At 31.0% G+C, this 52,121-nt stretch carries 77 protein-coding genes and 1 pseudogene; 35 read left to right on the top strand and 43 right to left on the bottom strand.

Annotated features, from left to right (window positions below):
- Window positions 1–444: peptidylprolyl isomerase (locus MK115_RS05545; protein ID WP_287610076.1), on the top strand; the 444-nt coding region annotated here is incomplete at its 5' end.
- On the opposite strand, the gene ilvN is transcribed toward MK115_RS05545, so the two are convergent.
- Window positions 441–965, bottom strand: a complete 525-nt coding sequence (ilvN, locus tag MK115_RS05540; RefSeq protein WP_011818754.1) for an acetolactate synthase small subunit — start codon at window positions 963–965, stop codon at window positions 441–443. The two genes, MK115_RS05545 and ilvN, sit on opposite strands and share 4 nt — an antisense overlap.
- A gap of 3 nt (window positions 966–968) precedes the next feature.
- The gene (locus MK115_RS05535; RefSeq protein ID WP_287610066.1) at window positions 969–1,910 is read right to left on the bottom strand and encodes an alpha/beta fold hydrolase; all 942 of its coding nucleotides are present in this window, start codon (window positions 1,908–1,910) and stop codon (window positions 969–971) included.
- A 93-nt stretch (window positions 1,911–2,003) separates the two neighbouring features.
- On the opposite strand from MK115_RS05535, the gene petM reads away from it, so the two are divergent.
- The 4 genes from petM (at window position 2,004) to infA (ending at window position 3,750) form a co-directional block, all read left to right on the top strand.
- Complete coding sequence (gene petM / locus MK115_RS05530) at window positions 2,004–2,102, top strand: cytochrome b6-f complex subunit PetM (protein WP_011132786.1); 99 nt, start codon at window positions 2,004–2,006, stop codon at window positions 2,100–2,102.
- Window positions 2,103–2,159: 57 nt separating this feature from the next.
- Window positions 2,160–3,122, top strand: coding sequence for an NAD(P)H-binding protein (locus MK115_RS05525; protein WP_011818752.1), 963 nt, complete (start codon window positions 2,160–2,162; stop codon window positions 3,120–3,122).
- A 56-nt stretch (window positions 3,123–3,178) separates the two neighbouring features.
- Window positions 3,179–3,391, top strand: coding sequence for a DUF8669 family protein (locus MK115_RS05520; RefSeq protein ID WP_002807551.1), 213 nt, complete (start codon window positions 3,179–3,181; stop codon window positions 3,389–3,391).
- Window positions 3,392–3,483: 92 nt separating this feature from the next.
- A complete protein-coding gene (infA, locus tag MK115_RS05515) occupies window positions 3,484–3,750 on the top strand; it encodes a translation initiation factor IF-1 (protein ID WP_025906690.1) in 267 nt (88 codons plus the stop codon).
- 9 nt (window positions 3,751–3,759) lie between these two features.
- On the opposite strand, the gene trxB is transcribed toward infA, so the two are convergent.
- The 3 genes from trxB to MK115_RS05500 all read right to left on the bottom strand — a co-directional run bounded on the left by trxB (window position 3,760) and on the right by MK115_RS05500 (window position 6,173).
- A complete protein-coding gene (gene trxB, locus MK115_RS05510) occupies window positions 3,760–5,136 on the bottom strand; it encodes a thioredoxin-disulfide reductase (protein WP_287610039.1) in 1,377 nt (458 codons plus the stop codon).
- Window positions 5,137–5,215: 79 nt separating this feature from the next.
- Window positions 5,216–5,440, bottom strand: a complete 225-nt coding sequence (locus MK115_RS05505; RefSeq protein ID WP_025888753.1) for a DUF8673 family protein — start codon at window positions 5,438–5,440, stop codon at window positions 5,216–5,218.
- Between the two features lie 154 nt (window positions 5,441–5,594).
- Window positions 5,595–6,173, bottom strand: coding sequence for a hypothetical protein (locus MK115_RS05500; protein ID WP_025894761.1), 579 nt, complete (start codon window positions 6,171–6,173; stop codon window positions 5,595–5,597).
- 127 nt (window positions 6,174–6,300) lie between these two features.
- Here MK115_RS05500 and MK115_RS05495 point away from each other — a divergent pair, with 127 nt between their 5' ends.
- Genes MK115_RS05495 through MK115_RS05480 form a run of 4 tightly spaced genes read left to right on the top strand, consistent with a single transcriptional unit; the run spans window position 6,301 to window position 10,251 of the window.
- Window positions 6,301–7,431, top strand: a complete 1,131-nt coding sequence (locus MK115_RS05495) for a Re/Si-specific NAD(P)(+) transhydrogenase subunit alpha (RefSeq protein ID WP_287610033.1) — start codon at window positions 6,301–6,303, stop codon at window positions 7,429–7,431.
- Between the two features lie 12 nt (window positions 7,432–7,443).
- The gene (locus tag MK115_RS05490; RefSeq protein ID WP_011863273.1) at window positions 7,444–7,737 is read left to right on the top strand and encodes an NAD(P) transhydrogenase subunit alpha part 2; all 294 of its coding nucleotides are present in this window, start codon (window positions 7,444–7,446) and stop codon (window positions 7,735–7,737) included.
- Between the two features lie 8 nt (window positions 7,738–7,745).
- Window positions 7,746–9,185, top strand: coding sequence for an NAD(P)(+) transhydrogenase (Re/Si-specific) subunit beta (locus tag MK115_RS05485; RefSeq protein WP_075537483.1), 1,440 nt, complete (start codon window positions 7,746–7,748; stop codon window positions 9,183–9,185).
- Window positions 9,166–10,251 (top strand): alpha/beta fold hydrolase, encoded by a 1,086-nt coding sequence (locus MK115_RS05480; RefSeq protein WP_287610026.1) that lies wholly within the window; start codon window positions 9,166–9,168, stop codon window positions 10,249–10,251. The genes MK115_RS05485 and MK115_RS05480 overlap by 20 nt, the downstream gene beginning before the upstream one ends.
- Here the strand turns inward: MK115_RS05480 and MK115_RS05475 are convergent.
- The 5 genes from MK115_RS05475 to MK115_RS05455 all read right to left on the bottom strand — a co-directional run bounded on the left by MK115_RS05475 (window position 10,241) and on the right by MK115_RS05455 (window position 17,379).
- A complete protein-coding gene (locus MK115_RS05475; protein WP_075487132.1) occupies window positions 10,241–10,582 on the bottom strand; it encodes a (2Fe-2S) ferredoxin domain-containing protein in 342 nt (113 codons plus the stop codon). The two genes, MK115_RS05480 and MK115_RS05475, sit on opposite strands and share 11 nt — an antisense overlap.
- A 2-nt stretch (window positions 10,583–10,584) precedes the next feature.
- A complete protein-coding gene (locus MK115_RS05470; RefSeq protein WP_287610023.1) occupies window positions 10,585–11,814 on the bottom strand; it encodes a 1-deoxy-D-xylulose-5-phosphate reductoisomerase in 1,230 nt (409 codons plus the stop codon).
- Window positions 11,815–11,896: 82 nt separating this feature from the next.
- Window positions 11,897–13,366, bottom strand: coding sequence for a cysteine--tRNA ligase (cysS, locus tag MK115_RS05465; protein WP_287610020.1), 1,470 nt, complete (start codon window positions 13,364–13,366; stop codon window positions 11,897–11,899).
- 24 nt (window positions 13,367–13,390) lie between these two features.
- On the bottom strand, window positions 13,391–16,321 hold the full coding sequence (polA, locus tag MK115_RS05460) for a DNA polymerase I (protein ID WP_287610018.1): 2,931 nt from the start codon (window positions 16,319–16,321) through the stop codon (window positions 13,391–13,393).
- The gene (locus MK115_RS05455) at window positions 16,318–17,379 is read right to left on the bottom strand and encodes an efflux RND transporter periplasmic adaptor subunit (protein ID WP_025888733.1); all 1,062 of its coding nucleotides are present in this window, start codon (window positions 17,377–17,379) and stop codon (window positions 16,318–16,320) included. The genes polA and MK115_RS05455 overlap by 4 nt, the downstream gene beginning before the upstream one ends.
- A 144-nt stretch (window positions 17,380–17,523) precedes the next feature.
- On the opposite strand from MK115_RS05455, the gene ychF reads away from it, so the two are divergent.
- The gene (gene ychF / locus MK115_RS05450) at window positions 17,524–18,615 is read left to right on the top strand and encodes a redox-regulated ATPase YchF (RefSeq protein WP_287610015.1); all 1,092 of its coding nucleotides are present in this window, start codon (window positions 17,524–17,526) and stop codon (window positions 18,613–18,615) included.
- Window positions 18,616–18,781: 166 nt separating this feature from the next.
- Here ychF and MK115_RS05445 read toward each other — a convergent pair whose 3' ends face one another.
- Window positions 18,782–18,925 (bottom strand): hypothetical protein, encoded by a 144-nt coding sequence (locus MK115_RS05445; RefSeq protein WP_011863263.1) that lies wholly within the window; start codon window positions 18,923–18,925, stop codon window positions 18,782–18,784.
- 161 nt (window positions 18,926–19,086) lie between these two features.
- Here MK115_RS05445 and MK115_RS05440 point away from each other — a divergent pair, with 161 nt between their 5' ends.
- On the top strand, window positions 19,087–19,371 hold the full coding sequence (locus tag MK115_RS05440) for a hypothetical protein (protein WP_025891036.1): 285 nt from the start codon (window positions 19,087–19,089) through the stop codon (window positions 19,369–19,371).
- 787 nt (window positions 19,372–20,158) lie between these two features.
- On the opposite strand, the gene MK115_RS05435 is transcribed toward MK115_RS05440, so the two are convergent.
- From MK115_RS05435 to MK115_RS05420, 4 genes and pseudogenes are all read right to left on the bottom strand, one after another.
- Window positions 20,159–20,338 carry a PM-15 family protein gene (locus MK115_RS05435; RefSeq protein WP_011818732.1) on the bottom strand — a complete coding sequence of 60 codons (180 nt, stop codon included), beginning with the start codon at window positions 20,336–20,338 and terminating at the stop codon, window positions 20,159–20,161.
- A gap of 1 nt (window position 20,339) precedes the next feature.
- Window positions 20,340–20,447 (bottom strand): annotated as a pseudogene (locus tag MK115_RS05430) (chlorophyll a/b-binding protein); the annotation flags it as partial.
- A gap of 56 nt (window positions 20,448–20,503) precedes the next feature.
- Window positions 20,504–20,764, bottom strand: coding sequence for a chlorophyll a/b-binding protein (locus MK115_RS05425; protein WP_002805301.1), 261 nt, complete (start codon window positions 20,762–20,764; stop codon window positions 20,504–20,506).
- Window positions 20,764–20,970 carry a CAB/ELIP/HLIP family chlorophyll-binding protein gene (locus MK115_RS05420; protein WP_011376777.1) on the bottom strand — a complete coding sequence of 69 codons (207 nt, stop codon included), beginning with the start codon at window positions 20,968–20,970 and terminating at the stop codon, window positions 20,764–20,766. The genes MK115_RS05425 and MK115_RS05420 overlap by 1 nt, the downstream gene beginning before the upstream one ends.
- Window positions 20,971–21,274: 304 nt before the next feature.
- Between MK115_RS05420 and MK115_RS05415 the strand changes: the two genes are divergently transcribed.
- The gene (locus MK115_RS05415) at window positions 21,275–21,403 is read left to right on the top strand and encodes a high light inducible protein (protein ID WP_011863249.1); all 129 of its coding nucleotides are present in this window, start codon (window positions 21,275–21,277) and stop codon (window positions 21,401–21,403) included.
- Window positions 21,404–21,467: 64 nt separating this feature from the next.
- Here MK115_RS05415 and MK115_RS05410 read toward each other — a convergent pair whose 3' ends face one another.
- The 8 genes from MK115_RS05410 to MK115_RS05375 all read right to left on the bottom strand — a co-directional run bounded on the left by MK115_RS05410 (window position 21,468) and on the right by MK115_RS05375 (window position 25,717).
- The gene (locus MK115_RS05410) at window positions 21,468–22,205 is read right to left on the bottom strand and encodes a type 1 glutamine amidotransferase (RefSeq protein ID WP_287610001.1); all 738 of its coding nucleotides are present in this window, start codon (window positions 22,203–22,205) and stop codon (window positions 21,468–21,470) included.
- Complete coding sequence (locus tag MK115_RS05405) at window positions 22,202–22,498, bottom strand: hypothetical protein (protein ID WP_025906674.1); 297 nt, start codon at window positions 22,496–22,498, stop codon at window positions 22,202–22,204. Before MK115_RS05405 ends, MK115_RS05410 begins: the two co-directional genes overlap by 4 nt.
- Window positions 22,499–22,510: 12 nt before the next feature.
- Complete coding sequence (locus MK115_RS05400) at window positions 22,511–22,801, bottom strand: hypothetical protein (protein ID WP_025893452.1); 291 nt, start codon at window positions 22,799–22,801, stop codon at window positions 22,511–22,513.
- A 113-nt stretch (window positions 22,802–22,914) separates the two neighbouring features.
- Window positions 22,915–23,052, bottom strand: coding sequence for a hypothetical protein (locus tag MK115_RS05395; protein ID WP_187149042.1), 138 nt, complete (start codon window positions 23,050–23,052; stop codon window positions 22,915–22,917).
- Window positions 23,053–23,353: 301 nt separating this feature from the next.
- On the bottom strand, window positions 23,354–23,659 hold the full coding sequence (locus MK115_RS05390; protein ID WP_079298329.1) for a hypothetical protein: 306 nt from the start codon (window positions 23,657–23,659) through the stop codon (window positions 23,354–23,356).
- Window positions 23,660–23,844: 185 nt separating this feature from the next.
- Window positions 23,845–23,985 (bottom strand): hypothetical protein, encoded by a 141-nt coding sequence (locus MK115_RS05385; RefSeq protein WP_158078499.1) that lies wholly within the window; start codon window positions 23,983–23,985, stop codon window positions 23,845–23,847.
- 75 nt (window positions 23,986–24,060) lie between these two features.
- Window positions 24,061–25,122, bottom strand: a complete 1,062-nt coding sequence (locus MK115_RS05380) for a GTP 3',8-cyclase MoaA (RefSeq protein ID WP_209134811.1) — start codon at window positions 25,120–25,122, stop codon at window positions 24,061–24,063.
- Window positions 25,112–25,717 (bottom strand): molybdenum cofactor guanylyltransferase, encoded by a 606-nt coding sequence (locus MK115_RS05375; RefSeq protein WP_287609991.1) that lies wholly within the window; start codon window positions 25,715–25,717, stop codon window positions 25,112–25,114. The genes MK115_RS05380 and MK115_RS05375 overlap by 11 nt, the downstream gene beginning before the upstream one ends.
- A gap of 218 nt (window positions 25,718–25,935) precedes the next feature.
- On the opposite strand from MK115_RS05375, the gene MK115_RS05370 reads away from it, so the two are divergent.
- Window positions 25,936–27,489, top strand: coding sequence for a NarK family nitrate/nitrite MFS transporter (locus MK115_RS05370; protein WP_079294905.1), 1,554 nt, complete (start codon window positions 25,936–25,938; stop codon window positions 27,487–27,489).
- 35 nt (window positions 27,490–27,524) lie between these two features.
- Window positions 27,525–29,636 carry a molybdopterin oxidoreductase family protein gene (locus tag MK115_RS05365; RefSeq protein ID WP_287609988.1) on the top strand — a complete coding sequence of 704 codons (2,112 nt, stop codon included), beginning with the start codon at window positions 27,525–27,527 and terminating at the stop codon, window positions 29,634–29,636.
- Window positions 29,637–29,645: 9 nt separating this feature from the next.
- Here MK115_RS05365 and MK115_RS05360 read toward each other — a convergent pair whose 3' ends face one another.
- Entirely contained in the window at window positions 29,646–30,107 is a 462-nt protein-coding gene (locus tag MK115_RS05360; RefSeq protein WP_025926746.1) for a nitrate reductase associated protein, read from the bottom strand.
- Between the two features lie 107 nt (window positions 30,108–30,214).
- On the opposite strand from MK115_RS05360, the gene moaC reads away from it, so the two are divergent.
- Together moaC and MK115_RS05350 are read left to right on the top strand one after the other, a co-directional pair.
- Window positions 30,215–30,694 (top strand): cyclic pyranopterin monophosphate synthase MoaC, encoded by a 480-nt coding sequence (gene moaC / locus MK115_RS05355; protein WP_197049552.1) that lies wholly within the window; start codon window positions 30,215–30,217, stop codon window positions 30,692–30,694.
- Window positions 30,695–30,706: 12 nt separating this feature from the next.
- A complete protein-coding gene (locus MK115_RS05350) occupies window positions 30,707–31,969 on the top strand; it encodes a molybdopterin molybdotransferase MoeA (RefSeq protein ID WP_287609984.1) in 1,263 nt (420 codons plus the stop codon).
- Here MK115_RS05350 and MK115_RS05345 read toward each other — a convergent pair.
- Both MK115_RS05345 and MK115_RS05340 read right to left on the bottom strand, forming a co-directional pair.
- Entirely contained in the window at window positions 31,964–32,416 is a 453-nt protein-coding gene (locus MK115_RS05345; protein WP_158078988.1) for a molybdenum cofactor biosynthesis protein MoaE, read from the bottom strand. The two genes, MK115_RS05350 and MK115_RS05345, sit on opposite strands and share 6 nt — an antisense overlap.
- Window positions 32,409–32,660: a MoaD/ThiS family protein gene (locus MK115_RS05340; RefSeq protein ID WP_162514974.1), complete on the bottom strand. Its 252-nt coding sequence runs from the start codon at window positions 32,658–32,660 to the stop codon at window positions 32,409–32,411. Before MK115_RS05340 ends, MK115_RS05345 begins: the two co-directional genes overlap by 8 nt.
- Before the next feature lie 35 nt (window positions 32,661–32,695).
- Here MK115_RS05340 and moaB point away from each other — a divergent pair, with 35 nt between their 5' ends.
- Window positions 32,696–33,190 (top strand): molybdenum cofactor biosynthesis protein B, encoded by a 495-nt coding sequence (gene moaB / locus MK115_RS05335; protein ID WP_079294891.1) that lies wholly within the window; start codon window positions 32,696–32,698, stop codon window positions 33,188–33,190.
- Window positions 33,191–33,199: 9 nt separating this feature from the next.
- Here moaB and MK115_RS05330 read toward each other — a convergent pair whose 3' ends face one another.
- The 3 genes from MK115_RS05330 to MK115_RS05320 form a co-directional block, all read right to left on the bottom strand.
- Window positions 33,200–33,928 carry a hypothetical protein gene (locus tag MK115_RS05330; RefSeq protein WP_287609979.1) on the bottom strand — a complete coding sequence of 243 codons (729 nt, stop codon included), beginning with the start codon at window positions 33,926–33,928 and terminating at the stop codon, window positions 33,200–33,202.
- Between the two features lie 9 nt (window positions 33,929–33,937).
- Complete coding sequence (locus MK115_RS05325; RefSeq protein WP_287609977.1) at window positions 33,938–35,461, bottom strand: ferredoxin--nitrite reductase; 1,524 nt, start codon at window positions 35,459–35,461, stop codon at window positions 33,938–33,940.
- A gap of 161 nt (window positions 35,462–35,622) precedes the next feature.
- Window positions 35,623–35,892, bottom strand: a complete 270-nt coding sequence (locus tag MK115_RS05320; protein WP_287609975.1) for a DUF1651 domain-containing protein — start codon at window positions 35,890–35,892, stop codon at window positions 35,623–35,625.
- Between the two features lie 149 nt (window positions 35,893–36,041).
- On the opposite strand from MK115_RS05320, the gene MK115_RS05315 reads away from it, so the two are divergent.
- The 3 genes from MK115_RS05315 to MK115_RS05305 all read left to right on the top strand — a co-directional run bounded on the left by MK115_RS05315 (window position 36,042) and on the right by MK115_RS05305 (window position 36,935).
- Window positions 36,042–36,224, top strand: coding sequence for a hypothetical protein (locus MK115_RS05315; RefSeq protein ID WP_011863245.1), 183 nt, complete (start codon window positions 36,042–36,044; stop codon window positions 36,222–36,224).
- 73 nt (window positions 36,225–36,297) lie between these two features.
- Window positions 36,298–36,459 carry a DUF8681 family protein gene (locus MK115_RS05310; RefSeq protein ID WP_179852273.1) on the top strand — a complete coding sequence of 54 codons (162 nt, stop codon included), beginning with the start codon at window positions 36,298–36,300 and terminating at the stop codon, window positions 36,457–36,459.
- A 53-nt stretch (window positions 36,460–36,512) separates the two neighbouring features.
- On the top strand, window positions 36,513–36,935 hold the full coding sequence (locus tag MK115_RS05305) for a cupin domain-containing protein (protein WP_287609967.1): 423 nt from the start codon (window positions 36,513–36,515) through the stop codon (window positions 36,933–36,935).
- Between the two features lie 42 nt (window positions 36,936–36,977).
- Here MK115_RS05305 and MK115_RS05300 read toward each other — a convergent pair whose 3' ends face one another.
- Both MK115_RS05300 and MK115_RS05295 read right to left on the bottom strand, forming a co-directional pair.
- Entirely contained in the window at window positions 36,978–38,681 is a 1,704-nt protein-coding gene (locus MK115_RS05300) for a protein adenylyltransferase SelO family protein (protein ID WP_287609965.1), read from the bottom strand.
- 374 nt (window positions 38,682–39,055) lie between these two features.
- On the bottom strand, window positions 39,056–40,399 hold the full coding sequence (locus MK115_RS05295) for a sodium-dependent transporter (RefSeq protein WP_287609963.1): 1,344 nt from the start codon (window positions 40,397–40,399) through the stop codon (window positions 39,056–39,058).
- Between the two features lie 138 nt (window positions 40,400–40,537).
- Here MK115_RS05295 and MK115_RS05290 point away from each other — a divergent pair, with 138 nt between their 5' ends.
- From MK115_RS05290 to MK115_RS05280, 3 genes are all read left to right on the top strand, one after another.
- On the top strand, window positions 40,538–40,819 hold the full coding sequence (locus tag MK115_RS05290) for a DUF3764 family protein (protein WP_025971298.1): 282 nt from the start codon (window positions 40,538–40,540) through the stop codon (window positions 40,817–40,819).
- Window positions 40,820–40,834: 15 nt separating this feature from the next.
- Entirely contained in the window at window positions 40,835–41,134 is a 300-nt protein-coding gene (locus MK115_RS05285; protein ID WP_079334479.1) for a hypothetical protein, read from the top strand.
- Between the two features lie 80 nt (window positions 41,135–41,214).
- Window positions 41,215–41,571 (top strand): hypothetical protein, encoded by a 357-nt coding sequence (locus tag MK115_RS05280; RefSeq protein WP_287609958.1) that lies wholly within the window; start codon window positions 41,215–41,217, stop codon window positions 41,569–41,571.
- Window positions 41,572–41,844: 273 nt separating this feature from the next.
- On the opposite strand, the gene MK115_RS05275 is transcribed toward MK115_RS05280, so the two are convergent.
- A complete protein-coding gene (locus MK115_RS05275; RefSeq protein WP_275040625.1) occupies window positions 41,845–41,970 on the bottom strand; it encodes a hypothetical protein in 126 nt (41 codons plus the stop codon).
- Window positions 41,971–42,124: 154 nt separating this feature from the next.
- Between MK115_RS05275 and MK115_RS05270 the strand changes: the two genes are divergently transcribed.
- The 7 genes from MK115_RS05270 (at window position 42,125) to MK115_RS05240 (ending at window position 44,980) form a co-directional block, all read left to right on the top strand.
- Complete coding sequence (locus tag MK115_RS05270) at window positions 42,125–42,355, top strand: hypothetical protein (RefSeq protein ID WP_287609954.1); 231 nt, start codon at window positions 42,125–42,127, stop codon at window positions 42,353–42,355.
- A gap of 2 nt (window positions 42,356–42,357) precedes the next feature.
- Entirely contained in the window at window positions 42,358–42,573 is a 216-nt protein-coding gene (locus MK115_RS05265; protein ID WP_025893443.1) for a DUF2839 family protein, read from the top strand.
- Window positions 42,574–42,754: 181 nt separating this feature from the next.
- Complete coding sequence (locus tag MK115_RS05260; RefSeq protein ID WP_257469985.1) at window positions 42,755–42,889, top strand: hypothetical protein; 135 nt, start codon at window positions 42,755–42,757, stop codon at window positions 42,887–42,889.
- Window positions 42,890–43,255: 366 nt separating this feature from the next.
- A complete protein-coding gene (locus MK115_RS05255) occupies window positions 43,256–43,531 on the top strand; it encodes a hypothetical protein (RefSeq protein ID WP_287609950.1) in 276 nt (91 codons plus the stop codon).
- 189 nt (window positions 43,532–43,720) lie between these two features.
- Window positions 43,721–43,891 (top strand): hypothetical protein, encoded by a 171-nt coding sequence (locus MK115_RS05250; RefSeq protein WP_198513551.1) that lies wholly within the window; start codon window positions 43,721–43,723, stop codon window positions 43,889–43,891.
- 193 nt (window positions 43,892–44,084) lie between these two features.
- Entirely contained in the window at window positions 44,085–44,375 is a 291-nt protein-coding gene (locus MK115_RS05245; protein ID WP_025891822.1) for a hypothetical protein, read from the top strand.
- 407 nt (window positions 44,376–44,782) lie between these two features.
- Window positions 44,783–44,980: a DUF2839 family protein gene (locus tag MK115_RS05240; protein WP_011863232.1), complete on the top strand. Its 198-nt coding sequence runs from the start codon at window positions 44,783–44,785 to the stop codon at window positions 44,978–44,980.
- Window positions 44,981–45,008: 28 nt separating this feature from the next.
- Here MK115_RS05240 and MK115_RS05235 read toward each other — a convergent pair whose 3' ends face one another.
- From MK115_RS05235 to MK115_RS05200, 8 genes are all read right to left on the bottom strand, one after another.
- The gene (locus MK115_RS05235; RefSeq protein ID WP_025979844.1) at window positions 45,009–45,269 is read right to left on the bottom strand and encodes a hypothetical protein; all 261 of its coding nucleotides are present in this window, start codon (window positions 45,267–45,269) and stop codon (window positions 45,009–45,011) included.
- A complete protein-coding gene (locus MK115_RS05230; RefSeq protein WP_025893438.1) occupies window positions 45,270–45,407 on the bottom strand; it encodes a DUF3721 domain-containing protein in 138 nt (45 codons plus the stop codon).
- Between the two features lie 105 nt (window positions 45,408–45,512).
- Complete coding sequence (locus MK115_RS05225; RefSeq protein WP_287609941.1) at window positions 45,513–46,031, bottom strand: DUF411 domain-containing protein; 519 nt, start codon at window positions 46,029–46,031, stop codon at window positions 45,513–45,515.
- A 61-nt stretch (window positions 46,032–46,092) separates the two neighbouring features.
- Entirely contained in the window at window positions 46,093–46,545 is a 453-nt protein-coding gene (locus MK115_RS05220; protein ID WP_287609940.1) for a MauE/DoxX family redox-associated membrane protein, read from the bottom strand.
- A gap of 2 nt (window positions 46,546–46,547) precedes the next feature.
- On the bottom strand, window positions 46,548–46,778 hold the full coding sequence (locus tag MK115_RS05215) for a hypothetical protein (RefSeq protein WP_209040299.1): 231 nt from the start codon (window positions 46,776–46,778) through the stop codon (window positions 46,548–46,550).
- Between the two features lie 112 nt (window positions 46,779–46,890).
- Window positions 46,891–47,034 carry a hypothetical protein gene (locus MK115_RS05210; RefSeq protein WP_011818700.1) on the bottom strand — a complete coding sequence of 48 codons (144 nt, stop codon included), beginning with the start codon at window positions 47,032–47,034 and terminating at the stop codon, window positions 46,891–46,893.
- A 695-nt stretch (window positions 47,035–47,729) separates the two neighbouring features.
- Entirely contained in the window at window positions 47,730–47,897 is a 168-nt protein-coding gene (locus MK115_RS05205) for a DUF8642 family protein (RefSeq protein ID WP_287609936.1), read from the bottom strand.
- Window positions 47,898–47,970: 73 nt separating this feature from the next.
- The gene (locus tag MK115_RS05200) at window positions 47,971–48,231 is read right to left on the bottom strand and encodes a hypothetical protein (RefSeq protein WP_287609934.1); all 261 of its coding nucleotides are present in this window, start codon (window positions 48,229–48,231) and stop codon (window positions 47,971–47,973) included.
- A gap of 294 nt (window positions 48,232–48,525) precedes the next feature.
- Between MK115_RS05200 and MK115_RS05195 the strand changes: the two genes are divergently transcribed.
- Both MK115_RS05195 and MK115_RS05190 read left to right on the top strand, forming a co-directional pair.
- Window positions 48,526–48,837, top strand: a complete 312-nt coding sequence (locus MK115_RS05195; protein ID WP_011818695.1) for a DUF3303 domain-containing protein — start codon at window positions 48,526–48,528, stop codon at window positions 48,835–48,837.
- A gap of 59 nt (window positions 48,838–48,896) precedes the next feature.
- Window positions 48,897–49,064 (top strand): hypothetical protein, encoded by a 168-nt coding sequence (locus MK115_RS05190; protein WP_025938525.1) that lies wholly within the window; start codon window positions 48,897–48,899, stop codon window positions 49,062–49,064.
- 67 nt (window positions 49,065–49,131) lie between these two features.
- On the opposite strand, the gene MK115_RS05185 is transcribed toward MK115_RS05190, so the two are convergent.
- From MK115_RS05185 to MK115_RS05175, 3 genes are all read right to left on the bottom strand, one after another.
- A complete protein-coding gene (locus tag MK115_RS05185; protein WP_179850885.1) occupies window positions 49,132–49,296 on the bottom strand; it encodes a hypothetical protein in 165 nt (54 codons plus the stop codon).
- Between the two features lie 11 nt (window positions 49,297–49,307).
- Window positions 49,308–49,493, bottom strand: coding sequence for a DUF8647 family protein (locus MK115_RS05180; protein WP_025891023.1), 186 nt, complete (start codon window positions 49,491–49,493; stop codon window positions 49,308–49,310).
- 248 nt (window positions 49,494–49,741) lie between these two features.
- Window positions 49,742–49,888 carry a hypothetical protein gene (locus MK115_RS05175; RefSeq protein WP_271475670.1) on the bottom strand — a complete coding sequence of 49 codons (147 nt, stop codon included), beginning with the start codon at window positions 49,886–49,888 and terminating at the stop codon, window positions 49,742–49,744.
- 190 nt (window positions 49,889–50,078) lie between these two features.
- Between MK115_RS05175 and MK115_RS05170 the strand changes: the two genes are divergently transcribed.
- The 3 genes from MK115_RS05170 (at window position 50,079) to rluF (ending at window position 51,868) form a co-directional block, all read left to right on the top strand.
- Window positions 50,079–50,717: an SOS response-associated peptidase gene (locus MK115_RS05170; RefSeq protein ID WP_287609916.1), complete on the top strand. Its 639-nt coding sequence runs from the start codon at window positions 50,079–50,081 to the stop codon at window positions 50,715–50,717.
- Window positions 50,718–50,749: 32 nt separating this feature from the next.
- On the top strand, window positions 50,750–50,995 hold the full coding sequence (locus MK115_RS05165) for a DUF1651 domain-containing protein (RefSeq protein ID WP_011818690.1): 246 nt from the start codon (window positions 50,750–50,752) through the stop codon (window positions 50,993–50,995).
- Between the two features lie 150 nt (window positions 50,996–51,145).
- A complete protein-coding gene (gene rluF / locus MK115_RS05160) occupies window positions 51,146–51,868 on the top strand; it encodes a 23S rRNA pseudouridine(2604) synthase RluF (protein ID WP_287609914.1) in 723 nt (240 codons plus the stop codon).
- Window positions 51,869–52,121 lie beyond the last annotated feature (253 nt).

Genomic DNA, 52,121 nt, shown 5'->3' with positions numbered 1-52,121 from the left:
AACTTTTTGGAAAACATAGAAAATAATATTTACGTAAATCAAAAATTTTATAAAATAATAAACTATCCTCAAATCAAGTTTATACATGGCGGCGTTAATCCAGAAAATAAATCTTATCTAAAACGAAAACAAAACCTGAATAAGACAAGTCCAACAATACCTTTAGAAATAAAATTCAAAGAAGAAATTAAACCAAGATATAACTATCAAATAAAAAATCCTAATGAAACTGAAAATTTAGTTAATACTTTTGAGAGTGGTTCAATCGCTATGGTTAAGAGCGGTAAGAATAAGTCTTCATCTACTGAATTTTTTTTTGTAACGACTAAGATCCCAGAACTAGATGGAAGATATTCGATTTTTGGAAAGATTATTAAAGGATTAGACGTACTCGAAAAAATCAATAAAGAAGACTACATCAAGGCAGTCCAGATATCTAATTAAATTTCTAGAGAATATTTGTTTATTTTCAACATTTCTGTATTAACTCCTGAAGAGCGTTTAAGAGCTACCTTACCAGTCCTCGCTATTTCAAGGATGCCGTATGGCTCGAGTAATTTCTCTAGAGCAACTAACTTCCCAGGATCTCCAACTACCTCGAGAGTTAAGGCCATATCTGATACATCAACAACTTTTGCACGGAAAATCTGTACTATATCAAGGATATTACTCCTAGTATCTTCTTTCGATGAAACTTTTAGTAACATCAATTCCCTCTCAACAGCTGCGAGATTAGTAAAATCTACAACTCCCAGAACATTAAATAACTTATTAAGTTGCTTAGTCATTTGTTGAAGAGTTTCATCATCACCCTCTACTACCATTGTTAACCTTGAAATCCCTTTAGATTCTGCAGGTCCTACTGCAAGGCTATCTATGTTGAATCCCCTTCTAGCAAAGAGACCTGAGATTCTACTCAAGGCTCCAGATTCATCTTCTACAAGAACTGATAATGTATGTTTCATATTTTAAAAGGTTTTTAAATCTCTAATCCATTCATAAGAAATTCTATTGAATACTGAAGGGTCTTCATCATGGATACAATGCCCTGAATTGGATACTATTTTTAATTTTACCCATCTATGGAAATTTGCAATCTTTTTACCAACAAACAAAGGTATGAAATTATCTTTTTCTCCCCAAATCAATAAAAAAGGAACTTTTTTTGAGGCGCTAAGTTTTCTCAAAAGGTAAGAAGCTTGAAATTTTTCATCTCTTGAAGACATTCCAATACACATTGCTCTTAATGATCTAGCTGAAGTTCTCCTTAAAACTGGTTTTGTTACCAAATCTATTAGTTCGCGATCAATATTATCTTTTTTGAAATAGGCAGAATTTAGTCCCAGTTTTATAACCCCTAATTTGGTTATTAAAAATAAAATAATCTCCAAAGGGAAAAACATAAAAAATATTCTTATGAATCTATCTTGAAATTTCTTAAATGATGATTTTTTTGTTATGGACTTTTTATTTTCTTGAATTTGATCTGGCAAAGGCGATGCAATAACTGTTGCAATCTGATCCTCTAATGAAACAGCACATGTTAAAGCAACTAGTGATCCAAGGGAATTGCCAATAAGAATTACTTTCCCAGAATTCTTTGGTCTTATCACCTGTGCAATAAAGTCTTTCACTTGATTAGACCAAATCTCATTATCTAGTTTTCCAATTTGTCTAATCCCAGGTTGATCTGAATCCCCAAATCCTATTAAATCCAAAGAATAAGAGGCAAAATTCTTTTTCGCAAAATACTCTAAATTGTTTCTCCAATGTTTTCGACTTGCTCCAAATCCATGGAGAAAGATAATTGGAATCTCATTTTCTTCGCCTGTAACACTCCAACAAATTTTAAAACCATTCCAATTCCAGTAATTAGGAATGTTTATATTTTTTTTAAAATTATTATTCATATATTCAAAAATTTTCAAGATATTTGAATTATCTACATTTTTAACAAATAAATGTATATTGAATGTAAATTATAGTAATCATTAAATTTTACTATGGCTAAAGAAATTTTTAGTATTGCAGCAGTTTTTTGGATACTGATACCAATAGGATTAGTTGGTGGTGCTTTGTTATTAAAGTTTCAGGGAGACTGATTCTCACGGATACATCACAATTTGAGTTATGGTCTTAAAGTTAAGTAAATCTTAAGTATGAAGATTCTTTTAGTAGGAGCAACAGGGACACTTGGTAGACAAATAGCAAAGCAAGCTATAGAAGAGGGACATGAAGTAAGATGCTTTGTAAGAAATCCAAGAAAAGCTTCCTTTCTACAAGAATGGGGTTGTGAGCTAACAAAAGGTAATTTATTAAATTCTTCTGATATCGAATATGCATTGCAAGATATTGAAGTAGTTATTGATGCAGCGACTAGTAGGCCAGATGATCCTAAAAGTATTTATGAAATTGATTGGGATGGAAAACTTAACTTATTCAATGCTTGCGAATCTTTAAACGTAAAAAGGGTAATATTCCTTTCTATCCTCCTAACAGAAAAGTTTAGAAATGTTCCTTTAATGGACATTAAATTTTGCACTGAAAAACTTCTTGAAAAATCTGATTTAGACTATACAATCTTCAAATGTGCAGCTTTTATGCAAGGAGTTATTGGTCAATTCGCAATCCCAATCTTGGATAGTCAAGCAGTGTGGATGAGTGGGACTCCAACTAAAATTGCTTATATGAATACTCAAGATATGGCGAAAGTTGTTGTAGCAGCAGTAAATAATCCAAAAACTCACAGAACATCATTGCCATTAGTAGGTCCCAAAGCATGGGATTCAAATGAAGTTATATCTTTATGTGAAAAATTTAGTGAAAAAAAGGCGAAAATTTTTAGAGTTTCCCCCTTCCTTATTAGTGTCACTCAAAAAGTAGTTTCCTTTTTCCAAGATTCTCTTAATGTTGCTGAGCGATTGGCTTTTGCTGAAGTAACTAGTAGTGGTGAATCATTAGATGCTGACATGAGCAAAACTTACGAAATATTGGAACTTAAAAAAGAAGATATGACCTCACTAGAGAGTTATATAAAGGAGTACTATCAACAAATACTTAAAAGATTAAGGGAAATGGAAGCAGATCTTAATATTGAAGAAAAAAAGAGATTACCTTTTTAATATTGCAATTTTAGAATCAGATAGTATATTTGTACTATATTAAATATTATTGACCTATGTCTGTTTCTAAGTCTAAAAACCTTGAACGAAAACTAGATAATTTTGCAAAAGAAGCAAAAAATGAATTGAATAATGTTTGCGGATCTTCATTATGGGAAAGCCTTGGGTTTGTTTTTTTTGATCAATTAGAAGATTCTGAAAAAATTGCGAAAGCAAATTTTTACTATGGTCAACTTCAAATAATTAATGAAATTAAATTTTCAATTTGAATTGAATTTCATATTTTTACGTATGTAATTTTTCTTAAATCAATTTTGGCCAATCTTTTTCTGATAATATGAACTTAGTAAAAGATTAATTAATGATTGAAACTTCAGGTGTAATAGAAAAAGAGCAGGGGAATGGATTTTATTTGGTTACCTTAGAACAACCTGAAGGACATCAATGTTTATGTAGAGCTGCAGGTAAATTGACTAAATTTAGAATTAAATTATTAGCTGGAGACAAAGTGTTAGTTGAGATAAGTCCTTATGATCTTTCTAGAGGGAGGATAACTTATAGAGAGAGGAATGCAGGCGGTGCTAGACCTACTACTAATAAAAATAATCCCAAGAGAAATAATAAATAAAAAGTTACTTTAGATAATATTTTTTATCGCTTCTTTAAACTCACTTCTTTGTTTAACACCTTGCCATTGTTTTTTTAATAATTTTTCTTTAAAAAGTTGAACTGTTGGTGTGCCGTTAATACCAGCTTGTTTTGCAATATCTTGATCTTTATCAATATCTATTTCAACGCCAAGAACTGCACCATCAAGTTCTTTAATTACCCTTTTTAACTGAGGTTTCAAAACATGACATGGGCCGCAGCTAGGGGAACTAAAAATTACTAAGATAGGTTTTTTACTCTCGTGATAAAGTTTCCTTAATGCATAACTGCCTTTTTGCCATTCAGAATTTGAATCGAAAGTATCTTCATTAACTTCTTCTTCATTAAAATCTGATGAATTAAGTTTTTTTTCTGGTTCGGGTGTTTCTCTGACTATAGTTTTTGCTAAGTTTTTCTCGGCTAGCCATCTTTCAGTAGCTAATGCTGCCATGCATCCAGTTCCTGCAGCGGTAACTCCTTGTCTCCACTCAGAATCAACAACATCACCTGCAGCGAAGATGCCTTCAATAGATGTTTCTGGCCTTCCTGATTTGCAAGCAATATAGCCTTTATTATCTAAATCAATTTTGTTGCCTAAGAACTTCGTATTTGGTGTGTGCCCTATCGCGTAAAAAAGACCTTTTATATTGATTTCCCCTTTACCTTCTTGAGAGTGAATAGTTTCTATTCTCTCAAGCCATTCAGAACCATCCGCTTTATCAACTTTTGTGTTCCAATGAATTTCTATCTTTGGATTAGCTTTTACTCTATCTACCATTGCTGCGCTAGCCCTTAATTTTTCTGATCTAACAATCAAATGCACTTTGCTTCCATACTTTGTGAGATATGCTGCTTCTTCACATGCAGAGTCGCCCCCTCCAATAACAGCTAATTCTTCATCTCTAAATTGTGGGGTGGCTCCATCACATATTGCACAAGCACTTATTCCTTTACTCCAGAATTTATCTTCATTTATCACGCCTAATCTATTTGCACTTGCTCCAGTTGCAATAATAATTGAGTTAGATTTTATAGTTCCTTCTAAAGTTTTTAATTCAAAGGGATGTGAATCAGTATTTATTGAGACAACATCACTTTCGTATAAATTAGTACCCCATCTTTCTGCTTGAGCCTTCATTAGATCCATCAATTCAGGACCTAGTACTCCATCTGGGAAACCTGGATAATTTTCAACAAATGTTGTAGTCATTAATTGCCCACCAGGAATTCCACCAGAATTAAATCCTGTTACAAGTAATGGTTGAAGATTTGCTCGTGCGGCATATATTGCAGCGGTGTAACCTGCAGGTCCCGAACCTATAATTACAACATTTTCTACGTTTGAAATCTTCTCTTTATTTTCCATTTATTTGCTAATTTCACTATTAATAATAATAAACTAACCCAAATAATGTAGGGCGGATTTCACTCGATAGATTTATTACTCAATCGTTGACTTTTTGGTCTAATAACTTTTTTAATTCCTTTGGGAAGTTTAAAACAGAATCTTTTAAATTTTCGTTCTTTTCTCCAATATGTAATATCCACTCTCTAAATTCTTCTGCGATTGCATAACTGTCTTCATATCTTTCTAGAGTATCCATTGCAGAAATTCTGTTGGTAGCCCAACAGGTCGCTATGTCGATCCTTTTTCTAATGAAATTGTCCATTGAAAGATTTAAGTTGTATATAGATAAACACATCAGAGAACCTATGTATTGTCTAATAAGTTACAACTTTGTACTTCCAAACAATAATTTAATCTTTAATTTATATTTGAGCCAATTTTTGGGTAAATTATAAAGAAAATATAAAGAAATAGAGTTAGACTGCCTCGCTGTGATTTGCAAGTAGCCTTTCAACTTCCTCAAAACCCTCTTTAGCTGAATTTATTGCAAGTTCCTCGCTAACTTTTTCTTCTGATATTAATTTTGCGGATATTTTCTTTAAAAGAGTTTCTTTCTTTTCTCTTAGTGAACTAACAATTTCTTCTTCAATGATAGATTTTATTGCTTTAGAAATTATTTTTTTATCATTTGCTTCCTCGAATGTGCCCTGAACTAATTCTTGAATAAATAATCGATGAACCTCACTACTCCTTAGAAAGCTTTCTGTGGCATTAATAATTCCTTCAACAAGAGCTTCATCAGGTTCAGAATCATTTTCTGCCAGCTTAAATTCCCAATCTAAATGTCTTCTTTGCCAACCTGCCGAGTGGAGACTGGGCATGACTGTCTGTGAATAAGTATCAACTGACATTTCATAAATTCTCTCTGCTAATTTCTCGCACCAGTCTTTACCATGCTTTTCTAGATTTTTCTGCATAGCTTGCCTTGGAACAGCATGACCACCATGATGACTGTGGCACACTCCATCAGGACATTCGATTGCTTTTATACTCATTGGATTATTTAGTACTTATATATTCTAGATAGCTATTTTTTATAGAAAAGAAAATATATTTTTAACAAAAATCCAAGACTTTTGACTTTCTTCAATTTATATTTAGTATGTTAAAAAAATAAATAAATTGACAAAGATACTTATTCCTTCCGAAACAAGCTCTGGTGAAAGGAGAGTTTCAGCTACACCAGAAGCGGTAAAGAAATTAAAAAGCCTTGGATGTGATGTTTATATTGAAAGTTCAGCAGGAAAATTATCAGGATTTAGTGACTTATCATATGAAGAATCGGGCGGAACAATAATAAACAACTTAGATCAAAAAATTTGGGGTGAAGCTGACTTAATATTTTGTGTTCAAACTCCATCAGAGGATAATTTAACTAAGTTAAAGAAAGGCGCTGTTCTTCTTGGTCTTCTTAACCCATATGGTAATAAGGAGCTTCTTAGGATTATAAATAGTAATAAGATTTCAGCTTTATCACTAGAGTTGCTTCCGAGGATTAGTAGAGCTCAATCTTCTGATGTTCTTTCTTCACAGGCCAATATTGCTGGATATAAAGCAGTTCTTTTGGCTGCAAGTGAGTTAGATAGATATTTCCCAATGCTTATGACTGCAGCAGGGACAGTCCAACCTGCCAAAGTAGTGGTTCTTGGTGGAGGCGTTGCAGGATTACAGGCAGTTGCGACAGCAAAAAGACTTGGAGCAATAGTATTTGTATCTGATATTAGACCTGCTGTTAAAGAACAAGTAGAGTCCCTCGGAGCAAGATTTATAGAACTTCCTGAAGTTGAGGAAAAGCCAGGAGAGGCAGGAGGTTATGCAAAAGCTGTAACACCCGAATTCCTCTCAAAACAGAAGGCAACTTTAACTAAATATTTATCTGAAGCTGATGTTGCTATATGTACTGCGCAAGTTCTAGGTAAAAAGGCCCCTGTTTTAATAGACTCACCCATGATTAAAAAAATGAGGCCTGGAGCAGTAGTTATTGATTTAGCAGTTTCTCAGGGAGGGAACTGCGAAGGAACAAAATCAAATGAAACTATTATCAAAGATGGGGTAAAACTTATAGGAGCGGGCGAATTACCCTCTTCAGTTCCTTATGATGCAAGTTCACTTTATGCTAAGAACTTAACATCTTTGATTACACCATTTATAAAAGATGGTGTAATTAAATTAGATAAAGAGGATGAACTCATTTCTGGATGTTTATTAAGCGATGAAGGAGTTGTTCTTCAAAATAAAGTTTTTGAAAATTGAGGTTTTAAAATTATGTCTTTTATAAGTCTTCTTTGGGTTCTTTTACTTGGTAGTTTATTAGGCCTCGAGTTAATTGGAAAAGTTCCTCCTACTCTTCACACACCTCTAATGAGTGGAGCAAATGCAATTTCAGGAATAACAATGCTTGCAGCCTTGACTTTAATTGTAAAAGCAGAAGGTAACGTACCACTTTTAATCATTGGTTCAGTTTCTCTTGGATTTGCTCTTTTCAACGTTGTAGGCGGTTTCTTTGTAACTGATCGAATGCTCGCGATGTTTAGTCGTAAACCATCAAATAAGAAGTAATTTTTAACATGAATCTACCTGTAATCATTAAATTCGTTATTGACCTTCTAGCAGTACTTTTACTGGCTTTGGGAATAAAAGGATTGTCAAAAGTAAAATCAGCAAGGGATGCCAATAGATTAGCTGCATTTGCAATGTCGCTATCAGTAGTAGGATTACTTTCTTATTATTTAGGCACTTCTGGAATTGCTATTCAGTCTTGGATTTGGATAATAATTGGATCAATCATAGGTAGTTTATTCGGAGCAATTCTTGCAAAAAAAGTACCTATGACCTCCATGCCTGAAACAGTGGCATTGTTCAATGGTTGTGGAGGAATGTCATCACTTTTAGTGGCCTTAGGAGTAGCTATTTTTCCTATATCTGGTGGCCAAGAAAATTTTGATTTTTTTAAGTCACTGATTAACGAAGTTTCAATATCTGTTTCTATATTTGTTGGTGCCATAACTTTCACAGGTTCAATTGTGGCGATGGCAAAGTTACAGGGTTGGTTGTCAACTCCAGGATGGACTCAGAGCAAAGTTAGACATTTTGTAAATATTGTTTTTGCAGTTGCTTCCTTGATAGCCTTTTTTGATTTGATAAACGGCAATACAAGTTCTATTTGGCTTTTAGTTATAGTTTCTTCTTTATTAGGTATTGGAGTTACTTTGCCAATTGGTGGAGCTGATATGCCAGTCGTTATATCTTTATTAAATAGCTATTCAGGGATTGCAGCAGCAGCAGCAGGTTTCGTTGTAGATAGTCAGCTTTTGATAGTAGCAGGCGCAATGGTTGGAGCAGCAGGTCTAATACTTACTCAAGTAATGTGCAAGGGTATGAATAGATCATTGGTCTCAGTTCTTTTTGGAGGATCTTTATCTGCACAAAGTACAGCCTCTTCTGGTTCAGGAGAATATACAAATATAACTTCTTGCAGTGTTGAAGAATGTGCATTGACTTTAGAGGCAGCCAACAAGGTAATTATTGTTCCTGGTTATGGTCTAGCGGTAGCTCAAGCTCAACATACTTTAAGGGAAGTGACAAAAAAACTAGAGCAAAATGGTATTGAAGTTGTTTACGCAATTCATCCTGTAGCAGGGAGGATGCCTGGACATATGAATGTACTTTTAGCAGAAGCAGATGTTCCTTACGAACAACTTAAAGAGATGGACGTTGTAAATCCTGATTTTCCAGCAACGGATGTTGTTTTAGTTTTAGGAGCAAATGATGTGGTTAATCCTCAAGCTAAAAATGATAGCTCTTCTCCTTTATATGGCATGCCAGTTCTTGATGTGCAGGAAGCAAGAACGGTATTTGTAATTAAACGTGGTATGAGTGCAGGTTACTCCGGAATAAAAAATGATTTATTTGATCTGCCAAATACCTCAATGGTCTTTGGTGATGCAAAAAAGGTACTGAATGATTTGATTGGAGAATTAAAGGATCTTGGAGTTGGGGAGAAATAATAGTATATCTTTTAGTTTTTCAGATTACGTAAAAAATAAGCCATTTCGAGAAGTCTTACCTTGGATAGGTGGCGACTTACAAACTTTGAGAGATACTTTTGTTATTGATTTTGGTAAATCAAAAAAAAATAAAAAAATATTCTTTCCGATTAATAAAATTCTTTCTAAAAAATTTGAATGTGATTATCTTTTAGGTTTTTTAGAATTACCTGAAAACTTAAACTCACTTAGGGGTTTTGTAATCGTTACACATGGTTTAGGGGGCTCAACTAAACGGTTTGGTTTAAGAAGAATCTCTAGGAAATTAGCAAATAATGGTTTTGGAGTTCTTAAATTAAATCTAAGAGGATCTGGATCTGCGAGATATTTAGCTAAAGGAAATTATTGTGCTAGATGCTCCAGTGATGTTATTTCAGCAATTAATTATTTTAAAAAATTCATTAATTTAGAGTTTAAAGATCTCATTAAGATGAATAATCTTCCAATTTACGGAGTTGGATTATCTTTAGGCGGAACAATTCTTTTAAATGCCTGCTTAGATTACGATGAAAACAAAGGAGAAAAACTTTTAGATGGCCTAGCCTGTGTGAGTAGCCCTTTAGATTTATCATCATGCAGTCTCTGTATTGAAAAATCTAGAAATTATATCTACCAAAAATGGTTACTTCACCGCTTAAAAAATCAGTTATGGGAGGGATTTAATGATGAAGGCAAAATTCTTAATAATGAGAAATTAAGAAAAAAAATTAGAACTTTAAAAAGTATAAGGGAATTTGATCAGAAATTTACAGCTCCAAGTTGGGGATTTAATTCTTTAGAAGATTATTATGTTAAAGCTTCTCCAATATTTAGAATCCAAAACTCAATAAAAAAATTACCTCAAATGCTTTTTATTCATGCCAAGGATGATCCTTGGGTTCCATATAATGCAACTTTGAATTTAAGAGGAAAATTTATTGATAAATTTACTATTTTTATAACTGAAAAAGGAGGTCATAATGGTTTTCACTCTATTAATGGCTGCTGGTCAGACGAAGTAGTAAAGAACTGGTTTATTAGTATCTAGGACTATTTAAAAATGGTGTTTTTTTAAAAATCCATTTTTCTATTGGCTTACCGTTAATAATATGTGAGGTAAAAATTTCTGAAATTTTTTCTGGAGAAACTTTCTCGTACCAAATACCATCAGGCCAAACAAGAAGAATTGGGCCGTTCTTACATATCCTTAAACAGTCAGCTTTTGATCTTAATATATGAACGTTTTTTGTACAGGGATCATTCTCAAATTTTTTTAAAGTCTTTTTCAGACATTCCCATGTTTTTTGACCTTCATTGCCTTTAAAGCATTTCTGTTTTGTGGGTGTTGCGCATAGTAGAAGATGTTTTTTTATATTCACTTTTATCCAATACTTACGTATTTTTTCCCTTTTTTAATTTCTTGCTCAACAAAAAGTCTGGCCCAATTGTCTACTTCAAGAATATCCTCCAATTCGGGACTCAAATTCAAATTCTCCATATGTGATTCACAAGCTTTACTTATAAATGTTGGAATTTCTTGAAAAGAAATTTTTTCTTTGAGGAATTGTTCAACAGCCATTTCATTAGCAGCATTTAAGACTGCAGGCATAGTCCCAGAAGATTTTCCTGCGGCATAGGCAAGTCCCATGCATGGATATTTAAACTCGTCTGGCTCTTTAAAAGTTAATTTTCCAATTTCACTTAGGTTTAATCTTTTCCAATTTGTTTTAAATCTTTCAGGCCAACTCATCGCATATAAAATGGGTAGTTTCATATCTGGCCAACCTAATTGAGCTAATACTGAAGAATCTTCCATCTCAATCATTGAATGAATAATACTTTGAGGGTGGATAACTATTTCGATATTTTCGTAAGAGGTCCCAAATAAATAATGAGCTTCTATAACTTCTAATCCTTTATTCATAAGAGTTGCAGAATCTACAGTTATTTTTTTTCCCATATCCCAATTAGGATGTGAAGTCGCATCTTCCACTGTGACATGCTTTAAATCCTCAACGGCCCAATCTCTGAAAGCACCACCAGAAGCTGTTAAATGTATGGCTTTTAAACCTTTAGGCATCTCTCCTGTTGAAAAATCTGCATTTTCATAATTAGGTAATCCTTGTAAACATTGAAAGATAGCAGAGTGTTCTGAATCAGCAGGTAAAAGCCTACTATTATTTTTCTTTAATGCAGGAATAACAATTGGTCCTGCCGCAATTAAAGTTTCTTTGTTAGCAAGTGCAATATTTTTCCCCGCATTAATTGCTGACATTGTTGGAATTAAGCCTGCACATCCTACTATCCCTGTAACCACAGTATCTGCCTTATCCCATGCTGCAACTGCGTTAATCCCCTCCTTTCCACTCAAAACCAAGGGAGCACTATCCAAATCTAAGTTATTAATATTATCTTTTAAATCTTCTATAAGATTTTCATCCTCAATCGCAACTACTTCTGGTTTATGTGTTTTAACTTGTTCTGTTAATAAATTAATATTTCTTCCTGCCGAAAGAGCTACGGCTTTAAACTTATCAGGCTGCTCACTAGCTATTTCGAGAGTTTGAGTCCCAATTGAACCAGTAGAACCGAGCACAGTAATGTATTTCAATTTTCTCTGATATTTCTAATATCTTCCCATTTAAAGGTGTATTTAAAAAACAAAAATTTCAAATTGGTTTTTTTCTTAAAATTTAGACCCTTATCCATGTTGTTATTTCCTTTGATTGATCAATAAGTTCAATACCTTTTTCTTTTAACAAATTCCTAATTTCATCGGCCTTCGCATAATTCTTTTCTTTTTTTGCTTTCAATCTTTCATTAATAAGCATTGATATTTCTTCTTCTTTTATTTTACTTTCTTTTACTAAAACCTCTTTTTTAAGACCAAGTACCTCAGTCAACTTTTCAAGAGTTTTAAAATTCTCAAGTAGAAAGAATTTTTCATTTAGGTCTATTTTAAAACCTTCAACCCTTTGAAATTGGTTTAAAAAGTTTTTTAATGGTTTCGCTAAATCGTAAATAATTGCAATAGCACCTGCTGTATTGAGGTCATTTCCCAGAGCCTCAGAAAATTTAAGCTTTTTTTGAGATAATTCAAAACTTATTTTCTCTTTATATTCTTCTTCGATAGATTCATTTTTATCAATAGATCTAAAAGCACCTTTTGTAAGGTCCATAAAAGAAAGGGCTACATTAATGTTTTTCCAAGCTTCTGAAGCACTCCTTAAAGCTTCTTCAGTAAAATCAAGTGGTTTTCTATAATTCACAGTCATAACAAAATATCGCAAAGTCATAGGGCTTATACCTGACTTAATTAGCTCTCTGATAGTTTTAAAATTTTTAAGGGATTTACTCATCTTTTGTCCATTTACATTGACCATCCCATTGTGTAACCAATAGTTCGCTAGCTTTTTGCCATTGGCTGCTTCTGATTGGGCGATTTCATTCTCATGATGTGGAAAAATCAAATCAGAACCACCTAAATGGATATCAATAGTATCTCCTAATTCATCTTTAACCATCGCCGAACATTCAATATGCCATCCTGGCCTACCTTTACCCCATGGCGAATCAAAAAATGGTTCATCATCTTTGGCTTTTTTCCATAGTGCAAAATCTTGCGGATTAAGTTTTTTACTATTTTCATCATTAGCCATTCTTCCTTGCTGATTGATATTTTGTTCTTGTATATTTTGATTACTTAGCTTTCCATAATTTTTATTTTTAAAAACAGAATAATAAACATCTCCATCCCTAGAGTATGCATAACCTTTGTCCTCAAGGATTGTTATGAAGGAGCAGATATTGCATATATGATTCGTTGCTCTTGGCATACTATCCGGACGCATTATTCCTAAAGAATCCATATCTTTATGAAATTCAATAATATTTTTTTCAGATACTTCCTTCATTGAACTGCTTTCTTCTTTAGCTCTTTTTAAGATCTTGTCATCAATATCTGTAAAATTTTGAACATACTTCACTTTGAAATCACTGTAAATTAAAAATCTTCTCAATACATCCCAAGCTATATAACTTCTGGCATGACCAAGATGACATAAATCATAAACAGTTACTCCACAACAATAAATTTTTACTACATCATCAATAGGCTTAAAAACCTCAACTTTTTTGCTTAAAGTATTAAAAAGTTTGATCATCTTAAAATAAGTATTTCATAAGGTTTATTTTGTCTCCATCCAATTGTCTCCAATTCCAATATCAACTAAAAGAGGCACATTTAATTTTACACAATCTTCCATAGTCTTCTTTACTAATTTCGTCGTAATTTCCAAAGAATCTGGTTCAACTTCAAACAATAATTCATCATGTACTTGTAAAAGCATTTTTGCGGGAACATTCATTTCTATGAATTTCTTATTTAGTTGAACCATTGCAATTTTAATAATGTCTGCACTTGAACCCTGAATTGGTGCATTAGCTGCGGCTCTTAATGACTGTGCTTCCATGCCAGCCCTTCTTGCAGATTGCAGGTCAATTTCGTAAGGATCTTTCCCTATTAATCTTCCAAGTCCATTTTTATCAAACTTAAATTCTCTTTTTCGACCAAAAATTGTTTTTACATAACCTTTTGATAAGGCAAGCCTTTCTTGAAGTTCAAGAAATTTGAAAATTTTTGAATATCTTTCTTTGTATTTTATTAGGAATTCTTTTGCTTCTGGAGTACTTACTCCTGTAGAACGTGCAAACTTTTTAATTCCCATACCATAGATAACTCCGAAATTTATTGTTTTCCCAACTCTCCTCTCATCAGAAGAAATTTCTTCTTTCTCAAAAATTAATCTTGCAGTCAAAGAATGAATGTCATCATTTTTATGAAATGCATTTATTAGTATTTCTTCATCCGCTAAGTGAGCGAGTATTCTTAATTCGATCTGAGAATAATCAGCTGATAAAAGTTTCCAATTTTTTTCAGGCAAGAATGCTTTTCTGATTCTCCTACTAAATTCAGTCCTAACCGGGATATTTTGAAGATTAGGATTGCTACTACTTAGTCTCCCAGTCGCTGTAGCAGCTTGATTAAAGTTTGTATGAACTCTTCCTGTCTTTTCGTTAATAAGATTTGGAAGAGCATCAATATAGGTGCTAAGTAATTTGCTAAGAGTTCTATGTTTTATTAAATGTTGGATTATTTCATGTTCGTCGACTAATCTTTCAAGAACTACTGCATCTGTACTCCATCCTGTTTTTGTTTTCCGTGATTTTTTCTTATCCAAATTTAATTTTTCAAACAAGATCTCACCAAGTTGTTTTGGTGAAGATAGATTAAAAGTCTCCTCTGCTAATTCATAAACTTTACTTTCAATATCTTCTAAGGTACTTTTTAATTCTTTTGAGAGTTTATCCAAATAAGGGATGTCGATGGTTATGCCATTCATTTCCATTTGGGACAATACCGGCTCTAAAGGCAGCTCGATTTCTTCGAACAATTTGATTAATTCATCTTTTTCCTTTGAAAAACTTTCTTTAAAAATTTTGACAATCTTAAAAGTTAGAAAAACATCATAACCGCAGTAAATACTTGCTTCATCAATATCAACAAATGAAAAGTCTTTATTTTTTCCAACTGTCTCCTTAAATGAAGGAGGCTTAAATCCAAATAATCTAAAACTAATTTCACTTAACCCATGTTTCTCCTGATTATTAAGAAGGTAGTCTGCTAACAAGGTGTCAAAGGTTACGCCTTTAAGATCAAGTCCATGATTAAAAAATATTTGCCTATCAAATTTAGAATTTTGGAGTGCCTTTTCTTTTTTTGGATCTTCTATCCAATTTCTTAGCTTTGAGAAAACATCTTCAATTGATAATTGATTGGGGGTCTCTTTTTTTGTTTGATGACCAAGAGGTATATAAAATAAATCATCATTTTCTTCTCCAAGACATAACCCTATCCCAACAAGTTCTGCATCGATTGGATTCAAACTATTGGTCTCTGTATCTAAAGAAACTATTTGATTGGTCTTGTCTAATCTTTGAATTAATTTATCAAGTAATTCGAAATCATTTACAACAGTTACGTTGATTTTAGGGATTTTATTTTCACTATTTTCTAATTCATTATTGCCTGCGACTTTTGGTGCCTTCTCCTCCTCTTTAGCTACATTATTTTTGTCAAAACCACCTTTGCTGAAAGTTGAATTGAAAATATCAATTTGTCTAAGTAGTGTTGATAGTTCTAATTTTTTCAGTGACTCTGAAAGTAGTTCTTGATTTATATTTTTTAATTCATAACCGTTACTTAAAATTAAAGGCACCTCAGTATTTATTTTTGCTAAATCCCTGGAAAGAAAAGCATTATGTTTATCGTTTCTGAGCTTTTCTATAACTGAACCTTTGATGAATCCTTTATATTTCTTATCGTTGTTCTGCTGAATCTTGTCCAAAGCCTGATAGATTCCATCAAGCGTGTCGTTCTCTTTTAGTAGATTAATTGCAGTTTTTGGACCTACCCCTTTAATACCTGGAATATTATCAGAACTATCACCAGTTAGGGCTTTAAGATCAACTACTCTTTCTGGCGCAACACCTAATTTTTCTTTTACTCCATTTTCATTCATAAGAGTTGGATTTCCACTTTTCGCATATGGACCACCACCCATATAAAGTACATAAATATCTTTTTGATCATCTACTAATTGAAATAAGTCCCTATCTCCAGAAAGAATATTCACGCACCATCCTTTAGAAGAAGCATCATTTGCAATTGTGCCTAGGAGATCATCTGCTTCGTATCCTGGAGATTTAAAAATTGGTAAATTAAGGCTTTCTTCTAAAATGATTTCTAGTTGTTCAATATCCTGAAAAAAAACATCTGGTGCCACATCTCTATTGGCCTTATAATTTGGATCTAATTCATGTCTGAAAGTTGGTTTTTCGGTATCAAACGTAATACAAACACCCTCAGGACTAATATTTTTGCAATTATCCAGAAGACTTTTTAGAAATCCATAAGTGACACTTGTTGGAAATCCCTCTTTGGTAGTTAAACCTCCATCAATCCCTTTGCTAAATGCATAGAAGCTTCTAAAAGCAAGTGAGTGGCCATCGACTAAAAGTAAAATTGGTTTTTTAGAGTTTTCAGATTTTAAACTCATTTTCTCTTCTTAGCCCAAGGTGGAATATCAATAAAGATTTGCTCTCCAGGTTCTAATCCATCAATTACTGAAGTTTTATTTCCACTACTAATACCAATTTCGATTTTTTCAAATTTGGGAGAATTGTTTTTATCAACTTTCAAAATTCCTTTTTCACCTTTTTCAGTGACAATAGAAACTGTTGGTACTAAGATTTTTTCTTCATTACCTTCGACTCTAAATTCAAGATCTGCAGTCATTCCAATTTTAATTTCTTCAGAAATATCTTTAAAATTTAAAGTTACTTCGAATGAGGTTACATTATTATCTTTTACAGCTCTTGTAGCTATTTTTTTAACTATGGCACTATATTTTTTTGAGGGATAAGCCTCAATTCTTACTGAGGCTTCTTGACCTATTTTTATTCTGCCAATGTCACTCTCAGGAACTTTAGCAACAATTTCTAGGCCCTCTGATAGTTCAAAAATAAAGTTTTTGGTTTTAGGGTCTGAACTTAAGTTTGTACTTGGTGTGACATAAGATCCTATCTCAGCATATTTTGCAGTTATCTTTCCTCCATAAGGAGCTTTAATTAGATAGAAACTTTTTTCAGCTTTTGCATCATTAAGTTTGGCGCTACTAATGTTGTAGTTATTTTTATAACTTTCATAGTCTTCTTTACTTACCGCACCTTCTTGATATAAATATTCCCTTCTTAAAAATTCAGATTTTTGTTTTTCTACATTTAATTCAAGTTCTTCAATTTTATAGATAAAGTCTTCATCATCAAGAGAAGCTAAAACCTGATCTTTTTTTACAAGATCGCCCTCATCTACTTTGATTTCTTTTATTACGCCTTGCTTCCGAGGCCCAATATTGCTTGTCCTTATTGCTTTTACTTCACCACTAGTATTAATTGAATCTGAGAGGATTCCTTTTTCAACTTGAACTACAAAATCAGAAATATCTTTTGACTTATTTTTCTTGAAGGAATTGGTTATAAAAACGAAAAATATAGCTAGAGAAAGCAATATAATTCCACTTCTTAGATTTATATTTTTTTTTATTAAATCAAACATTTCTTTTTAAAAGCAGAAGTAGAGAATATTTAGGAACTAAATAAATAATCAAGACGATTATAATTAACTTATCCAAGATTGGTTAAGTAAATACTATATTACTAGAAGATGTTTTCTTGATAATTTTTCCATAAGTTTTTTCAAATGTTAAAAGCAGGTATTATTGGATTACCAAATGTTGGAAAATCAACTCTATTTAATGCACTTGTAGAAAATGCTAAGGCCCAAGCGGCTAATTTTCCCTTTTGTACTATAGAACCTAATAAAGGCATAGTTTCAGTCCCAGATCAAAGGTTGCAAGAGTTAGGTAATTTAAGTTCTAGCCAAAATATTATCCCAACAAAAATTGAATTTGTAGATATCGCAGGACTAGTAAAAGGAGCTAGTAAAGGCGAAGGTTTGGGAAATAAATTTTTATCAAATATTAGGGAGGTTGATGCAATAGTTCATGTTGTAAGGTGCTTTGAAGATAGTGATGTAATTCATGTTTCTGGAAAGGTAGATCCCTTGGATGACATTGAGATAATTAATCTGGAATTGAATTTAGCTGATTTATCTCAACTCCAAAAAAGAAGAGAAAGAATTAAAAAACAGGTTAGAACTAGTAAAGAGGCAGCAAAAGAAGATACCTTACTAGAAAAAATTGAAGAAGAGCTAGAGAAAGGCCTTTCAGTTAGATCAATATCTTTGAGTGAAGAAGAAAATTTAATAATTAAGCAACTAGGCTTCCTTACTGCTAAACCAATTATTTACGCAACAAATTTGAATGAAAATGATTTAGCTGAAGGTAATGATTTCTCATCAAAAGTTCAGAGTTTTGCAAGCAATGAAAATACAGAATGTATAAAAATATCAGCGCAAGTCGAATCTGAATTAATAGAGTTAGAACCAGAAGATAAAAAAGACTACCTTATTGGTTTAGGAGTAGAAGAAGGGGGATTAAGTTCTTTAATTAGATCAACATATAAATTATTGGGATTAAAAACTTATTTCACTACCGGAGAAAAGGAGACAAAAGCATGGACCATAAAAGATGGGATGACTGCGCCACAGGCAGCAGGAGTAATTCATACTGATTTTGAAAAAGGATTTATAAGAGCTCAGACTATTTCGTATCAAAATTTAATTGATTCAGGTTCAATTGCCAATGCAAAAACTAAAGGTCTTTTAAGAAGTGAAGGTAAGGAATATATTGTTAACGAAGGTGATGTAATGGAGTTCTTATTTAATGTTTAGTAAGTCTCTTAAGGCTTACTATTTTGCTTTTTGAATTTAAATTCAAAAAATGAAATTAATAAAATTAAGATACATCCTAAGCAACTTCCTATTAACCCAAAAACAATGGTTGTAAAGCCATCATCGTAGCCATATTGTAGTTGTGGTAAGTGAGGGGGTATTGGCATTATTTTTCAACAGAATTTTCAATATCTTCCAGTAAATGTTTAGTTGATCTACTAAAACCATTAGTTTTTAAATAGTTTTGAGCCTCTCTAAATTTTTCAGCTACTCTTTTTGCATAAGGAGTATTCATGGAATTTTGAGTCATGTTGAAAATGCGACTCATTTTATAATCTGATTTAGGTAACCCCTTGATAAGTATTCAAAAATACAAGAATATAAAAATAGGATTTTTTACTTACTAAGAAATTTATTGTGAAAAGTTCTTGATTCTCCAAATAAAGTTTTTTCAAATTAGAAAAATTGACAATGACAAATATATTATTAATTCTTTTTTTTGTACTTTTATTTTTATTACTTTTTTATTCAAAACGAAATAGAGGGTTAGCCCAAAAAACAACAATTAGTCCAACTTATGTACCTTTCTTAAAAGAACAAGAATTTAATCCTGACATAAGTACTGATAATTGGGATTTACACAAACTTAGATTAGATAAATTTAAAAGATCACAATATAAGGGATTAACTTTCTTCGTAAGTTCAGAAAATAAAATTTACTATCTTTCTGAAGAAGGGGATAAGGTTTATTGCTAACAGGTGAAATTAATTTTATAAATAAGAAAAGCCGATAGAAATTAATAATATTAATGAAGTATTTTTTTTTATTATCAGAAAAGTTCTATAAGTTTATCGAATGGGAGTGGAATACTTTAAAAAATCTAAGAAGAACAAAAAGAAAGAATTTTTTTCTAAGAGGATCATTTGCGTTATTTAGTTTATTCTCTATTCTTTTTTTAATATTTTCTCCTCCTATCGCTTTTGGATTGTTATTTGGAGAGGGATTGAAATTTAGTACTTTTTTTATTTGGATATGGATTTTAAATTTGAAGTTTTTTTGAAAATGTATAATTTATTTCCCGAGATTATTTAAAATTAAGAATATAAAAAATTTACCTTATGCCAAAAATATTCAAACAAAATAAGTTCGCTTTGTTGGGAGCAAATATATTAATAATTTTACTTTGGGTAACTATATCTTCCTTTTTGATGAATTTATTTCAAAGTGAAAATGCCCCATTTTATATGTATAAAATTTCTTTTTTAATCAGATTCCTTCCTCCTATTTGGGTTACATGGTTCCTTTGGATAAAAAGAGGTGGTTTAAAAAGATAAATTACAAAAGCATTTTTACGGATTTACTATAAAAACAAATCAGTTAAGATCTGAAAGCTTACTTGAAATTTTCATGTAAGAATTAGGTAATTGAGAGATTGTTTTTAGCTAAGAAACAATCTCTTTTTTTTACAAATATTTTTTCTCATAAAAAAGTGTTTGTCAGTATCCCTATTGACAAACACTCATGACGATCATTTTTTAAAAATTAAACAGGCAATCTATTATCAATTTCTACTACTCCAGAATCCATAAGACGGCCGATCTTAATAACTAAAGCCATATCTAACCTTGAAAATTCAGATTGATGGTTAGTTATCCAATCAAGTTCAGAAAGAGTTATAACTCCCAAAGTATTTACTTTAAGAAAAAGTAAGCCTAAATTCATTTTAAAAAATTCCTGGGATTATCCATCCGAATAAGCCATAATTTACAACTAATGCAAATAAGCCCATCATTGCCATTCTTCCATTAGTTCTCTCGGCGTTTTGCCAATAAGTTGTTTTTGAATTTTCCATTTTTCTGATTTGTAGAAATGTTAAATAGTAGGTTTTTAAACGAAACCAGGAATTATTTGACCTGTTGTTAGGTATGCTCCAACAGCAGCAATTAATCCAAGCATTGCGAATCTGCCGTTAAGAGTTTCAGCAACAACTTTTTCTTTTTCGATTGTTTTGACTTTTGTGTTTGTGTTTTTCATTTGATTAGAAGATGAATAGTTTAAATTTTCGTTTTGAAATTGCTTGGTTAAATAAGCAACGAGGATGGCTGTAAAGAATACAATTACGGCTAAGAAACCTGAAAGTGGACTCATTAAAAAATGCCAGGAATAATTTGTCCGGTTGAAACGTAAGCACCTACTAACGCAACAAGGCCAATCATTGCCCAACGACCGTTAACTTTTTCTGCATTTTGTGGGTAGCTGTCGTAAGAAACAGACTCATCTATGTAAGGACGTGTCTCAGTAGGAAACATATTCTGTCTGCCACCTGATTCAGTAGTAACGTTTGAATTAGCCATTGAAGTTGTGTAATTGTTAATTAATGTAACACTACTATTAACAAATGTAAAGTATTAAGCCGAAATTAAGTTATTTTCAAGATATTTACTACATAACTGTCACAGAACCGTGACATATGCATTTAAATAGTTGTTTTTTAGGCTTGCTAAGCTTTAAAGATTGGCTCGAAAACTATAAAGAGTTCAATTTGATGTTTAAGTATTTATTTTTAAATCTTTAGAAAGATATCAATTTGGTAGAAAAAACTACATCATTCTGAAATTTGAATAATTAGTTTTTAGATATAATCTATTTCACTTTATTATGGAATTCGCAAAAAAAATCATGACCGAAAAAGCTGAAAAGCTTAATGGTAAAGCAGCAATGCTTGGAATGTTTGCTCTTGTAGGAGCCTACTATTTTACTGGTCAAATTCTTCCAGGTATTTTCTAATAAAAATCCTTTTTAAATTTTTTCAGGGCTTTATCAAGCCCTTTTTTACTGGATTATGCCCTTTTTAATTATCTAATAATTCAAATAATTTACTTATTAGAAGCTTTCTTTTTGAAAAAGTTTTATCAATATATTTTTTATTCTCTTCTTTTAAAATTTCCTGACCATTTAAGCCTAATCCTTTAAGGACAAACTCTTTATCTTCTTTAATCCAGTTATTTATCATTCCCCCCGTCGTCTCTATATGGAATTGTAATCCGTAAGCAAAATTACCAATCCTAAAAAACTGTTCCTTACAACGTGCACTACTAGCAATGAGTACTGCTTTATTAGGTAATAAAATCCTATCTCCATGCCAATGCAGTACATGAAAAGGGTCTTCAAACAGTGCTTTAAAGTCTTTATTTGATTTATTAATAAAAATTTGAGACCATCCAATTTCTGGTAATGCTTTTGGAGGTGATCCATATTTAAGAATTTCTACATCTCCTCCAGCAGCACTCGCAAGCAACTGAGCACCTAAGCAAACACCGATTATAGGTCTCTCATTTTCTAATTCTTTTTTTATAAAATCTCTTTCTAACTTAAGCCATGGATATCTGTCGCTTCCAATATCTTTAACTCCCATTGGTCCACCCATAATTAAAATTAAGTCACCTTTTTTTGTTTGCGGCAGAGCATTTTTATTATCTAAACGAATAATTTCTATTTTTAAATCTCTTTCTTTAGCAAATTGTTCAAAAAGACCTGGCCCCTCTATTTCTAAATGCTGCAAAACTAATAGGCGTCTTATTTCCTTCATTCACTTTCCATTATTTCAGCTGATTCAGAACAGACATTAACGCTAAACCACTTCATTGCCGACCAAGTATCTTCTTGGTATGTACCTGCTGCAATACTTACAAAACAATCATTTTCATACCAACTTCGATAACTGGGAGTTACTCCCGTTCCTTTTAATCTATTTTCTAAGCCTTTTCCATATTTTTTAATAACAAGATTTATAGCTTCATTCTCAATTTCTCTTTGCTTTTCATCAGCAAAACCTCCTAGTGGAGTAAAAAAAAGAATTGATGCAATAAGTAAACGTATCATTGAGTCTTTAGTTTATATGTAGCTAATTTCATATCGATTAATTAATTTTTTAAAATCATCTACTCTATTTTGTCCATTTTTTAATGGTCTTGAGGAGTCAAGAACGGCTGCACAACATAATTGCCAGCAAGATTTTTCATCTAGTCCCAATTTCTTGCATATATTTTTTGGAGCTTTGATAACTGTATTTATTTCTGCAATATGTTGAGTGGTTTCCCATAATTCTCCTTCAAGAAAATCAATTTCAATACTTGATAATAATTCTGTAGCAACGTAATCCTTAATTAGCTCAGTTAATTCCACGATATTTTATTAAAGCAGAGAAGTTAAATAATCTCTTAGTATTTTTTATAGCAGGATAAAAAAAAAGGAACTAGTTTCTACCTCATCTTGAATATCCTGTAGATTTTAAGAGACTACATCATTTCGTATTGATCAAGTTTGGTTTTTAATTTTGTTGCTTGTTTAATCAATGACAAAGCTTCTTTTCTGCCAGTTGAATTATTAGCCTGGACTATAAGATCGGCGTATTTCTTTGCGATTTTTTTTTCCATAATTTAAGATATATAAATACCGTTTTTGAATCTTGAAACTAGCGAGTCACAACTAGAAGTAGATAAGGAGTCAACGGTTAAAACCTCAGAGTCAACAAATTGGAACGGGTTAACTCGTGTTTTTAATTTATAATCAATTAATAAAAAAGCTGTTGGTATCTACGATTACATTGTTTTCAAACCCTGATTTAATTTATAGTTATCCATGAATTGGATTGAAAATTTTCAATCATCTTTTTAATGCAATTAATAAAAAAAGGGGGTTAAAAACCCCCTTCGGTTTATTAAAAGACCTAATTTACTAATTACCTAAACCTAGAGGAGCCCAAAGAGTTGCTTCAGAACCTATAACAGGGACAACTCCTGTAGTTTTTGCATTAGAAACTTTATTTTTAACAATAGGAGTATCTTGTTCTCCTAAAGCTGCCCATAAAGTTGATTGATGAGCGATAACTGGTTGAACTTTTAATGGTTGAGATTGAAAAGAAGGCTTTTGGGTTCTTACAAGTTGGACTCCAAGAGAACCAACAATAAATGCTCCAAGAAAACCTGCAAATACAGCAGTAATATTGTTACTACTTACTGAGGTAGATACGTTATTAGACATAATAGTTATGTGACTAAATTTCATTTTTGACTGAAGTCCCCGTTCCTTGGCTTCAATCTTAATGCGGCTCGTAAAACGAGATGAACGTTTATGTAGTCTACGCTACATTTTAACTATAAGTATAATTTAATTTACAAGATGTTAATGGCAATACAAAAACTTATTAAAAAATAAGAAATTAAATTTTAAAGTGAAGAAAATATATTTGAATTTTTTTGAGTAAAAAATAATTGATTATTTTCATAATTGTTTGCAGAATAACTTTCGGAAACAACAGTTCCGTGAGTTACCCCAAAAATAAAACCAAGTAAGATCGCTAAACGCATCCAAGAATATAAATTTGAAGTTAATTTCCCTCGAATTAAGAATATATGATGTTGTTATTTATACTAAATAATTTTTTATCCCCCAAGATATGACATTGATGGATGAATTTTTTGATTTTTGTCAGTTGTTTTCTCTAATACTTTAAATCGATCTTCACTATAGTTATCTTCTCTAGCTTCCCAAATGCTCTTGATTTTATTTTCCAATTCATGGAGATTAATTGGTAGAGACAACCATGGGTTTAGATTTATACCTTCATTAGAAAAAAGACATGTATAAGCATAACCATCGCTAGTTATCCTCAATCTATTACAGTCTGAACAAAAAGGATTACTTATTGAAGAGATTGTACTTACAAAACTATTTGAATCACTCATGTACCATCTATTAGCAGTTTGTCCCTCCTTTCTTCCGTAGTCTTTTAATCGATGTTTCTTCTTTAATAGCCTAATAATTCTTTCAGAGAAAAAAACATCTGATGGCTGCCAATTATTAGATATCCCTACGTCCATATACTCAATGAAACGAATTTCTATAGACCTTTTTTTTGCAAAATCAACTAATTCAAAAATTTGATTATCATTAATCTCTTTTTTTATAACTGCATTTATTTTTAATTTCCCCGCCTTTGGATTAAATCCAGCATTAATTGCATGATCTATTCCTTCAAGGACAGTAAATAATTTTTCTTTGCCAATAATTTTATTTTCCTCTCCAATCATGTTTGAAAAAATATCAGGATCAATCGCATCTAAACTTACTGTTATGCGGTCTAAACCATTTTTAAAAAGCTCATTAGCTTTTTTCTTAGAGAGCAAATATCCATTTGTGGTTAGAGAAATATCCTGTAAATTAGCTACTGGATTTGATTCTTCTAATCTTTGCGATTTAATTTCATAAAGAAGTTCATCTAATTGAGAACTCAATAAAGGTTCTCCTCCAGTGATTCTTAAAGAATTTACCCCTAATCGACAACTGACTAAAATTAACTTTTTAAATTGTTCAATATTTAAAACATCCAAACTATAGTTCTCAGGCTTACAGTAAATACACGAAAAATTGCAATTTTGTTTAAGAGATAACCTTAAAACTTTTAACTTTCTTTTTCTATTATCCTCCAATTGCTTAAATCCCATTATTCATATTTAAGAATTCTCTCTTGGAATTTATATTAATTAAATCTCCATTTTTTGCATAGAAATATTTATGGGGAATTTGATCAACCCATCCGAGAAAATTTTTCTTCCCAGAGGATAACTTTTTTTTTAATTTAAAATGATTTTCTTCATTGATGGGATAAATTCCGAATAATGGTTGTGCAAAAATTCCATCATGGGATATTAACGCAAAATTTTGATTTTCTTCCCATGATTTAAAAAGTGAATAAATTAATTTTGTATTCAAATTAGGCATATCGACTGGGACAATTAGGATATTTTTAGTAGTTTTTTTAAAAGATGAAAAAATTTGTTCTATACAAGTTAATGGTCCATCAAAGGGTTGGGCATCTGAAATAAACTCAACATTATTGCTTTTATCAACTTCCTTTAAATGAGAAGTATAATTTGTTATTACAAAAGTCTCTAAATTAAGGTTATTTAATATTTTTATTTTGTGAGTCAGCCAATTTCCTCCTTCATGATGTTTAATTAGTGCTTTATCAGATCCCATCCTTGAACTCTTGCCACCAGCCAAAATGAATGCTTTAAATTTTTTAAGTTTTATTTCCATAACTTAGGCAATATTTTTCCACGAGTACTTTATGTATCGGATAATACCAATAATCAGATTACTAATTTTCCCCAATTTTGATTTTATTAGTGCTGACTATTAATTCTAGCCTTTTAAAAAAGTTGCATTTCTTAAAAACTAGATTTCGTATTAAATAATACAAATGAATGCATTGATCGAAATATAAATTGCTTAAAAATTAATCTCGAAAAATTTTCATGTTAAGTGACGTTTGGTCTTTAAATGGCAGATATAGAACTCTTCACCTCACCTGGTTTGCCTTTTTCCTTACTTTTGTTGTTTGGTTTAACCTCGCACCTCTTGCAACTACTGTTAAAGCCGATTTAGGTTTATCTGTTGCTCAAATTAGAACAGTAGCAATATGTAATGTCGCTTTGACTATCCCTGCAAGAGTTTTGATTGGAATGTTATTAGATAAATTTGGCCCAAGAAAAACTTACTCAACAATTTTGATATTTTCTGTCGTGCCATGTTTATTATTTGCTAGTGCTCAAGACTTCAATCAACTTGTTATTGCGAGATTGCTTTTATCAATAGTAGGAGCAGGTTTTGTTATCGGAATAAGAATGGTCTCTGAGTGGTTCCCTCCGAAAGAAATTGGTTTGGCTGAGGGAATATATGGAGGATGGGGAAATTTTGGATCTGCTTTTTCTGCTCTTTCTCTTGTTGCCGTAGCTGGATTCTTGTCTTTTTCAGGAGGGTTTGAGTTACCTACTGGAGCTGTACTTAATTGGAGGGGAGCTATTGCTCTTACAGGAATTATTTCTTTCGTTTATGGAATTATTTATTTCTTTAGTGTGACTGATACACCTCCAGGAAAACCTTATCAAAGGCCTGCAAAAACAGCTGGTTTAGAAGTAACGAGTATAAGAGATTTCTGGGGTTTAATTGGAATGAATGTCCCATTCGCAGCAATTCTTTCAGTCCTATGTTGGAGACTTCAAAAAGTAGGTTTCCTTACTTCATCTACTTATCCAATAGCCTTAATCGCAGTTTTAGCTTGGTTTATTTTCCAAACTTGGGGAATTATAAGAACGAATATTGAATTATTAAATGGAACTAAAATTTACCCTAAAGAAGATAGATATGAATTCAAACAAGTAGCGATCTTGGAATTAACTTACATTGTAAATTTTGGATCAGAATTGGCAGTAGTTTCAATGCTTCCTAGTTTCTTTGAATTTACATTTGATTTACCTAAAGCTGTAGCCGGAATTCTTGCATCATGTTATGCATTTGTGAATTTAATAGCTAGACCTGCCGGAGGATTGATATCTGACAGAACAGGCAATAGAAAAAATACAATGGGATTCCTAACTATGGGATTAGGGTTTGGATATCTATTGATGTCTTTAATAAAACCTGGAACTTTTACAGGATCAGCAGGAATTCTTATGGCTGTATTTTTAACGATGCTTTGTTCATTTTTTGTACAATCTGGAGAAGGTTCAACTTTTGCTTTAGTACCCTTAGTTAAAAAAAGAGTAACAGGACAAATAGCTGGATTGGTTGGGGCTTATGGAAATGTTGGTGCGGTAACTTATCTAAATATTTATAGCCTTTTACCTTTATGGATGGGTGGAGGTAAAGATCCTTCTCCAGAAATAATTGCTGCTTCAAATAGTGCCTTCTTCCAAGTTTTAGGTATAGCAGGATTAATAGTTGGATTCTTCTGTTATTTCTTTTTAAAGGAACCTCAAGGATCATTCGCGGATGCTTATGAAGGCGAAAAAGCTGAAAATTATGTTTAACCAATAACTATTTAGATATTTATAAAAGAAATTTTATGAATTTTACTAAAAGTCAATGCCCATATTGCGGTGTTGGCTGTGGTTTAAAAATGAAGCCTAAAAGTTCGGTTTCTGATGATAAATGGTTAGTAAGTGGAGATAGGGATAGTCCTTCAACTCAAGGTAAATTGTGCGTAAAAGGAGCAACAGTATGTGAGACTTTAAAAGACGGGAGATTAAAAGAACCACTTTATAGGGAAAATTTAAATGAAGAATTTAAAGAAATTTCCTGGGACGAATCATACGAAATTCTGAAAGAGAATATTTTGAGTTCTATAAAAAATTATGGACCTGATTCAATAGCTATGTATGGCTCAGGTCAATTTCATACTGAAGATTATTACGTAGCCCAAAAGCTTCTCAAGGGAGCAATAGGCACAAATAATTTTGATGCTAATTCAAGACTATGTATGAGCTCAGCAGTAGCTGGATATAACAGAAGTTTTGGCTCTGATGGCCCACCTTGTTGTTATGAAGATATTGATCATTGCTCTTTAATTTTATTAATAGGGACAAATACTGCAGAATGTCATCCCGTTCTTTTTGATCGAATTAAAAAACGTAAAAGAAATGTAAATGATAATTTAAAAGTAATAGTAATTGATCCAAGAGAAACTGAAACTTCATCCATAGCAGATTTTTACTTACAAATTTCTTCTGGAACAGATCTATTTTTATTTATTGGGATTGCGAATTATCTTTATAAGAATCAATTAACTGATCAAAATTTCATTGATAAGTCGACCGAAAGCTATTTTGATTTTGTAAAACATATACAAAAATGGGATTTAAAAAAAATAAGTGAAATTTGCAATATATCCGAGAAAACAATTATTGATATTGCAAAATTATGGGGAGAAAGCAAAAATGTTCTAAGTCTCTGGTCGATGGGTTTGAATCAAAGGCAAGAGGGTACAGCAGCAGTAAATGGGCTAATAAATCTTCATCTAATGACCGGCCAAATAGGCAAAGAAGGTTCTGGTCCTTTTTCCTTAACTGGCCAACCAAACGCTATGGGTGGGAGAGAAGCTGGAGGACTATCGCACCTTCTTCCAGGATATAGGTTTGTAAAAAATAAAATAGATAGGAATGAAATTGAAAAAATATGGGGGTTCCCTGAGGGAAAGATATCTGCAAAACAGGGTCTATCTGCATTTGAACAAATAGAAGCTATAAAAAAAGGATCTGTGAAAATTTGGTGGATTGCAGCTACGAACCCTTTGGTTAGCATGCCTAATTTAAACTTTGTAAAAAAAGCACTTTTAAAATGTCCTTTAATTATCCTCAACGAATCTTATGAACAAAGTGAATCAATTAAATATGCTCATCTAGTATTGCCCGCAGCTCAATGGAGCGAAAAAGATGGTGTTATGACAAATTCAGAAAGAAGAGTAACCCTTTGCCCATCTTTCAGAGAATCGAATAAAAATTCAAAACCAGATTGGCAAATATTTGCTGAATTAGGACAGAAGATAGGCTATTTCAAACAATTTGAATATGAATCTTCATCGGAAGTTTATGATGAATTTTTAAAAACTACTACAAAAAGATTATGCGATATGAGCGGATTATCATATCAATTATTAAAAAATCATGGTCCTCAACAATGGCCTTATCCTAAAGGCAGCGTACCTAGTACATCTTCAAAAAGATTATATGAAGATGGTTATTTCCCAACTGAGACTGGCAAAGCAAATTTTTGTATTGATGATCCTATTGGGTTGGCTGAACCCCCTTCAGATGAGTACCCACTAATTTTGACAATTGGAAGATATCTAAGTCAATGGCATACAATGACAAGAACTTCTAAAGTTCAAAAACTTACAAAAAAGAATCCAGAACCGTTATTGGAAATTAATTCTAAAGATGCTTTATCTTTAAAAATCAAAAATGATGAAATAGTAAAAATTAAATCCAAAAGAGGGGAAGTTCAAGCAAAAGTTCAGATTACTGACAAAATTAAAGCAGGTACAGTTTTTTTACCAATGCATTGGGGTTTTAGTCAAAAAAATATGTGTGAAGTAAACTCTTTGATGCATGAAAAGTCATGCCCGATATCAAAACAACCGGAATTAAAAGCATGCTCAGTAATAATTGTTCCAAACTAGGCAATAATCTTATTTCAGAATCTCATCAAATGCTCTATCCAAATTGTTGTGTTCATGACTTGGTCTAACTAATTTGCAAAAAGCAAATCTATCTAATTCGTTTAAATTTCTCCATTTTTCAACTGAAATATTAATTCCCCTTGCTAGTGCCGATTTTAAAACTTGGTCAGGAACTTTATTTTTATTTTGCCAAGGTTGATTAATTGAAATTTCTATTTCTTTTGCTTCTCCATATTTTGAATTAGATGTAATTTCTTTTAAAAAAGTTTTTAAATCAATGAGATCGTTTTTTGAATCTGGCCAATCTACTATCTTATTTTTTTCAATTAAATTAAAATCTTGCCAATGAGTAAGTTTTAATTTTATTCCAATTAAATCAAGTTTCCTTCTTACACATAAAGGAATGCATCTTAAGTCTTTAATAAAATCATCCTCGAAATTAAAATAATGATTTGATTGACTGTTAACCAAAATTAAATTGATATTTTATTAATAAATTAATGCTAAGTATAAAAAATTGATATTAGCTTTATTAAAAATTTTATTTTTTGTATTATTGAATAAATTGCTAAATGGAAATGGATAAATCTTTAACTCATATTAATGAAAGGGGAGAAATGAACATAGTTGATATTTCAGATAAAGTAGAAACTAAAAGAGAGGCTTTAGCAGAAGGATATATTAATTTAAACAAAGAAATATTAGAAAAAATAAAAAATGAAAAAATTAAAAAAGGTGATATTTTTGCAGCGGCTAGATTTTCTGCAATAAATGGTGCAAAAAAAACCTCAGAACTTATTCCTCTCTGTCATAATTTATCATTGAATAAAATCACAATTGATTTTGAAATTTGTGAATCAATGAAAGCAATTAAAATTATTGCTTTTTGCAAATCTCATTCTAAAACAGGTGTTGAGATGGAGGCTCTTACATCAGTTTCAATTGGTCTTCTCACTCTATATGACATGCTCAAAGCTTTAGATCCTTTTATGACTATTGATAATATTCGCCTTTTAGAAAAAAAAGGTGGTAAAAATGGAATATTAAAAAGAAGTTAAGTACTCACAATAATGGGAATTGATATCAATAATCAGGGTCTTTATTTAAACGATGCTATTAAAAAAATCTTGGAAGAGATGGATACTTTAATAGTGAATAATGAAATTTTACATAAGGAAGAGATCAATTTAGACGAAGCACTTGGAAAAGTTTCTATGGAGGAAATCTTATCTGAGGAAGATATGCCAGGTTATAGATCATCAGTTATGGATGGATATGCGTTAGGAGAATCAACTAAAGGGAATAAATGGAAAATTGTCGGAGAGTCTTTTCCCGGAAAGCCATTTAATGATCTTCTTAAAAAAGGTGAAGCTGTAACTATTAGCACAGGTTCATTTGTGCCAGATAATTGTTTTTCTGTGATACCTCAAGAACAAGTTTCTTTAGAATTTTTAAACGGAAATGAGTATATTGTTAAAAAAGAAACATCATCTAATAACTCTTGGATTAGAGAAAAAAATGATCAAGTATTTAAAGGTGAAATATTAATCAAGAAGGGGGTAAAGATTACACCTGGGATTTTAAGTAAATTAGCAAGTTGTGGGATAAAAACTATAAAAGTTAGTAAAATTTCTAAATTAGGTTTACTAATTACTGGAGATGAACTTATCAAATCAGGAACTGCAAGAAAGAAAGGAGAAATATGGGAAAGTAATAGTATTTTGATAAAATCAATTGCAAAAAATCTTGGATTTGAAATTAATGAAATTCATATAGAAAAAGATAATTATCAAAATATTAAAAATTCTCTTAGAAATATTTCTGAATTTAATGATGTGGTTATTTCAGTTGGTGGGATATCAGTGGGTAAAAAAGATTTTTTAAAAGATATTATTAACGAGATAGGAGAGATTAAATTTTGGAAACTATTTTTAAAGCCAGGAAAACCCTTTGCTTTTGGATTGATAAACAAAAAAATTCCTTATTTTGGATTACCTGGGAATCCCGTTTCAGCAGCTATTACTTTTATCCAACTTGTTTGGCCCGCACTTCAGAAACTTGAAGGAATTACTAATATTGAATTCCCTCTTAGGATTAAGGTTAAGCTGAATTCTGATTTGAAAAGAAGAAAAGGGAGACCTGAATTGCTTAGAGGAAAACTTATCGTTAATGAAGAAGGTGAATTAATTGCAGATATTTCTGAAGAACAATCCTCATCAAAGATTAGTTCAATATCTAATTCAGATTTATTAATAGAAATACCTTCTGAAATTGATTTTTGTCAAAAAGGAAATTTATTATGGGCACAACTTTTAAAAAATAATTTTTTATAATTTAAACCCTAAGTCAGTATTCTTTTTTACCCATGAGGATCCTTTGAAAGTCCATTCTTTTTTCCAAAAAGGAACTTTGTATTTTGTAAATTCAAGTATTTCTTGGAGATATTTATTTGCAATGCCTCTATGATTAGCACTTACTGCTATTAAAATAATAGGCTCGTTAGGGTAAATGAAACCTATCCTGTGCAAGAGAAAAATACATAAATCATCCTGTTTTTCAGAAATTTTCATTAAATATCTTTTAATATAATTTTCGGTCATTCCTTTATAATGAACAATTTCTAGTTTCTTTAAATCATTTCCAAATTGATCAAAGGGCCTTACTCTCCCAATAAAAAATGAGTTTGCTGAATTTTTATTTACCTTTTCCCAAAGTTCGAATTCTTTATAAGGATTAAAAGTCTCTTCTAGGATTTTAAATTTTATTCTTAAATTATCCACCGGTAAACATTGGCATAAATGCCACCTCATCATCCGGATTAATCATCGCATCCATATCTGTAATTTCTTGATTAATAGAAACGATAATATTATCTTGCGGTAAATTAGAATTAATTAAATTCCATACAGAAAAAACCTTCATTTGAGACCCTTCAATTGTAAGAAATTTTTCATTCCATCCTAGATCTTCAGCGATACTAGATAATAAAACCACCTTAATTTTGTTAGATTTTTCAGTTTCCATCTATAGTGATCTAGTAACTAATGGTTTAATTTTAAGTGGTTTCTATAGCTTTGCTTACTGTTTCTGATACTCGTAACACAAAAAATGATGAGAGTGGAAATTATCTCCTTCACGAGGCTGAGAGATCAGGACACAATGTCGTTGATAAGATAATTTGCAAAGATGATATTTATTTAATTAGAAAATATACAAGCGATTGGATCTCAGATCCAAATATTGATGTGATTATTACTACAGGTGGTACAGGAATTACAGCTAGGGACGTTACTCCTGAAGCTATTAGACCTTTATTAGATAAAGAGATTGATGGTTTTGGGGAGACTTTTAGATTTTTATCATTTAAAAAGATAGGAACTAGTACTTTACAAAGTAGGTGTATTGCGGGGTCTGCAAATGGTAAGTTTTTATTCGTTTTGCCAGGATCTAAGGATGCTGTTATGACAGGTTGGCAAGATATAATTTCTTATCAACTTAATCAAAATACAAAACCTTGTAATTTAATAAATCTCATTGATAAGTTAAAAAAATAATTCTCTAGTTTATTTATTTATTAGAAATTGATTTGAGATCAATTTTTGATTTTTTATGCATTTAAGTAGAGAAGGATCTTTTATCTCATTTTCTAATTTTGATAATTGTTCAAAACTATTATCATTCCAAATGCTCCCTAAAGAAAAAATTGCATATTTAGCGATTTCTAATTCTTTATTTAAAGAATATTTATAGAGTAATTTACAAACTATTTCGCTTTCTCTTCTTTTTAAAATAGAGATTATCTTGTAGTTGATTTTGAAATCATCGTAAATTTTTATTTGATCAATAAAAGATAATAATATTTCATCAGTTAATTGATGAGCTTTGAAATGAAGAATATTAAGACCTGCAATCCAAAAATCTATTTCGCAAATATCGAATATTTCTCTAATTAATGTAAGTTCGATTTCTCCTCCCCAGGGCTCTAAAGCATTAATTATATGAATATTTAACTTATTATTTTGATAGAGATTTTTTAGTAAAAGATCTTTTGCATCTTTTTCATTTGTTAATTTAAGGGCCTCAATAAATTCAACTTTAAGGCCAAATTTTTTTATCATCTTTTCAAGTAAAAAATAGCCTTTCCTTTCTTGCATACCTATCTTTTCCGCAATAACTTTACGAATCTCAAAAGATAATTTCAATGAATAGTAGGAAAAAAGAATATCAAGATCTAATTTTTTTGAACCTAATCCATTTAAAACTTCTAATATTTCAGATTCACTTTTGCTCATTAATATATTTTAGGTTTTTAACTTTGCATTAAACTTGTTGATTAAAATTTCTTTGATTAAATTATAAATTTCATGTTTACTAACTTTTTTAAATTCGGTTTCACCTAAAGTTTGCAGGTGATCTTGTCTTCCTCCAATACTGACATTATATCCATCCTCAGTTCCACCTCCCTCTTTTTTTACCTTTGTACCAGTCATGCCAATACCACCCATATGAGCTTGTCCACAATTATTTGGACAACCTGTCCAATGGATTTTAACCTCCTCTGATAATTCAAGTTCTCGATCTAATTTTTCAGAAATATTCCTTGCTATATCTTTGGTATTTGCAAGAGCAAAGCTACAATAACTACTCCCTGTACATGAAACAGTACTCGCTGAAAAATGGGATGGATTTAATTTGAATTTATTAATAATTTCTTCATTACCAAATTCTTCTAAAATATTATCTTTCAGGCCAACAATAATTAGATTTTGATCTTCGGTTAGTCTTACTTCACTCTGTCCATATTTTTCACTTAATCTTGCAATTTCTTGTATGTCTTCTACACATAATCTTCCTACCGGAATGTGTAATCCAGCAAAGTAAAGATTATTCTGTTTTTGTTTATTAATCCCAAATAAACTTCTTTGTTTTTCGTTGAAAATTGAGCCTGGATCGTTCGATAAAGTTCCAAATTTTTCTTCTACAAGTTCTCTAAATTTTTCGATACCTATAGAGTTCAAATAATATCTAAATCTTCCTTTATTTCTTAGAAATCTATCTCCATTATCTCGCCAAAGGGAACAAATAATTCCAGTTATTTTGCATATATCTTTTTCTTCTACCCAGACATCTAGAGGTATAGCATAAGCATTCAAAGTTGCTGATAAAATTCCTCCTACCCAGACACCAAAGCCTAATATTCCATTTTTAAAAACAGGATGAAAGATAAGATCATTATGTAGAAGAAAATTATCTTTTGCTCCTGCAACTGCAGTATTCCACTTCCTTGGTAAATTCGAGAATTCGGGGTTGCCATTACCAGAATTTGTTAAGTAATTTTCTAATTCAGAAGTATATTTTCTTGTATCTATAATTTCTTCAGGATCAATTCCCGCTAGTGGATTGCCAGTAACATTCCTTGGATTATCCATTCCAGACTGAACGGATGTAATATCAACCTCTCTAAGTCTTTTAATAATATCTGGTAGATCATTTATCAAAACCCCCCTTAATTGAATATTTTGCCTAGTTGTTATATCTGCAGAACCGTCTTCTCCATATCTAGCGACTATTGACGCGATTACTCTCAACTGATTAGAGTTCAGAATTCCATTGGGAACTCTAAGCCTCATCATAAATCTTCCAGGAGTTTTTGGTCTCCAAAAAAGGCCATACCACTTTAAGCGCATTTGCAAATCTACTTCATCCATCTCTTCCCACCCTTTAAGAGCATAATCATCTAATTCTTCAAAAATTTTCAGACCATCTTTCTCCGCCTTTTGCTTTTCAATCTTATTTAATTTTTTATCATTTAAATAATATTGCATATTAATTTTTATTCTTTTATTCTTATGAGATTTTAGACAATTTAATGTTTCCTCATATACAAATGTCAATAAATATTGATTATTTATTTTTGACACCGAATTCCATATTTTAGGAAACTCTTAAGCTCATAGAAATAAAGGCTTTTTCTTGGCCGGATCACTTATCCGTAATTATGAGATACTTCTGTCCATCCTTTTTGGTGAAGTTCGTGCCACTTTTCCCAGGCTGAATCTATGTTGAGTTTTTCAGAGGATTTGTACCCTCCAGGTTCTCCAAGGTGATTTGTGTAGAAAAGATGAGTATGAATTTTTAAATTAGGTTTAGGAGAATTTTTGCATTCTTCGAAAAAGATCATTCTGCTGCCTTCGGGATTTAGTAGGCATCCGTTGGGTTTGCTAGTGCTACAACCAAATGAGTACTTAGGCTCCATACTTTACCTTTAATCGGCTGGTTGATTATTAATACGTTTGTACTATAAATTATATCCTCCTTGTTTTGCTGTCAATCCTTTTAAGGTTAAGTACTTATTTACTAATAATTATTTTGTTTTTTAATAAATAAGATAATTTCTTTAAGCTTATGAATTACAGGGAAGATCTAGAAATCAAACTACAAAAAGTAACACTTGCAATGCAGGAAGTTGTAGATGATATCCATAAAACTGATCCTGAGAAGCAAAGAATAATTTCCAAACTTATTGAATTTAAAGAAGCAATCATTTCAAAGGGAATTGAACTTAACATTGAATTAGAGGCAGCCTAGAAATATTGAATATCTCATGAATGTTTAATAACTTTTAGAATAATGTTATTAACAAAGAAGGGTTATTTATCAAATGCAGCCTGGTACTTTTGAATTATTGATCCTAGTATTTATCTTTTTAGGTCTTCAAGCCTGGTGGATTATCCCAATAGTTATTAAAAATAATAAATTAAATAAGAGAGGTAAGGATTTAAGAGAGGAAATTAAGCAATTAGAAAAGTTATATAAAAAATAAATTAGTTTATTATTTTTGCAAACTACCTATTATTAGTGAAACTCAAATATCTAATGAAATTAAAAAAATTTATTCCATTTTGCTTCCTTTTTATTGGGACTTTAGCTTTACCACAACCTTCTCTTGCTGAAGAAAAGATTGAAGTTATACCTATTATTCAAAGTTCAAAAGGACTAAGTGGTAAAAATTTTAATTATCTCGAGGGTAAGCCTGAATTAAGACTCTTAAAAGTAAAAATTCCAGTTGGCTTGAAAACTCCAATTCATACTCATCCTTCCCCAATGTTGATTCATGTCACCAGAGGAAGATTAAAGCATGTGAGGGGTGAAGAAATTAATTTCTTTAAAGCGGGTGATGCATTTATAGAGAGTAATAATGGGGGCCCCCACTATGTGAAAAATGTTGGGAAGAAGCCGGCCATACTTCATGTGGGAGTTGTATCAGTAGTTGGAATGCCTACGGCCATAAATAAATAAGATTTTTCTCAAAGTTGTTCTATCAGTATGAGGATTAAACTTTTATGAAGAACAGCTGTAGTGAGATACTCCTCCATAGTTAAAATACTGGCTTGGCTTTAGTCGATTATATTTTTGATCTATTTCTGAGGGTTGTTCTATATATGGATTGCTAAAGACATCCTGTAACTCTTTTATTTTTTTGTAATTTCCCTTTTCAGCTTCTTCATATGCGGGAACGACCATCCATTCGCGCCAAGTATAGACTGGATTAAGGGATTTCATTGATGCCGATTTTGCTTTAATATTTCCCTCTTTCTTCAAGACTGATTGCCAGTTTTCAAGCCATACTTCCCACCTATTATTGAGCTCGTCATTAATTGGTAAATAGAAACAGTCTTTTAAAGAATCTAAGTTATCAGGGATTTCAGAGAGTTTACGGAACAAAATTGTATAGTCTGCTTTTGAAATGACCATGAGATTAAAAAATTCATTTATTAGAGTTTCGTTGTAATGTTCTAAACCAAGCTTGTTTGCCCACATTTTCATCAATTCCTTATTCATTAATTCAGAAAAGTCTTTTTCGATTTGATCTAACTTTTCTTGATCTTGTTTGCTTTGTGAAAGTAACGGACTAAGAGAGGAACAGAATGTTTTAAAGTTGATTGCCGCTGCAGAAGGCTGGTTAAAAAATGAGAAATGTTCACCTCCACCTGTCCATGGTTGAAATCTTGGATCAAATAATTCACAGAATCCAAAGGGGCCATAATCCAAGGTATAACCTCCAGCAGCACAATTATCACTATTGAAATTACCCTGGCAATAACCAACTCTCATCCAGTTGGCTATAAGTGATATAAGTCTTGATCTGTATAAAGAAGCCAGTTTTATTACTTTACTTTCAATTGAAATCTCATATTCAATTTCATCTTTATAATTTCTATCAATTAGATGTTGAACTATCATCTTTAGTTCATTGAGGGCCTCATCATGCGCATTATTACGAACTCGTCTTGCAAAAAGTTCAATCTGGCCTACACGTAAAAAAGATGGAGCGACTCTCGTAGTAATTGCCGCTTGATTATCAATCATGATATCAGGTTCAAAATATCTGGACCCTTTGGAATACCACGGTCTTCTAACTATTTCTGAACGTGAGACATAAAGTGTTAAAGATCTTGAGGTAGGGATTCCCAAGGCATCCATTAATTCCTGTGCGAGAAATTCTCGTACGCTAGACCTTAAGACAGCTCTGCCATCTGCTCCACGACAGTAGGGAGTTGGACCTCCTCCTTTAAGTTGCATTTCCATTCTTTTCCCATTGAATAAACCTTCAAAAACAGAAATTGCTCTGCCATCGCCATAACCATTGCCAGTGCCAAAGGGACATTGTTGGGTATATTCAGTTCCGTAAATTGATAATGCATAACCTGTTGCCCAACCAACAGGACTCATTGGATAATTAGCAACAGAAATATCACCTGAGAAAAAACGACAAAAATTCTCGTCTTTAGTAAGATCTGAGCTTAGCCTTAGTTCTTTAAAAAGTTTGTTGCTATGGGAAATATATTCTGGTTCTGGAATAGCAGTTGGAACAACTGGTACGTAATGACCTGAATATACTGAACGCGGCTTATGATCATTTCCATCTTTTGTTGATTGAGGATCTGCTTTAAGAGAATTCATAAAAGAATAGTCAGATAGTTGAGAAAATTCAGAAAAATTTTCTGTAAGCTTTCCTTTTAATGAATCAGATTTGGTTGACATCAAATTTGTTATCTATTCTTTTAGGCGCTCTAATTTCTTTAAATTAAACACCTAAATGTATCTTATATAGATTCTATTAGGGATGGTTTTTGGCGATACGTTTGAGATTAAATATAAGTTAAAAGTTAATACTTAATTAAAAAAATATCTGCGGTAAGACATTTTTTTGGAAAAAAATTTTTGGCTTTTAAAAAATAAAAAAGAACTTCTCCAACACATCAACTTTTTAAACAAGAACGACTGCAAATACAAATATATTGACAAGTTTTTTTAAGCTTGCTTTCAAATAATGTGCAAAAAGTTTTACGATTTAATTTGTTGATCGACTTATACCACCCCCCTTATTTCCGCACTATATTTCTTGTAAAAATTTTCTAACTTACCCAGCCTTTCAGCAAATCAAACACACTAATAAATAGTCCAAAACCAATAATTGGGGGCGCAACCCATCTTGTCATGAATTTCAAATAACGTGTCGTTTTGATTCCAACTTTTGAATCACTAAGTTCTTCATTAAACTTTCCAGGTACTACCCATCCCATAAAGAAAGTAACCAAGAATCCACCAAAGATAAGTAATACACCTCCAAAAATCGAATCAATAGTTCCAAGAATGTTTAAGTTCAATGCAGAAGGAATGCCTGCTAAGAATAGGAAAAGAGTTATCAGCCAAACAGATTTTTCTCTTTTAAAACCAAATTTATCCATTAAAGAGGAAACTGGAACTTCCAATAATGAAACAGAGGAAGTTATTGCTGCAATATAAGCTAGTGCAAAAAATGCAACAGCTACAATTCTTCCAACCGCTCCATATGAACCAAGGCCCGTAGGAATTGATATAAATAATGCACCAACTGTTGATTCAGAAATAGCATCACTTAAACCAAATGTTAAAACAATAGGAAAAGTAATAAGTCCTGCCATAAGACCCACCAAAGTATCCAATGATGCAACTCCAACACTTAGTTTTGGAAGATTACTCTTTTTATTTAGATAGGAAGCATAAGTCACCATAACTCCAATTCCTAAACTTAAAGAAAAGAAAGCTTGTGTAAAAGCATTTCTTATGGTTTGAGGGTTCCTTAATTCATCAAAGTCAAACTTAAACAAAAATGTTTTATATCCTTCCCATGCGCCTGAAAGTGAAGTGGCCCATATTGCTAGAGATAGAAGAATTATAAAAAGTATAGGCATAAAGAATCGTGTTACCTTTTCGATTCCTTTTTTTATCCCTGATGAAACTATTATGGCTGTAAGAACAAGACTTAATAGGTGCCCCAATAAAACACTGCTACCACTACTAATTGAGCCAAAGAAAGTTTCTGCTTCACTTAAATTTTTTGGTAATCCAAAAAATAATGAATGGAACAAGGTATCTGCGGTCCACCCCATTATGACTGAATAATATGATGCTATTCCCAAGGGAGCTATAAAGAAAAGAATTCCTAATGGATACCAATTTTTTCCAGCTAACTTTACTGGTGCAAGCAATGTGCTGGCAGTAGCGTTTCTTCCTAAAGCCATTTCAGCAACAAATACCGGAAGGCATACAATTAAAACGATTAGTATGTATAAAAGTACAAAAGCAGCACCTCCACCTTGAGAGGCTCTGTAGGCGAAACCCCAAAGGTTACCAAGACCTACTGCGCTACCAGCAGCTGCAAGAATGAATCCCAACTTACTAGTCCATTGTTCTCTTGGAGAAATTTTTGAGTCCAAAATTAAAATCTGTTTTTTATAGTTGATTTATAACTCATAAATAAAAATTAGTTAATACATTGCTTAATAAAAACTAATCTTTATTCAATTATTTTTTTGCAAAAAGATTTAAAATCTAAAAAATATCTTATAACTACCATGACCATTGAAACGACTATTCTAGATTTTCAACTAAGTAATACGTTTGAACAATATGAATCTCATATGAATGCTGAGGAACAGCAGTCGATGTTTAAAGAAATGGGAGTTAAAACATTTTATATTGGTAAATCATTAGATGATCCTCAAAGGGCAACTGTAATTTTTCAAGGACCAGAAAATGTTCTATACGATATTTTTATGAATCCTGAAACAAAACCTATTGTTGAAGCTTCAGGGCATATTTATGCGGGTACAAAAATAACTCGATGGATTTCTTGAAAAAATAAATCTTTTATGAATTATCAACTTTTAATTGAATCATATTCTTTTGGGACATCCCTTTCTGAGCAAGAAATAGAACTTTTAAGTCTGGAACTTGAAACTCAAATCATGAACATTAATATATCAACAGATTTTGGCTGTTTTAAATCGGCCCCCACCCATATTTGCGAAGGTCTAAATTTAAAAAAAGATACTTATTGGATTATGTGCCTTGCTGAAATATTAGATTTACATAAACCCCCCCAATTTGGGAAAACGAAAAGTGTGGAGGTTTTCGATTTACTTCTTGAAAAAGGACTTGTTATTGGTTAATTATTTAATTATTTGAGTATTAAAAAAATAAGTTGTTTTTTCTTTATTCTGATAGCATTAACCTAGGCTCAGATAAATAAATGAAAGATTCTAATGAATTGATATTGGGAAATATTATTAAGCTAACTAGATCAAGTGAAAAGAAATTTAAACTAGGAAATTTTAAAGGGGCAATAGATGACAAAATGAAGGCTAATGCAATATTGAAATCCAAATCTTGTGATGAAAAAATTATTGAAAAATATAGAGAAGAATTATCTAGATTGTATTCCTCAAAATTTGATCTTATATTCGATCATAAGCTGAAAATTGATGAAATAAAGAGAAATGAAATAGTAAAAATGCTGGAACAAAAAAGTAAGGAAAAATTAAAAAGTCTTGATTATAAAGGAGCAATAAAAGCCTTTAGGAGGGCAGAAAAATATTTTTCAAATTAAAATCAATCTAAATCTCAGAGATTTTATAAGATAAATTAAATTTATAAGTTTGAGAATAAAAAATAATGAAAGGGTTGATTTTTTTTCAGAATTCGTTTCTTTAAAGATATATCATTTTTGGTACTACTCATGGTTATGCCCCAATCTACCTTGGAAAGCTTATTATTTTTTTTGATACTTTCTCTTCTTGCAACGTACATTGTTAATTTAAAGTATTCTTCAAAATTAAAAATACAGAAGTAGTTTTTTATTTATCTTTTGTCTTAATTAGATTTATTTCCTTGGATCACTCCAAGTCTCTTTGTATAACCAGCTCAAAAAAGTAAGAGTAAGTATATTCCCAAATGCATAAGTTATTCCTAATAATGGGTCATAAATATTGGCAATAATCGTCGACATTATAAAGATTATTAACCCTGAAACAACCAAATCCTGAATAGGCAAATGGTTAAAATTCACCGAATTTATCATTTGATAATTGTTTTTAATAGATTAAATTAATTATAAAACCAACAAGTACCTTATTTTTTTATAAGGCAATATCATTTAAGGTATGAATAATTTTAGGATTGCTAAAATAATTATAGTTTTTTCATCATTATCTTATTTGAGTGTTTCTTTTTTAAGAAATTATAATTCTCCAGAAAATATAGAAAAAAGATGTATTCTTAAATTTGAAAAAGATTTTAAAAATAATTTGGAAACATCTCATGAAGAATGGAATCAAATTTTAGATTTAGCTGATAACAATTATTTAAAATGTATGGGAATACCTCAGTATTAATTATGGGAGAGGCAAAGAGAAGAAAAAATTTAGGTATTCCGCCTAGAGAAAAAACTGAAGATATAAAGTTGCCTCAACTTGATAAAAAAGCCATACAACAAAAAGTAAGGTCTACATTGTATAAATATCCAATTATCCCTTTTCTTTTTTATGGAGCTGCAATATTGATCCTAATCGGAGGTTTATTTTATGTTTTCAAATCCTTCAATATAGCTTAATTAAAAGGATTATTAATTTTGATATTTATGATTTTTTGGCATCATCAATTAAAAAAACTTGAAGGATAATAAATGAGCAATTTTTATTGTGCAAAAATAATCAAAGAAATAATATATGAGAATTATTTACAGTTGACACCATCATATGGTGTTGTAATTTTAGATTAAATTAAAACTATTTATGAAGAAAATAAATAAAAAATATTATGAAATAATGCGTCAAGCTGATAATGCAGTTGGAAGAAAAGAAGTAGTTAGTTTATTAAAAAAAGCTGCAATAATTATGTCTAAATCTGAGGAAAACTTAGCTGCTTAAATTAAAAAACTATTTTATTAGGATAAATAAAACACCATAAAGAATGATTGATGAGGATGCAGCCATAATGATAAATGGTAGTATCATGCCTGAGTTTAACCATCTTAAAAGTCTAATTTTTTTGTTAATTACTCTTGGCATCTTTTCTGAATCCCTTAATTGCAACCTAACAAGTAAATAAATGGTGTAAATGATTAATTAATCTTTTTAAATATCATTCTTTAGCTATTTTGGAATTAAATTTTCTAAAGAAAATTATTTTAATTGCATCTGGATTTTTTATCTTAAGAGAAATTTTTAGGTAATTAATACCTTGTATTCTTCAAATTTCTTATGCAAGATTTAGAAACATTAGATTTCTAAATAATGATTGAAAATTTAAAAGAGAGCCCTGAAGAATTTAAAGATTATGATTCAGAACTGTTACTTAAGATTCTAAATAAGACATCACTGGAGAATAAAAAAGGTGATGATAAAGAACTATTTGTAGATGAAAATTGGAAAATTAATTCAAAAAATATGAGTAATATAATTCCTTCAGATAATTCAAATTTGAAAAGAATATTATCAGATATTTTCCCAAATAAAAAAATAGTGATTCAGGATAATAATGATGGGTCGCAAACAATTTTCTTATCCTAATTTAGGAAATATTAAAACCTTATTTATACTATCTATTCAATATTTATTTTTTTGAGAAAAATTTAGTAAAAATTACTCTCGCGGAATTTTTTTAAAGATGTTATCGTTCACTAACGTTCATCCAAGTTTATATCTCTGGACGCATGAAATGGGAGTAGGGAACGGGATTCTCATTAACTGCAAAAGACCATGAATAACCTCTTACAAATAAGAGAAAAAATCAAAAGAGCCAATAGGCTATATGAAGCCCAACTTTTGGCTACTAAAAGTGGAGAAGTTACTCCATACAGAAGATCCGTCTTTGAAGAAAGAATCAGGAAAACACAAAAAGAAATGAAATTGAAAGACTCAAAAAATTAAATTCTTTTTTGAAACTGATCAATTAAGAGGGGGTTTTATCCCTCTCTTTTTTTTATTTTTATAAAAATAACGTAATTATTAATTTATTTTTTCGATTATCGATTATTAAAAAGAACATAATTTTGATGCTTTTACTATTGATTTAAATTATATAAATGGCAAATTTAATTCAGTAATTAAGAGGTAAATAAATATGTTTAAAAAGAAAAATAAACAAATTAAAACCTCACCCAATAAATCAAATTTAGATCAAGTTTTATGGTTTATAGAAAATTATTTGCCCCAAAAGAAAGATCGAGGTGTTCAAAAAAAATTGTATATGGATAATCTAGAAGCAGAGACTATTAAGATATTTTCTAAATTAGCCTCTACACGTTCTAAAACATTATTACCAACTACAAAAAATACGACAATCTCTTTTACCTTTGGTAATTGGGCCTTGCCTTACCTGAAATTGCTTAAGAAAATAGGAATAGCTAAGTAAGAAAATTGTGATCGGCTAGAACTAGATTTATCCCGCAAATAAAAATAAATAAAGATTAAAAAGTCTCAGAAAGTTCTTTTCGAAATTTAAGGAGGAATACTTACTTTACATAAAAAATACAATTGCTAAGTTTAAAATAAGAGATCTATTGATTATGTTTCTAAATTATCTGCCTAGTGAAATGGTTGAAGTTGTTGGTTTGACAATGATTTTTTCATTTCTAGTTGGAACTATATTAATTTTGTTATTTACATCAGATCAGGCAAATACAAAGAATCTATATTTAAAGAAGGCTAAATAAATTTTAAATAATTTGTTTATCTATAAAGGACCTCTGTTTTTAATAAAGTTAACTCGCAGGTGTAGAACATAATTTTTAATATTGATACATAAACAAATTTAAGATTATGGGCGAAGCTAAAAGAAGAGAAGAATTAGGATTGCCACCTAGACAAAAAAATGAATTAAATAAATCTGATAGATACCTTTCATGGCTTCCAATTACTAAATCAAGAATTAAGAAATACCCTTATATGGGTGTAGCAACAATGGCACTAGGAGCGATAATTTTCTTAGTAAGTGGGGGCGCAAATAGTATTAATTAGTTAGATTTTGGCTTGGCTTAGAATATATCTAAGATTTTTTTTGTAATAGTTTAACGCCAGATATTATTGAGATTATTGAAGCTATACCAAGAAATATCGAGTAAAAAGGTTGCAAATTAATAATGCCAAAATTACCCGTATGCCATTTTATTAACCAAAAAGCATCTACTCCTAATGGTTGAAGAATACTATAAATAGTCCCAGATACAATAGTAATTAGTAAGGGGATTGCTGAAATTGCGGTTATTTTTCTGTGAATTTTTCTTTGATTTGTTTTTAATTTTTCCATCTATTTCCTCAAATAGATATGTAATTCTTTTTCGTTTTTGCATGGCATCCATTTATCTTGATTCTTATGTATTCCTTCGCAACCAAGTTCTAAAGATCTATTTTCGGCGTCCTCTTCAGAAAGAAATGTACCCCTCATATGTGCATGCGAATAACTATTGAAATTTAGAGATAAGGAAAATAAAAAAATAAAAAATTTAAAATTTCTAAGAAAAATATGCATTATTTCAAATAAGTATTTGTATTAAGGAGAGATTTTATCAAATATTTTTGTTTTGCCAGTTTTACTAAATGAAACTACTTTGTAGTTCTCATAATCATGAGAGTGCGATTCGTGAGAATGCATTTCCATCCCTGGAGAGCCAAGTGGCATGCCAGGAACTGCTATCCCATTGATATTTGGTTTTTCTCTAAAAAGTTTGTTGATTGATTCAATCGGGACATGTCCTTCAATCGTATAGTTAGCTATTTGAGCAGAGTGACATGATCTCAGATTATTGGGAATTTGATATTGGTTTTTAATTACTGAAACATCCTCAACTATATTATCAACAACTTCTAATCCATTATCTCTTAAATGATTGATCCATTTTTTGCAACAACCACATGATGCTGATCTGTAAGAAACAACTTTTGGGATATCTATATTTTCTTGAGTTAAAGCAATACTCTTATTTGGATTAATTATATTTGTAAAAAGAATTCCAGAAAAAATTAGATAATTTAAAAATCCTCTTTTCATAAATATTTTATTAAGTGCCATACTAATTACCACGATTAAATATGATATTTAGATTAAACATAAATGAAAATTTATTAAATCGCTATTTAATCAAAATTAAGACACTCATAATTGCCATTAAAAGATTTTCGATAAAACTAATAATTCCCAAAGGAGTTTTTGCATATCCACCAATACATGCACAATTTAATTTTAATTTATCCAAATAAACAGCCTTAAATACTGAAATCATTCCAGAAATTCCTAAAATTAGGGCAATAAAAATAATTAAAGAGGGTGGAGAAGAATTAAGAAAACTTATTCCAATTAATAATTCGCAAAAAGGATAAATATATATCCAGCTATCAAATTTAGAAGATATTAAATCATATTTCTTATAACTTGTTCCAAAAGCTTCAATATCCATAAGCTTGAGCATCGCTAAAAGACAAATTGATATCCCCATAAAAATTTGGAAACTTTTAAGTAATGAAATGGTTATCAGAAATGAAGTACCAAAGACTGCAATTAAGGGGGTAAATGACTTAATCTTCATTTTTAACTTTTAAGGATAGAGTCACAAATACTAGATGGATTTGCTTGTTTAACTATTTTTAGTCTTTTGATAAGTTTGTCTCGATCTATTTGATGTTTTAAATATTTAATACATAAATTTTTTTCCTGATATACCTCTGCTATTGGAGCAATCTTTAAAGCAATAGCAAAAGTACCAATAACTAAAAGAATGTTTGTAGCTAGTCGAATATTTGGTCGAAAATTTGATCTCATTCGTATTCTTTATTTCTGTCAATAACTTCCCTTAAATATATATCTTTTAGCTCGTCATTGTATCCATTTTCTTTTGCAAATTTCTCTAATTCCTTCAACTCTTTTTCTGTCATTAAGCAGATTTGGATATATTGTTTTTCATATCTTCAATTTGGTTGATTAATTCATCTAACCATTCTGTATTATTTTCGGATCTTTTCTGAAAATATGTAATTTTAGGTTGATTTATTTCTAGTGTCTCATAATCTCCACTCATAAATTACCCCTAAATTTATACTCTGCATAATTTATCTAGAGAGATTATGCACATCAATAGGTTCTATTACTTATTAGACATTTACCATGAGTAACAAGTCGCTTTTTTAATAGTATAAATATCAAGGAATTTATCTCTAAAAAATATGGCAACTAATGAAGAACTAGAAAAAAGAATTGAGACTTTAGAAAAAGAAGTACAACATCTAAAAGCTGTTCTGCAATATCAAATGAGAAATAAGAAAAAGTGATTCTTATTGCATAGCAATTACTTTTGGTCAGATAAGCATTTTCTCTTGGTTGTTTTAGGTACCTAATGAAAAAGCTAAATATTAAAAATTAGTCCATAATTAATCACTTTTTGAAAAAATAACTTTAGTCATTGATATTTAGAACATATTTGTTTTTATATATATAAAACTACTTGATATGATTAACTCAATAGCTATTACATTGTTATTATTAGGCTCTTTAGTCGCTTACAAAAGACTCAAAAGAAAGAAACGGCAATTTCACGCACCACCTACAAATCAGCTTCCTAGTTGAAGATTAAATTCCGTCTTCGTCTTCTCCAAAAGGATTGTATCTAATATCCCAGATGAGAACTACTGCTATAGATAAAAGCAATAGACCAAAAATAACTTGAGGAGGTGGGAATAACATCAATGAAATATAACAATTATCAATAAGCTTTGCTTATGAAAATTTTAAAGGGTAATCGATATTGTTTGGTTCTAAATGTTTTACATAACATGCTGTTGTGCAATCTACTCCCTCACTATTGATGCTACAAGAAGTTATACATTCAAAAAAACTTTCCAAAGCATCTGAATCTTTAATATTTGAATAAATGTCATTTTTCATGTTCAATCTTCCATTCTGAAGCTTATCTAGCAATTAATTTTTAATAATGTCAAATTTTAGGTAAAGTACCTATTCACCATTTTTTTTTTAAAAAACTATTGAATCTATAAGTTTTTTCCCACCCTTCCTCTAAAAGTTTTTTATATTCGTTTCTCGCTTCTTCGATAGATTCAACCCTAGAGCCTTTCATAACTGGCTTACTTGATCGCTTAAAAACGCAACCATAAGAGATTAAAATTGCATTAATCATAGAAGAGTTCTTAGAACTATCTTCAAAAGGTTCAAATACTTTAATCCTCGATCTGGCTTTATTGATTAAAGTAAATTTTTCCATAAAAAAAGGGCGTTAGCTTCGCCCCAATCAAAAAGCGGGATAATCCCCATCACCCAGCCTTTTTAAAATCTTAGCACTACATATGGTGTTTGTAAGTATTTAAAATTACCTATTGATGGGGTTGTTTGTTTCTGTTTAATTTGTCATTATAGGAGTCCCCATCACCTAGGCTCGTAAGAGTCTTTTTTTTTGCTATTTTTCCTTTTAGGCTTAAGCCCTTTTTAATTAGTGTTTAAAGACTTTTTATTTAATTTTTAAATTCGATAATTAATAATTAAAAAAATAATTTTATTCATGCAAACTTACATCGTACACTGGCAATTTCCAGATCAAGAAAGTCATATGCAAGGGGCCGAAGCTTTTGCGGGTTTTGTTGAAGGAGGATGCGAAGGTGATGAATTTGATGGGTTTAAAGTTCTTAATCGAGTAGTAAATCCTGAGGGAGCTAATGGTTGGGCAATAGTTGAATCTTCAAACCATCAGAACATTTGGAAATGGAGTAGTATCTGGGTCGATAATTTTGGCGTAGAAATTGAAGTTACACCAGTTCTAACGGATAAAGAATTTCTTTCCGTCCATAAAGAAATTGCAGCAGCCTCTAACTAATAGTTAATCTTTTGTGTGTTTGACTGTTGATTTAATATAAAAGGGTAGTACATTTTTTTATGGGAAAATTTTCTTCTGAAGAAATTGAAAGTCAATACAATTTAATAAAAATGCTTTTAGCTGAACCTGAAAAGTATAGAGATGCCATTAATGCAATAAAAAAAGATATTGCATATATGCCTATAGAGCTTAAAAAAAAACTTGAGGAAGAAAATATTATCTTATGAATGAATCAGAAATCGGATTTATCATAATCGTTAATTTTAAAAATTAGTAAATAGCCATTCTCGTAAACTAACCGAGAGAGTCTAAATCTCTACGATGGTGAACTGTATTTGCGTAATCTTGTGGAACTTTCTGTTCTCTCATTAAATCTGCAATTGTTGGATAATCTTTTGCATTATCAAGATCTCTTGCATTTTTATCTTGAATTGCGAATGGTGATCTTTTTAAATTCATAATTAATTTCCTCAAAATTTTTGTTGGATTCTGATTACAGATCCTGGATTGTCATGTACGTAAGTGTTGAATTCTCTCGCAAGCATTAGGCAATCGTATGCATCGCGCGCGTAGAAGCCAACTTCATGTGTCTTATTTGTTGAATCTTTGTAACTCAACACATATTTATTACAAGATTTTATTGGTGTTGAAGGCATTTAATTTATCTTTGTTACCACTAAGTTCTAACTAGGCATGCTTATTAATCGACTAATAAAAATGTACGGTTTAAGGCACAAACATATACGGATAGAGGACCAACAACCTAATTTAAAAATAAATATAATGATCAAGTGTATTTTTAAAAGAAAGTCAATATTTCCGTTACTCCCACAAAACTATTTTCAGTGGAAACTTATTTTTTGAAAGTAACTTTTTGTTGATAATGTTTTTATAAACAAATCAACTATCTTGCTAAATAAGTTTGTTCGAGATTATAAATATATTTTTCTCCATCATCATCACCATCGTCATCATCATGGAAGGAAGAGATTAATACATAAACTCCTCCAAGTCCCAATAACATAGATAAATAAAGAATAGGATCTGTCATAACTCAAGTTTGAAACATTCAAATTAAATTTGAGGAAGCTTTTCAATATCTATATTTTCTTTTAATTATTTAGATAAAAACTTTCTACCATAAAAAATTTGTTTTTTATTTGAGAAAACTGAAAGTAGATCTAAAATAAGGTAAATTTACTGTTTTTTTTAAGTGAGTTTTAAAAATATTTTAAAAATCAATGTGCGGAAGATTTGAGCTGAAAACTAAATTTGAGAAGTTGCCAAAGGTTTTGAAACAAGACTATCCAAGTGGACTTGATTCTAAATACGAGACTCAAAATCTAATAAGACCTAATGATCCTGTGCTTGTAATTAAAAACGAAGGAAGAATTAAAACTACTTTTATGACATGGGGCTTTATTTCCCCTTGGGCGAAAGACCCATTTGATAAAGAGAGACCAAGACCATTTAATGCAAGATCAGAAACCGTAGAAGAAAAAAAATTATTTAGTGGAAGTTGGAAACATAAAAGGTGCCTAATACCTGCGAGCGGTTTTTTTGAAAAAAAATATCGTGTTCGAAAAGCGAATTATGAGACTTTTTGGTTGGGAGGAATTTGGAGTAAGTGGACCTCACCAGATGGAGCAGAACTTGAGAGTTGCTGCGTTTTAACAACTGAACCAAATGATTTAATTAAACCTTTACATCACCGCATGCCTGTGATCGTTCCTAATGGATATGAGGAACAATGGACAGAGCAAGTTAAAGATGCAGATGAATTAAGAGGATTATTTGCAATCATGATGAGTTGGTCCCCTGATGGTTGGCTAGTAGAGGATGTAAAGAAAAAAGAAACTGATCAAATGAGTTTGTTTTAAATGGAACGCTTACTAATTCCAAGGTTAGATTAATGGCTAAATCTTATTGGTTGATTAATTCAAATAGGTCAGAAGTTAAAAGATTTATGAAAAACGATAAGAGTATTGATGGAGTTTTTGAGTATATGTTTATAGATACTGGAAAAATAGTGGGGGGATTAGGAAACAAACCACCAGTAATGACAAATACAGTTTCTGTTGAAATAGATTTAGCTAGAGAAATTTATGAAAGATTACTTTCTAAGGGATGGAGGAAAATTGAAAAAAATTGGAATTAAAAAGAGAGTTAGATCTGTGCGGTATAAATTACTGATGAAAATAATCTGAAATTCAATAATGAGAATATTAACTAAAATTGACATCCGATCTAAAATATTAGGAGATTAGTAAATTATTTTTTTAGTGCAGATAAAAATGAAACATCCAAAATGGCTACCAGAATAAATAAATATTTAAGTGAAGTCGGTTATTGTTCTAGAAGAGAAGCAGATAGATTAATCCTAGAAGGAAAGGTAACCATTAATGGCAAAATTCCAGAAATTGGAACTAAAGTAGAAGATAGTGACCAAGTTGAAGTTAAAGGTCAAAGAATAGAAAAATCAAAGAGACAAAAAAACATATACTTAGCCTTTAATAAACCTGTAGGAATTGTTTGCACAACAGATAGAAAAGTAGAACCCAATAATGTAATAGATTTCATTAAATATCCTAAAAGAATTTTCCCCATCGGAAGATTAGATAAGCTCAGTGAGGGATTGATTTTCTTAACTAATGATGGAGATATCGTAAATAAAATACTCAGAGCAAGAAATAATCATGAAAAAGAATATATTGTAAAAGTTAATCGTCCTATTAATAGCGACTTTATTCAAAGTATGAGTAATGGAGTTGAAATATTAGACACAATAACTAAAAATTGTTTCGTAAAACAATTGGGTCCAAGAAATTTTAAAATAATACTCACACAGGGACTTAACCGTCAGATTAGAAGAATGTGTGAGGCCTTAGGATATAGAGTACGATCATTAAAGCGTGTAAGAATTATGAATATTAAGTTAGACGTGCCAACAGGAAAATATAGAGAACTTAGTAAAGAAGAACTCTTGGAATTAAATAGATTACTCGAAAACTCCTCAAAAACATATGAATAATCAAAAGGCAATAAAAGTCATTGGAAGTTTAAGTTAATTGGCCAAAATAAATAGCAGATGCACTTATAACAAACGCAGCGTATTGAAGCCAATGTAATCCATAGCTGTCTATACCATTTTTATCAAAATCAGAATTACTCAAATGTTTTTTTATTTATAATAAAAATTTTTTTTTAAAAAGGAGAGTTTGTTTTGAACGAGAGATTTATTTTTTTCTTTAAGACCTTAATGTATTGATAGTTTAAATAAAACC

The sequence above is a fragment of the Prochlorococcus sp. ALOHA_ZT_50 genome (genome assembly GCF_022447305.1).
In the GTDB taxonomy this organism is placed as follows: Bacteria; Cyanobacteriota; Cyanobacteriia; order PCC-6307; family Cyanobiaceae; genus Prochlorococcus_A.
This window is presented reverse-complemented; position numbering and strand designations above follow the sequence as displayed.

Coding starts and splice junctions, on each gene's coding strand:
- ilvN (WP_011818754.1), bottom strand. CDS start 965: ATGAAACATACATTATCAGTTCTTGTAGAAGATGAATCTGGAGCCTTG.
- MK115_RS05535 (WP_287610066.1), bottom strand. CDS start 1,910: ATGAATAATAATTTTAAAAAAAATATAAACATTCCTAATTACTGGAAT.
- petM (WP_011132786.1), top strand. CDS start 2,004: ATGGCTAAAGAAATTTTTAGTATTGCAGCAGTTTTTTGGATACTGATA.
- MK115_RS05525 (WP_011818752.1), top strand. CDS start 2,160: ATGAAGATTCTTTTAGTAGGAGCAACAGGGACACTTGGTAGACAAATA.
- MK115_RS05520 (WP_002807551.1), top strand. CDS start 3,179: ATGTCTGTTTCTAAGTCTAAAAACCTTGAACGAAAACTAGATAATTTT.
- infA (WP_025906690.1), top strand. CDS start 3,484: ATGATTGAAACTTCAGGTGTAATAGAAAAAGAGCAGGGGAATGGATTT.
- trxB (WP_287610039.1), bottom strand. CDS start 5,136: ATGGAAAATAAAGAGAAGATTTCAAACGTAGAAAATGTTGTAATTATA.
- MK115_RS05505 (WP_025888753.1), bottom strand. CDS start 5,440: ATGGACAATTTCATTAGAAAAAGGATCGACATAGCGACCTGTTGGGCT.
- MK115_RS05500 (WP_025894761.1), bottom strand. CDS start 6,173: ATGAGTATAAAAGCAATCGAATGTCCTGATGGAGTGTGCCACAGTCAT.
- MK115_RS05490 (WP_011863273.1), top strand. CDS start 7,444: ATGTCTTTTATAAGTCTTCTTTGGGTTCTTTTACTTGGTAGTTTATTA.
- MK115_RS05485 (WP_075537483.1), top strand. CDS start 7,746: ATGAATCTACCTGTAATCATTAAATTCGTTATTGACCTTCTAGCAGTA.
- cysS (WP_287610020.1), bottom strand. CDS start 13,366: ATGATCAAACTTTTTAATACTTTAAGCAAAAAAGTTGAGGTTTTTAAG.
- polA (WP_287610018.1), bottom strand. CDS start 16,321: ATGAGTTTAAAATCTGAAAACTCTAAAAAACCAATTTTACTTTTAGTC.
- MK115_RS05455 (WP_025888733.1), bottom strand. CDS start 17,379: ATGTTTGATTTAATAAAAAAAAATATAAATCTAAGAAGTGGAATTATA.
- ychF (WP_287610015.1), top strand. CDS start 17,524: ATGTTAAAAGCAGGTATTATTGGATTACCAAATGTTGGAAAATCAACT.
- MK115_RS05445 (WP_011863263.1), bottom strand. CDS start 18,925: ATGACTCAAAATTCCATGAATACTCCTTATGCAAAAAGAGTAGCTGAA.
- MK115_RS05440 (WP_025891036.1), top strand. CDS start 19,087: ATGACAAATATATTATTAATTCTTTTTTTTGTACTTTTATTTTTATTA.
- MK115_RS05435 (WP_011818732.1), bottom strand. CDS start 20,338: ATGAATTTAGGCTTACTTTTTCTTAAAGTAAATACTTTGGGAGTTATA.
- MK115_RS05425 (WP_002805301.1), bottom strand. CDS start 20,764: ATGAGTCCACTTTCAGGTTTCTTAGCCGTAATTGTATTCTTTACAGCC.
- MK115_RS05420 (WP_011376777.1), bottom strand. CDS start 20,970: ATGGCTAATTCAAACGTTACTACTGAATCAGGTGGCAGACAGAATATG.
- MK115_RS05415 (WP_011863249.1), top strand. CDS start 21,275: ATGGAATTCGCAAAAAAAATCATGACCGAAAAAGCTGAAAAGCTTAAT.
- MK115_RS05410 (WP_287610001.1), bottom strand. CDS start 22,205: ATGAAGGAAATAAGACGCCTATTAGTTTTGCAGCATTTAGAAATAGAG.
- MK115_RS05405 (WP_025906674.1), bottom strand. CDS start 22,498: ATGATACGTTTACTTATTGCATCAATTCTTTTTTTTACTCCACTAGGA.
- MK115_RS05395 (WP_187149042.1), bottom strand. CDS start 23,052: ATGGAAAAAAAAATCGCAAAGAAATACGCCGATCTTATAGTCCAGGCT.
- MK115_RS05390 (WP_079298329.1), bottom strand. CDS start 23,659: ATGTCTAATAACGTATCTACCTCAGTAAGTAGTAACAATATTACTGCT.
- MK115_RS05385 (WP_158078499.1), bottom strand. CDS start 23,985: ATGCGTTTAGCGATCTTACTTGGTTTTATTTTTGGGGTAACTCACGGA.
- MK115_RS05380 (WP_209134811.1), bottom strand. CDS start 25,122: ATGGGATTTAAGCAATTGGAGGATAATAGAAAAAGAAAGTTAAAAGTT.
- MK115_RS05375 (WP_287609991.1), bottom strand. CDS start 25,717: ATGGAAATAAAACTTAAAAAATTTAAAGCATTCATTTTGGCTGGTGGC.
- MK115_RS05370 (WP_079294905.1), top strand. CDS start 25,936: ATGTTAAGTGACGTTTGGTCTTTAAATGGCAGATATAGAACTCTTCAC.
- MK115_RS05365 (WP_287609988.1), top strand. CDS start 27,525: ATGAATTTTACTAAAAGTCAATGCCCATATTGCGGTGTTGGCTGTGGT.
- moaC (WP_197049552.1), top strand. CDS start 30,215: ATGGATAAATCTTTAACTCATATTAATGAAAGGGGAGAAATGAACATA.
- MK115_RS05350 (WP_287609984.1), top strand. CDS start 30,707: ATGGGAATTGATATCAATAATCAGGGTCTTTATTTAAACGATGCTATT.
- MK115_RS05340 (WP_162514974.1), bottom strand. CDS start 32,660: ATGGAAACTGAAAAATCTAACAAAATTAAGGTGGTTTTATTATCTAGT.
- MK115_RS05330 (WP_287609979.1), bottom strand. CDS start 33,928: ATGAGCAAAAGTGAATCTGAAATATTAGAAGTTTTAAATGGATTAGGT.
- MK115_RS05325 (WP_287609977.1), bottom strand. CDS start 35,461: ATGCAATATTATTTAAATGATAAAAAATTAAATAAGATTGAAAAGCAA.
- MK115_RS05320 (WP_287609975.1), bottom strand. CDS start 35,892: ATGGAGCCTAAGTACTCATTTGGTTGTAGCACTAGCAAACCCAACGGA.
- MK115_RS05315 (WP_011863245.1), top strand. CDS start 36,042: ATGAATTACAGGGAAGATCTAGAAATCAAACTACAAAAAGTAACACTT.
- MK115_RS05310 (WP_179852273.1), top strand. CDS start 36,298: ATGCAGCCTGGTACTTTTGAATTATTGATCCTAGTATTTATCTTTTTA.
- MK115_RS05305 (WP_287609967.1), top strand. CDS start 36,513: ATGAAATTAAAAAAATTTATTCCATTTTGCTTCCTTTTTATTGGGACT.
- MK115_RS05300 (WP_287609965.1), bottom strand. CDS start 38,681: ATGTCAACCAAATCTGATTCATTAAAAGGAAAGCTTACAGAAAATTTT.
- MK115_RS05290 (WP_025971298.1), top strand. CDS start 40,538: ATGACCATTGAAACGACTATTCTAGATTTTCAACTAAGTAATACGTTT.
- MK115_RS05285 (WP_079334479.1), top strand. CDS start 40,835: ATGAATTATCAACTTTTAATTGAATCATATTCTTTTGGGACATCCCTT.
- MK115_RS05280 (WP_287609958.1), top strand. CDS start 41,215: ATGAAAGATTCTAATGAATTGATATTGGGAAATATTATTAAGCTAACT.
- MK115_RS05275 (WP_275040625.1), bottom strand. CDS start 41,970: ATGTCGACGATTATTGCCAATATTTATGACCCATTATTAGGAATAACT.
- MK115_RS05270 (WP_287609954.1), top strand. CDS start 42,125: ATGAATAATTTTAGGATTGCTAAAATAATTATAGTTTTTTCATCATTA.
- MK115_RS05265 (WP_025893443.1), top strand. CDS start 42,358: ATGGGAGAGGCAAAGAGAAGAAAAAATTTAGGTATTCCGCCTAGAGAA.
- MK115_RS05260 (WP_257469985.1), top strand. CDS start 42,755: ATGAAGAAAATAAATAAAAAATATTATGAAATAATGCGTCAAGCTGAT.
- MK115_RS05255 (WP_287609950.1), top strand. CDS start 43,256: ATGATTGAAAATTTAAAAGAGAGCCCTGAAGAATTTAAAGATTATGAT.
- MK115_RS05250 (WP_198513551.1), top strand. CDS start 43,721: ATGAATAACCTCTTACAAATAAGAGAAAAAATCAAAAGAGCCAATAGG.
- MK115_RS05245 (WP_025891822.1), top strand. CDS start 44,085: ATGTTTAAAAAGAAAAATAAACAAATTAAAACCTCACCCAATAAATCA.
- MK115_RS05240 (WP_011863232.1), top strand. CDS start 44,783: ATGGGCGAAGCTAAAAGAAGAGAAGAATTAGGATTGCCACCTAGACAA.
- MK115_RS05235 (WP_025979844.1), bottom strand. CDS start 45,269: ATGGAAAAATTAAAAACAAATCAAAGAAAAATTCACAGAAAAATAACC.
- MK115_RS05230 (WP_025893438.1), bottom strand. CDS start 45,407: ATGAGGGGTACATTTCTTTCTGAAGAGGACGCCGAAAATAGATCTTTA.
- MK115_RS05225 (WP_287609941.1), bottom strand. CDS start 46,031: ATGGCACTTAATAAAATATTTATGAAAAGAGGATTTTTAAATTATCTA.
- MK115_RS05220 (WP_287609940.1), bottom strand. CDS start 46,545: ATGAAGATTAAGTCATTTACCCCCTTAATTGCAGTCTTTGGTACTTCA.
- MK115_RS05215 (WP_209040299.1), bottom strand. CDS start 46,778: ATGAGATCAAATTTTCGACCAAATATTCGACTAGCTACAAACATTCTT.
- MK115_RS05210 (WP_011818700.1), bottom strand. CDS start 47,034: ATGAGTGGAGATTATGAGACACTAGAAATAAATCAACCTAAAATTACA.
- MK115_RS05205 (WP_287609936.1), bottom strand. CDS start 47,897: ATGAAAAATGACATTTATTCAAATATTAAAGATTCAGATGCTTTGGAA.
- MK115_RS05200 (WP_287609934.1), bottom strand. CDS start 48,231: ATGGAAAAATTTACTTTAATCAATAAAGCCAGATCGAGGATTAAAGTA.
- MK115_RS05195 (WP_011818695.1), top strand. CDS start 48,526: ATGCAAACTTACATCGTACACTGGCAATTTCCAGATCAAGAAAGTCAT.
- MK115_RS05190 (WP_025938525.1), top strand. CDS start 48,897: ATGGGAAAATTTTCTTCTGAAGAAATTGAAAGTCAATACAATTTAATA.
- MK115_RS05185 (WP_179850885.1), bottom strand. CDS start 49,296: ATGAATTTAAAAAGATCACCATTCGCAATTCAAGATAAAAATGCAAGA.
- MK115_RS05180 (WP_025891023.1), bottom strand. CDS start 49,493: ATGCCTTCAACACCAATAAAATCTTGTAATAAATATGTGTTGAGTTAC.
- MK115_RS05175 (WP_271475670.1), bottom strand. CDS start 49,888: ATGACAGATCCTATTCTTTATTTATCTATGTTATTGGGACTTGGAGGA.
- MK115_RS05170 (WP_287609916.1), top strand. CDS start 50,079: ATGTGCGGAAGATTTGAGCTGAAAACTAAATTTGAGAAGTTGCCAAAG.
- MK115_RS05165 (WP_011818690.1), top strand. CDS start 50,750: ATGGCTAAATCTTATTGGTTGATTAATTCAAATAGGTCAGAAGTTAAA.
- rluF (WP_287609914.1), top strand. CDS start 51,146: ATGGCTACCAGAATAAATAAATATTTAAGTGAAGTCGGTTATTGTTCT.